Consider the following 55862-nt stretch of genomic DNA (forward strand, 5'->3'; position numbering starts at 1 on the left):
CGCCCAGCCCCACTGCTCCCACCCGCTCAACTCCCCCGCCGGGGCGGTGGGGCTGTTCTGGTCCCAGGAGGTGCGGGCGCGGTTCACCGCCCCGGCGGGGGGGTTGAGCGGGTGGGAGCAGTGGGGCTGGGCGTGGGCGGTGCGTCACGGCTACGAGGAGGTCAACGCCTTCGTCGACGCTCAGCACCGGTGGGAGGGGTGAGTCCGGGCCGCGTTCGCCGTACGCGCTCGGAGCACGTGGCGGGTGTCCCGACACACGTGCCCCGAGCCTTGGACACCGCCTCCGTCCGGTTTCACTTGAGCAGCGAGCGGGCCATGACCATGCGCTGGATCTGGTTGGTGCCCTCGTAGATCTGGGTGATCTTCGCATCGCGCATCATGCGCTCCACGGGGAAGTCGCGGGTGTAGCCTGCCCCGCCGAACAGCTGCACCGCGTTGGTGGTGACCTCCATGGCCACGTCGGAGGCGTAGCACTTGGCCGCGGCGGAGATGAATCCCAGGTTGCCTTCCTCGCGTTCGGCCCGCGCGGCGGAGACGTAGATCATGTGTCGGGCCGCCTCGATCTTCATGGCCATGTCGGCGAGCATGAACTGGACACCCTGGAAGTCGGCGACGGCCTGGCCGAACTGTTTGCGTTCCTTGACGTAGTCCACGGCCGCGTCGAGGGCTCCCTGGGCGATGCCGAGGGCCTGGGCGCCGATGGTGGGGCGGGTGTGGTCCAGGGTGCGCAGCGCGGTCTTGAAGCCGGTTCCCGGTTCGCCGATGATCCGGTCGGCGGGGATGGTGCAGTCGTTGAAGTGGATCTCCGCGGTGGGGGATCCCTTGATGCCGAGTTTCTTCTCCTTGCCACCGACCTCGAATCCGGGGTCGTCGGCGTGCACCACGAACGCGCTGATCCCGTTGGGTCCCTTGTCGGGGTCGGTGACGGCCATGACCGTGTACCAGCTGGACTCGCCGCCGTTGGTGATCCAGCACTTGGTGCCGTTGAGCACCCAGGTGTCGCCGTCCCGGTGGGCCCGGGTCTTCATCGAGGCGGCGTCCGATCCGGCCTCGCGTTCCGAGAGGGCGTAGGAGGCGGTGCACTCTCCGGAGGCCACCGAGGGCAGCACCTGGTGCTTCAGTTCCTCGGAGGCCGACAGCAGGATGGGCATCGTGCCGAGCTTGTTCACCGCCGGAATCAGCGAGGAGGAGGCGCACACCCGGGCCACTTCCTCGATGACGATGCAGGTGGCCACCGAGTCCGCCCCCTGGCCGCCGTAGGCCTCCGGCACGTGCACTCCGGCGAAGCCGGATTTCGCCAGGGCCTCGAAAGCCTCCCTGGGGTAGCGTTCCTGCTCGTCGCACTCGGCGGCGTAGGGGGAGATCTCCTTCTCGGCCAGTGCTCGTACCGCCTCCCGGAGGGCTTCGTGCTCGTCGGAGAGCTGGTAGGTGTCGAAACTCGAATCCACGCGGTTCCTCCTGCGCAGCGGAGCGGCTCGGTGTTTTCCGAGCTGTTCTCGAACAAACTACTGGCATCCAGTGCCATAAAAGGGGATGCGACTCGCATCCTAGCGGCACTGCGTGCCACCGGCAATCGTGGCCTGCTACATTGCGGGCCATGCCCGAGGGGAGCTCCACCGACCGGAAACCCCGCGCCGCCCGCACGGCCGGACAGCGACGTCGCCTCCGTAGTGCCCTGGCGGTGGCGGCGCTGGACCTGTTCGCCACCAAGGGCTACGACGCCACCACGGTGGAGGACATCGTCGAGGCCGTGGGCGTCGGACGACGCACCTTCTTCCGCTACTTCCGTTCCAAGGAGGAGGTGGTGTTTCCCGACCACGACGAGCGTCTCACCGAGGTCGTCAACGACCTGGAGCGCTCGGGAGCGGAGGAACCGCCGATGCGGGCCGTGCGCCGCACGGCGGAGCGGGTGCTGGAGATGTACCTGGCCGAGCCGGAGATCTCGCTCAAACGTTTCGAACTGACCAGGCAGGTTCCCTCGCTGCGCGACCGCGAGATCGTCAGCATCGACCGCTACCAGCGCGTGTTCGCCCGCTACCTGAGGCAGCGCTACGCGGGAACGCCCGAGGCGGACTTACGGGCGGCGGTGGAGGCCGCCAGCGTCGTGGCCACCCACAACCACGTGCTGCGGCGCTGGTTGAAGAGCGGGGGCACCTTCGACGCGCACGAGGCGCTGCGCCGCGCACTCGCCGAGGTGGGGATGGGTGGGGAAAGCCACCAGCTCGGCTCCGAGGGGGAATCCGATCAGGTGGTGGTCGGGGTGCTGCGCACCCGCGCCTCGGCCGAGACGGTGCGGGACCGGATCGAACGGGCCCTCGGCGACCTTCCCGGGCGGGAGTGAGTCCGCCCGCTCCTGAGGGCGGTTCAGTCCTTTCCGCGCGGCCCGGTGCGAGGGCAGCGGCAGGGATCGTCCAGCACCTCCTCGACGATGATGTTCGCCCCACCCCGCACGGCGGCGGTGAATCCGAACGCCGAGGCGGTGACGGGGCACGCCGCCTCCTGTCCCGCCACGGCCCGTGCCCGTAACTCCCGAGTGGCCCGCGGGAGCACGTGGGCAGCGACCATTGCGAAGTAGCCGCCCAGTACCACGAGGCTCGGATTGAACAGGTTGACCACGATCGAGATGCCGACGCCGAGCCAGTGTCCGACCTCGTCGAGACCGGACAGAGCCCGTGGATCGCCCTCCTCGGCGCGTCGCAGCAGAATCCGCGCCTGACGGGCGGGATCCCGTCCGGTGCCGATCAGGTCCGGAGCGGCGGCCCGCACCGCCGCCTCCAGGCCGATCCGGGTTTCCAGACAACCGCGCTGGCCGCACCCGCAGGCCCGCCCGTGGGCGACGACCGGCACGTGGCCGATCTCCCCGGTGAAACCGGCCGAACCGCGTAACAGTCGTCGTCCGGTGACCACTCCCGCGCCGACACCGACCTCGCCGGTCAGCGACACCAGATCGTCCACCGTGTTGTCCGGCCGGTTGAACTCGGCCAGTGCGGCCAGGTTGGCCTCGTTGTCGACGACGACCGTGTGCCGCTCGTCCAGGGCCAGCCACCGGCGCAGCCACGAGGTGATCGGCACGTCCCGCCAGAGCAGGTTCGGGGCGTGGCGCACGGTCCCGCTCGGAACATCCACGATGCCCGGCACCGCCACACCGATCCCGGCCAGCCGCGTACCGGAGCGTTCCACCTCGCCGAGGACCTTGCCGGCCAGCCGCGCCAGTTCGCCCACGGCCTGTTCGGCACCGGCCCGGGGCGTGTCGAAATCCATCCGGCGTTCGGAGAGCACGCGACCGGCGAGATCGACCCCTCGCACGGCCAGATAGTGGGCGTTGACCTCCACTCCCAGGGCCGCCACCGTGCTGCCGTCCAGTTCCAGCAGTCGCCCCGGACGTCCCACACCGCCCGCGTGGTGCCGGCCGCTTTCCCGGAGCAGTCTCCGCTCGATCAGCTCGGTGACGAGACCGGACACCGTGGCCTTGCTCAGCCCGGTACGTGTGGCCAGCTCACTCCGGGAGCGAGCTCGGCAAGCACGGACCTCCTCCAGCACGCGGACGAGGTTGTTCCGACGTACCGTGTGCTGGTCGAGGCGTTCGTCGTCGGTTCCCGTGCCGGGCCCGTCCCTGCCGTGCACGCAGCTCTCCCCTCGTTCAGTGGGGCGAACAAACTAGCGCGGAACACACCGGGCTGTCACGACTGCGTGGTCTCACCCTCGCAGCAGTCGTCGGCCCGGCCTGCGCCGTCCGGTGTGAGCGTCGGAGCGCAGCATCCGTCTCCGCGCCAGGCCTGGAGACCTTCCCGGACCGCGACCGCGGCGATGACCAGTGCCACCGCCGGATCGGCCCAGCTCCAGCCGAAGGCGGCGTTGAGCAGCAGCCCGACCAGCAGTACTCCGGACAGGTAGGTGCACAGCAGGGTCTGTTTGGAGTCGGCCACCGCGCTGGCCGATCCGAGCCTGCGACCGGCGAAGCGTTGGGCCAACGACAGACCGGGCATGATCATCAGCGACAGGGCGGCGAGCACGATTCCCACCGGCGAGGACTCCGCACCGGCCCCGCCCGCCAGGGAGCGCACGGCCTCCACGGTGACGTAACCGGCGAGCACGAAGAACGACACGGCGATGATCCGCAGTGCTCTGCGTTCCCGCGCCTGACGGACAGCCGCCTGGCGGGCCGAGAACTGCCAGGCCACCGCGGCCGCCGAGGCCACCTCGACCGTCGAGTCCAGGCCGAAGCCGATCAGTGCCGTCGAGGAGGCCAGCGCGCCGGCGGTGATCGCCACCACGGCCTCGATCACGTTGTAGCTGATCGTGGCCGTCACCAGCAGTCGGATCCGACGCGACAGGACCGCCCGTCGAGCGGCGTCCGGGGCGCTGCGCGTCGACGGGGGTGGGGCACAGCATCCGTCCGAACATTCCGGGTCGGTGGCCCGGGTCGGTGTGCCGTGGGGGCCGGACTCGCTCATGGCCGCACCACCCCTCCCTCGGCGGAGGGAACCGTGCTCGTGTCCTCCTCGGAGCAGAACTCGCCCGGTTCCACGGCCAGCACCACCCGCACCAGTTCCCGCAGAGCCCGGGCCAGGTGCGCGTCGGCCAGCGCGTAGCGAACCTGACGTCCCTGGTAGGTGGCAACCACCAACCCACAGCCCCGCAGGCACGACAGGTGGTTGGACACGTTCGAGCGGGACAACCCCAACTGCTCGGCCAGCTGCCCCGGGTAGTGCTCCCCGTCGAGCAGGCGCACCAGGATCCGGCAGCGTGTCGGGTCGGCCAGGGCCCGGCCCAGTCGGGCCAGCACGGCCTCCCGCGTCTCACTCGTCAGCATACGCAAAACAATACATCAAACAGTGAACTAAGTCGTGCTCTCCCCGGAGAGCAGCACGGGAGTGCGGCCCGGATCCCGTGGACTTGCGACACCCCTGCCGGGGTGCGGGACTCGAACGCCCCGGAAACGGCACCCCCCCCCCCGCGGAGGTAAGGAGACGCCGTTCCTGCTGGGCAGCACGTGTCCTTTCGGGAACGTCCCAGCGCTGTACGGGGGAGGACGTCCCGGGAAATAGGATTGCGCCGCCGATGAACACAGCTCGGCTCTTGTCAGGACACCCCGGAGAACTTCCGTGGTGACGTCGTTCAACCATCGGTTACCGAAAGGTGATCATGTCCTCCGAAACGATCGGTTTCGCACTCCTGTTGCTGGGAGTGCTGTTGCTCGTGGCCAAGCTCGTCCGGGTGAAATGGCGGCTGGCGCAGAGACTCTTCCTTCCCGGATCGATCATCGGTGGGGGGATCGCGTTGCTGCTCGGTCCCGACGTGTTCGGCAGGATCGCCGCGGCGTTCGGTACCGACCGGTTCACCGAGGGAGGGCTGTTCGGAACCGAGATCCAACAGGTCTGGTCGACCCTGCCGGGACTGCTCATCTCGGTGGTGTTCGCCGGGCTGTTCCTCGGAAGACGGATGCCGAAGGCGCGCGAGGCGGGACGGATGGCCGGTCCCCAGATCGCCTTCGGACTGACCCTCAGCAGTGGCCAGTACGTGTTCGGACTGCTGCTGGCCCTGGCGGTGCTGACTCCCGTGTTCGGGCTCCCCCCGCTGACGGGGGCTCTCATCGAGATCGGTTTCGAAGGGGGCCACGGGACTGCGGGAGGTCTGGGGGAGACCTTCGCCGAATTCGGTTTCGCCGAGGGACAGGACCTGGCGCTCGGCATGGCCACCATCGGCCTGCTCATGGGTATCGTGCTGGGTATCGTGCTGATCAACTGGGGAGTGCGCCGGGGGCACGCCACCGAACTGCGCGCGGACGCCGCCCCGTCGGTGGCCGAACGCATGGGACTGGTCGAGCGGGAGAACCGGCGTTCTGCGGCCACACTGACGGTGCATCCCTCGTCCATCGAGCCGTTGACCCTGCACTTCGGTGTGCTGGCGCTGGCGATCATCATCGGCCAGCTGCTGCTGTGGGGGCTGCAACTGCTGGAGAACGCGCTGTGGGTGGACACCATCGAGATCTTCGGCTACGTTCCCCTGTTCCCGCTGGCGATGCTCGGGGGGATCCTGCTGCAGGTGGTGATCAACCGCTTCGACCGGGCCCAGATCATCGACAGGCTCATGATCGAGCGTATCCAGGGGTTCGCGCTGGACATGCTCATCATCGCCGCCATGGGCACACTGTCGCTGGACGTGATCGCCCACAACATCGTGCCGTTCCTGCTACTGGCCGCCGTGGGCATCGTCTGGTCGCTGGGAGCGTTCCTGCTGCTGGCCCCCAGGATGCTGCCGGACTACTGGTTCGAACGCGGAATAGGTGACTTCGGGCAGTCCATGGGTGTCACCGCGACCGGACTGATTCTCATGCGCATCGCCGACCCGGAGCTGCGCACCCCCGCCTACCCTGCCTTCGGCTACAAACAGCTGGTGTTGGAACCGTTCTTCGGGGGAGGTCTCGTCACGGCCGCGGCCATCCCCCTGATCGTCCAGTTCGGCCCCGTGCCGCTGCTGGTGGTCATGGCCGTTGTCTTCCTCGTCGCCCTGTTGTCCGGGGTGCTGTACTTCGGACGTCGCGGTGCCCCCGCCGACACGGAGGCCGAGGCCCCGCGGTGACACGGTTCCGGTGTCGGTCCCGCCGCTCGCACTCGGCGGGACCGACATCGGCGCCGCCGGGCATGAACGACGGGACGCGGGCGGCTGATTGAACAGGCCCTGAAGAAAACCCCGCCGAACTACGATGTCCGCCCACGACCGAATTCGATTTTCTCCGCCGCACCCGGTGCTCCTACGACACCGCGGCCTACGACTACGCCGAGTGGATCCGGGACGAGCTGGCGGCCAAACCTCTGGACCGCGCGGTGCTCGGCGGATTCGCCGAGCTCGCGCGCAGCGCGGACGGCCCCGTGGTCGACGTCGGCTGCGGCCCCGGCCGGGTGACCGCTCATCTGGACACCCTCGGCCTGCCGGTGTTCGGGATGGACCTGTCGCCCGAGATGGTCGCAGAGGCGCGGAGGAGACACCCGACGCTGCGTTTCGACGAGGGCTCGATGCTCGCTCTGGAGTACGAAGACGGCTCCCTCGGAGAGATCGTGGCCTGGTACTCGATCATCCATGTTCCGGACGAGCACCTGCCGGCGGTCTTCGCCGAGTTCCGTCGGGTCCTGACTGCCGGTGGTTTTCTCCAGCTCGCCTTCCAGACGGGAGAAGGGATCAAGCACCGGACCGAGGCGGCCGGGCACGCGATCTCGCTCGACTTCCACCGGCGGCGACCCGAACGGGTGGCTGAGCTGCTGGAACGGGCCGGGTTGTCCGTGCGGGCCCGACTGCTGCGTGAACCCGACGAGGAGGGGGACTTTCCCGAGGAAACACCGCAGGGGTTTCTGCTCGCCCGGAAACCGCTCGGCGACCGCGGAGCGTGACAAGCCACGGTGGTTGCCCTGGTCGTTGTCGTAACCCGCCCGGATCGCGGTTGCATCCTGCATCCCACTACGGGCTTACCGTCGCGTGGCAGGAGACAGGACCACGACGAAGGGACCATGGGGTGCAGGTGAGGACGAACCGGGCGGCCCGCGACACGAAGAGCGGGCCCACCGCGCACCGGTTGGTGACCGGTCTCGGCTGGGGCGCGGTCGCGACGGTACTCATGAGCGTGGTGATGTTCCTCGGCACCGCTGTCGGCGTGGCACCGGTGCCGAGACCCGTTCCGGTGGCTCTGACGAGCCAGACCGTGGGCACACCGTCGCAGCAGGTGTTGCTGTTGTTGGCCGGTTTCGCCCACCTGAGCTACGGAGCTGTGGCGGCGGCGGTGCTGGCCGGCTCGGTCCGCCGGGTGTCGGTCCGGGCCGGGATCGGCCACGGCGTGCTGCTGTGGGCGCTGATGGGGCTGGTGTGGCTGCCCTACCTGGGATGGGGGCTGTTCGGGATCGCCGTGAGCCCGCGGGTCGCGGTGGCGACGCTGGTACCGCACCTGGTCTACGGCACCACGGTGGGGTTGGGGATCGACCGACACCGTGCGCTTGGAGCGGACACCATAACCGGAAGGGGACACCGATGACGAACGAGGAGACGAACGGATGCTCCTGCTGCGGACCGGTCCTCGGCACCGTCCCGGTCGGGCGAGCGGAGTCGTGCGCGGTCCCCACCGGGTGGCCCGCCGGCACGGACGAGCGAGGGACGAGCGCTGTCCGCCGGGGTGTCGGGCGAGATCGCGGAGCGGAGGAGGGGGCCGACCCCACGGGTTTCCTGCGAAGCGGCCAACTCGCCAAGGCCGCCGGGGTGAACCCCCAGACGCTGCGCTACTACGAGCGGCGCGGGTTGTTGGCCGAACCCGAACGCAGCCCGGGGGGACACCGGCTCTATCCACCGCGGGCGGTCACCACGCTGCGGGTGATCAAAGCAGCACAGCGGCTGGGCTTCAGTCTCACCGAGGTCGCCGAGTTGCTCGCGGCGGGGCACCACGGTGGCCGTTCCGGAGCGGGACTGCGTCGGCACGCGCAGGACAAACTGGCCGAAATCGAGGTCCGGATCGCCGACCTGAACACCCTGCGGGACGCGCTGGCCGAGGCGGTCGAGGCCGGCTGTGACGACCTCCTCGCATGCGGCACCAGCCCGAGTTGCCCGCTGCCGTTCGCCGAGGTCACCGAGCAACGGTGACCATGACCGGTCCCGTCGCCGAACTCCCCGGCGGCCGCGGAGCCGGCCCGCCTCCGCCCGTGGTCGCCGGCCGCGGCGGTGGCGGCACCGAGGTCACGATCTCGTGTGATCAACGACAAAGTCTGGCCCATTCGGTGTTGCGAAATTGGAGTCACGGTGCCAGAATAAGTGCCGTAAGGCGATGAGGGACAAGCGAACCGGAGGTGGTCACAGGCCTCGTTCCTCGTTCTCGCTTTCCGTTCCGGGTCGGTCGACGGTCGGGACGTGGACCTCGTCTTCGTTCCCGACTGACTCGTCGGACCCACACTTCCCTGTGCTGGTGATCGAAACCGTTCCGGCATTGCTTGGTTGTGTGTGGAAAGGAGTTCGCTGAGATGACCACGGCATTCGACCCGCTGTTCCGGGACCTGAACAGGTTGGCCACCGAGGTGTTCGGCAGCAACCGTGCTCCGCAGTCGATGGCCATGGACGCCTACCGCTCCGGGGACAACTACGTGGTCGAGTTCGACCTCCCCGGCATCGACCCGAGCAGCCTGGAGGTCAGCGCCGAGAACCGCACGTTGACCGTCCGGGCCGAGCGCGGCACGGGCAACCGTGGCGAGGAGGTCGACTACATCGCCGCCGAGAGGCCGAGGGGCACCTTCTCGCGTCAGCTCTCGCTTGGTTACGGGCTGGACGTGGACAACATCAGCGCCACCTACACCGACGGGGTGCTGACCGTGACCCTGCCCGTGGCCGAACAGGCGAAACCGCGGCAGATCAAGGTCGATCACGGCGGAGACCGCAAGGTCATCGAGGGAGGTAACAGCTGACCACCGCTCTTTCTCCGGCACGGGGTGATCCCGGTTCCAGTGATCAGGAGCGGCCATGTCCGAAGCACGACCCACCGACCGCGCAGACAGGGCGTTCGACGACGCCGACTACCCCGCCTACACGATGGGACGTGCTTCGGAGATTCTCGGGGTCACCCCTGACTTCCTGCGCAGCCTGGACAACACGACCGGGCTGTTGACGCCGGCGCGTTCCGAGGGAGGTCACCGCCGATACAGCCGGGCCCAGCTGCGTCTGGCGGCCCGGGTGCGCGAGCTCCTCGACCAGGGCCACACCGTGCTGTCGGCAGTGTGCCGCATCGCCGAACTCGAACGCGACCTGGAACAGACCCGAGCCCGGCTCGCCGAGTTCGACCACGCTCACAGCCCCGAGCAGAACCCCTCCGAGTGAGAGAGCCGATCACCGCGTGTAGTCGTCCGGACACCCGGGAGCAGTGCCCTCCGGTGCCCGCGAGCGCGGCACGGACGAGGCCTAGAGTGGTTGCCCGTCCGGAAAACGACGGTCGTGGTGTGCGAGGTGTGTGGTGCACGGGGAGTACAAGGTTCCCGGAGGGAAGCTGGTCGCCGCCGACGTGGAGGTGACCGAGGGGCGACTGAGCCGGGTACGGGTCAGCGGTGACTTCTTCCTGGAGCCGGACGAGGCCCTGGACGAGATCAACGGTTCCCTGGTCGGGGCCGCGGCGAACGCGGACGTGGACACCCTGGCCTCGTTGGTGCGCGCGGGTACGGACCCGCAGGCCCGCATGGTGGGGTTCACCCCCGAGTCGGTGGCCGTGGCGGTGCGACGGGCGGTAACCGGCTCGACCGGCTGGTTGGACCACCGGTGGTTGTCGGTCAGGGAGCCGGCCCGTTCACCGTTGATGCACATGGCCCTGGACCAGGTGCTGGCCGAGGAGGTCGCGGCCGGGCGCCGGAGCCCCACGCTGCGCTTCTGGGAGTGGTCGGACCCCTCGGTGATCATCGGCAGTTTCCAGTCGGTCCGCAACGAGGTGGACCTGCCCACCGCCGAGCACCACGGCATCGAGGTGGTGCGTCGGATCACCGGCGGGGGCGCCATGTTCGTCGAACCCGGCAACACGGTCACCTACTCGTTGTACGCACCGAAGTCGCTGGTGGCGGGCATGTCGTTCGCCGACTCCTACGCGTTCCTGGACGACTGGGTGCTGGAGGTGTTGCGGGAGCTGGGGCTGAACGTGTGGTACCAGCCGTTGAACGACATCACCTCCGACGGGGGCAAGATCGGCGGTGCCGCGCAGAAGCGGGTCTCGGCCGGGGCCGTGTTGCATCACGTGACGATGTCCTACGACGTGGACGCGGAGAAGCTGGGGCAGGTGCTCCGGGTCGGCGGGGTGAAGCTCTCCGACAAGGGGGTGGGCAGCGCCGTCAAACGTGTCGACCCGTTGCGACGTCAGACCGGCCTGGACCGGCAGACCGTGATCGACAGGCTGGAGTCGGGTTTCCGGTCCCGCTACGGGCTGGTCGCCGACGGGATCACCGCCGCCGAGGAACAACGCGCCGAGGAACTGGTCGCCACGAAGTTCGCCACCTCCGAGTGGCTGCACCGGGTGCCCTAGGCCCCGTGACGACGATCCTCGTGCTCACAAAGCTGGGGGCGTCCCGCAGCCGGTCGTCCACAAAGATCCATCTGGGCTGCGCGAAGCCTCCCCTATTGAACAGCCCTAGCTAGACGCGCTTTGCGGCGTGGACGCGCTCCGGTCGGCACCCCGTGCGGTGAGTTCGTCGAGCAGTCGCAGCGCGGCCTCGGAGGAGGAGTCGGGTTCCGCACTGAACAGTTCGAGCCGCTGGTCGGGGCGGTCCGGCTGATGCAGGGCCTCGAAGGTCAACGTGATCGGTCCGACCAGCGGGTGGTGGAGATGCTTGTGTCCGAACGTGCAGTCGCGGACGCGCCGGTGTTGCCACAGCTGGGCGAATCGCGGACTCTTCATGCACAGTTCACCGATCAACTCAGCCAGCTGGGCGTCGTCTTGGTAGCGCCCGGCCACCAGCCGTAGATAGGCAACCTGGGCACGGGCCTCGTCCTCCCATCTTGAGTACAGCTCGTGAGTGTGCGGGTCGAGAAAGATCATGCGCGGCAGGTTCGGCCTGTCCTCGTTGCGATTGGGGCTGTCCTGGTCGAGGTGTCCGGCCAGCAGCGCGTGCCCGAGCCGGTTCCACGCCAGGATGTCGTTGCGGCGCCCGATGACCATGGCGGGAACACCGTCCATGGCGTTCAGTAGTTGGTGCATCCGGGGACGGACCGTTTCGGTCGATGGCGTGGCCGGACTGTGGTGCCGCCGTGCGGGCTGAGCGAGGTCGCTGAGATGTGCCCGTTCGGTGCTGTCCAACCGCAGTGCTGCGGCGATCGCGTCGATGACCTCGTGCGACGCGTTGCGGCTTTTCCCCTGTTCCAGGCGGGTGTAGTAAGCCACGCTGACCCCGGCAAGTTGTGCCAGCTCCTCACGGCGCAAACCGGGAACCCGGCGTCGTGTGCCGTAGGAGACCAGTCCGATGTCCGCTGGCTGCAACTGTGCGCGCCTGCTACGCAGGAACTCGCTCAAGTCGACGGGTTCACTCATGCCGCCAGTTTTCCCGGGGTGGCCGTGCGACGAAAGCTCCGAACCTGTCCCCACCGATGACAGGAACGGCGGTCCTGGGCACAGCAGGGGCTGGTTAGCAGCTGTGACCAGCGGCAATGTCGTTGGCGAAGACAGAGAGGACTTGCCGTGAGCGTGGTCTCACGCCGAATGAACAGGAGAAGGAAAAGTGCCCGACACCACCCGCAAAGCCGTTGTAGCCGGCGGTAACGGCGTGACCGGCCGAGCGATCATCCAGCACCTGGAAACGCTTCCGTGCTGGGAAACCGTGGGCCTGTCCCGGAGAGAACCAGAGTTCGGAACGAACTCCCCGTTCGTGGCGGTAGACCTCCTCGATCGTCACGATGTTGAGGAGAAGCTCTCCGGCATCACCGATGCCACCGATCTCGTCTACGCCGCCTACCAGCCACGTCCGAGCTGGGCCGAACTGGTCGAGCCGAATATGGTGATGCTGCGCAACGTGGTGGAGATTCTGGAGAAGGCGTCACCGAAGCTGCGGCATGTCACGCTCATCCAGGGCGGGAAGGTGTACGGCTCCCATTTGGGACCGTATCGGACGCCGGCCCGAGAAGACGATTCCCGGCACCTGCCGCCTGAGTTCTACTATGATCAGGAGGATTACCTTCGAAGCCGCGCCGACGAGGGGGGCTGGACCTGGTCGGCGTTGCGTCCCGACGCGATCGCCGGATTCGCCGTGGGCACCCCGATGAACCTGCTCATGGTGATCGGCGTGTATGCCGCGATCTGTCGCGAACTCGGGGTGCCCTTCCGGTTCCCGGGCAAGCCCGGGGCCTATCGAGCGTTGACCCAGGTCACAGACGCTCGGATCGTTGGCCAAGCGGTGGAATGGGCGGCGACCGAGCCCTCGGCGGCCGGCGAAGCGTTCAACGTGACCAACAGCGACCCGATGCGTTGGGAACACGTGTGGCCACAGCTGGCGGAACACTTCCGCGTTCCCCGCGCTGATCCGCTGCCATTCAGCTTGACCGAATTCATGGCCGACAAGACAGCGGTCTGGAACCGCATCGTCGAACGCCACGGACTCCGGCCCTACCCCTTTGATCGAGTGGCATCATGGTGGTTCGGCGACTTTGTGTTCGGAATGGACTACGACAACATCTTTTCCACTGCGAAGATCCGCCAGCACGGCTTCACCGGCGGCATCGACACGGAACGAATGTTCACTGAGCTGTTCACCGAACTCGTCAAACAACGGGTCCTGCCACCCGGCATCGAGCCGTCCTAGCTTATCGCTGTTCTTCCTCATCAGGGTAATGCGAGGTCGGGTCGTGGACCTCGTATCCGCCGGCACGTAGCGCGTTGACGACGGTATCGAGGTGGCTGATGTTGAACAGCACGGTCACGCTGGGCGCCAGCACGCGAGCACCGATTTGGCCGTCCGTGCCTCGTGGTGGTGCCGGCACAGCGGGGGTCCGTCGCAGGTCGAGGTGTACTCAGAGGCACCGGACTCCGAGCTGGCACTGGAACACGCCGCGACTTACAGTGGGGAAATGTGGTTTCGGCCGATGCGACCGAGGTCATATTTCCCGGATCAGTATGTCGAAGGAGACGCTTATGCTCTGGTACTGCCGCTTTCGCTGGAACGAGGGAACCCGCGCTGAGGACGTTCGGCGTCGCGTCATCGAACAGCACGAAGCCGGGACAAACAACCCGGAAAAAATCAAGGGTTGGTACAATCTTGCCGGAGGTGGATCAGGTTTCCTGCTGATCGAAAGTGACGACCCGAACGAGATCACCGAGATTCTCCAGCCTTATATGGATCTGGTGAGCTGGGATGTTCACGCGATCTACGAACTACCGTACACCAAGACGGTCGAACGGTTCCGTCAACAGTTGCACGCTGCCGTATGAGGAAAGATGCCCCTGGCACACTGCCCACCGAACCAGGATAATTCGAGTAACTCCAGGGTGTTCGATCGGATGAGAACGTGATCCGGTAGTGCACGGGCGGGCGTCTTCACCAATCGCACTTGCCGAGTCTGACCGTGACATCGCGGGGACGACGTACGATGTGGTCGGATCACGCTGAACGTTCTTGCCTGTTCCCGGGGAGATTTCCCGACCTGTTGCCGCAGCGAGGTCGTCATACTCGCTGTCGCCGCACATGATGCACCGTGCCAGGGCCGGTATTTCAGAGTCGACACGACGGGGCAAATGAGACGTCCGGGTGAACGGGGGCGTGTCAGTGTATTCCCGTGCACGCCGCAGAGGGAAACAGGGGTTCGATCGAGAATCCAGATGATCTTTTTCGACGATTACGAAAACGGAAAAAAATTCGGGAGTATGCATGAACGAAGACGGGGAACACGTGGTCGTGGGCGTGGACGGTTCCGAGAACTCTCGAGAGGCTTTCCGCTGGGCAGTACGCTATGCGGAGAAGGTGGGCGGACACATCACCGCCTTGATCGCTTGGTCACATACTGCTCTCTACGGAGTGGGGGCACTCACGCTGGAGGAGAAGGGGATCGACCAAGCTGCCGAGGACACCCTGTCACGGTTGGTCAGTGAGAACCTGAGCGGTCTGGACAGCCATGTGACGGTCACGCAGAAGGTGCGGCGAGGAATTCCCGCACAGATGTTGGTGAACGAAGCGGAGAACGCTGACCTGCTCGTCGTCGGCAGCAGGGGACACGGAGGGGTGTCCGGGGCGTTGCTCGGATCCGTCAGCCAACACTGTGTCCATTACTCTCCATGTCCGGTCGTGGTCGTCCGCTACCGGGCGAACAGCTCCACGGGGCAGTAAGAATCGCGATCCGAAGCGTTGTGCGAAAGAGATCACGACGTGGGAAGCGCTCCGACCACTTCCGTGGTGAGGTGGGTGCGTTTACGGCGCAGCCACACCTTGCGGGAGCCGTCGGAGTACAACAGCACCCGGGACAGTTCCCACCCGGCGAACTCGGCGTGGATGCTCAGCCGGGTGGCCGCGCTCAACCGGGAAATCCCGGGAGGCAGCCGCAGGGGAAAGTACTCCCAGTCCGGGTCGGCGGAGAAGGTGTCCTCGGTCGGCGTCACTTCCGCACCACCTGTAGTCCGTCTCCGGTCGCCGAAGCGACGTAGCGGGTTCCGGTCTTCGGGTCCACCGCGACCGCTTCGGGTTGGCGGACCGTGGGGACGCGGTGGGTCTCACGAGGCTGTCCCCCGGTCACGTCGTAACCGACGAGCTCGTTGCGGGCGGTCAGCGTGACCCAGGCCAGATCCCGACCCGGATCGTAGGCCAAGGCGAAGGGAGACCCCTTCGCCGGGTAGCGCTGTTTCATGATCAGCGGTTCGGTGGCGAAGGCCATGATCTCCTCCCCCCGGGTGTCAACGAGCAGGACGCGCCCGAATTCGTCGGTCACCGCCCGGGTCGCCCCCTCCCCGGCGCGCAGCGCGGGGAGTTTCTCCGCCGTTTCGATGTCGAGCGGGGTCACCGAGGTGGTGAGCTTGTCCACCACCACCACGGTGGAGCCGCGGCGCAGCAGGGTGTCGGCTCCGGGAAACCCCTCGGCGCGGTGCTGGACGTCGCCGTCCCGCAGGACGGCGACGTCCTCGGCCCCGGGGCGGGAGACGAAGAGGCGGTCCCCGACGGGCAGGGCGTCGGAGGGGTGCCCCCGCACGGGGGTGCGGGTGAGTTCACCGCTGTCGACGTCGATGTCGACGACCACCTCGGCCTCGGGTAACGCCGCCAGCAGACCTCTGCCTCCGTCGAGGGGGCGCAGGGAGGCAGCCGGAGCGGGCAGCTCGATCGTCCGGGCGGGGGAACCGAGCTCACGGGTGTCGACCAGGGTGACGCTGGCCTGCCCGGCCCCGGCCAGGGCGAGCAGGCCGGTGGCGGGCAGGTAGACGGCGTGGTCGGCGGGTGGTGCGGGCACCACCCTGCCCGCCGGTGTGGTCTCCGGGGAGGGAGCCGGTGCGGGGGTCGCGGAGGTGAGCTCGTCGGTCACCTGCAGGGGCCGCGAGTCGCCGCCACCGGTACAGGCGCTCAACAGCAGAGCCGATGTGGTCAGGCACGCGGCGATGAGACGTCGCAACGGTGACCTCCCTGGAGGACGAGCTGGCACGTCGGTGTCGACGTGCTTCCAGGATCCCGCACGAGCGTGGTGGGCGGCGCCGGGGTGTCCCTCAGGGCTGGGGGAGGGCACTGACGTCGTCGAGAGCGGCCTGGATGGCCGGGGGCAGCGTCACCTGCTCGCAGTCGAGGCAGCTTTTGAGCTGTTCGGTGGTGCGGGCACCGAGGACCGGGCTTCCGACGCCGGGGCGGTCCCGGATCCAGGCCAGGGCCACCGCCGCGGGGGAGGTTCCGAGCCCGTCGGCCGCGGTGGCGAGCGCGTGCACGATGCGCCCGGCTCGGGGGGTGCGGTGGTGGGTGATGTAGGGGGCCATCTCCGGGTCGGCGGCTCGGGAGTCGGTGGGGGTCTCGGTACGGTACTTGCCGGTCAGCACGCCCCCGGCGAGGGGGGAGCAGGGCAGCAGGCTGACGTGGTGGTGGCGGGCGGCGGGCAACAGTTCGTGCTCGGGAAGGCGTTGCAGCAGGGAGTACTCGGTCTGCACGCAGGCCAGGGGGATACGCCCGGCGGCGGTGCTCTGCAGCGCGGCCATGGTGGCCAGCTGCCACCCCCGCTGGTTGACCACACCGATGTAGCGGACTTTTCCACTGGTGACGGCGGTGTCGAGGGTGTCGAGGGTTTCCTCCAGCGGCACGGTGGAGTCCCAGCCGTGCAGCTGCCACAGGTCGATGTGGTCGACGCCCAGACGTCGTAGTGAACCGTGCAGCGAGTCCAGCAGGGCCGCGCGGGAGATCCGGGGGCCCGTGGTGGTGGCGATGAGCAGGTCGTCGCGGGCGACGGTGTCGTTGAGCAGACTCCCCAGCATCGTCTCGCCGTGTCCGTGCTGGTGGACGGGCGAGGTGTCGACCAGGGTTCCACCGGCCTGGTGGAACAGGGACAACTGCGCGGCGGCCTCCGCGACGTCGGTGCCGTTTCCCCACGTCATGGTCCCCAGGGCGAGCCGGGAGACGCGCATACCGGTGTTGCCGAGCTGTCGATAACGCACGGTGACTGATCGTATTCCTCCGGTGTCGGACGTGCCGAACAACGCGCGGCCACGCGGCGAACACACAGTGAATGATTCACATCACTTGTTGTGCCGCTGGGTGAGGAGGCGACGTCCGCTTGTGGCTCAGCGTGTCCGCAGTAGGTCCGATTCATCCGGTGACCTGCCCCGTTGTGTGCGTGACCACGGTCAACGGCCCGCCACTACCCCTGTTCGGGTCATGCTGCAAGATTTCCGGCAGCAAGAGGCCGTTACAGGGTGCTCCGAAACGGGGCGCGAGATTCGACTGTGTGGAGTGGGTTTCGTTGACGTGGTTGCAGGCCGTGGTGCTTGCCCTGGTGCAGGGGCTGACCGAATTCCTGCCCGTCTCTTCCTCGGGGCACCTGCGGGTGGTTTCGCAGCTGCTGTTCGACGCCGACGCGGGCGCCTCGTTCACGGCGGTCACCCAGATCGGCACGGAACTGGCCGTGGTGATCTATTTCTTCGCCGACATCGCACGCCTGATCACGACGTGGTTCCGCGGCATGGTCGATCCCGAGGTGCGGCGGACCCAGGACTACCGGCTGGCGTGGTACGTGATCGTGGGCAGCATCCCCATCGGCGTTCTCGGATTCTTCTTCCAGGACCTCATCCGGGGGGCCTTGCGGAGTCTGTGGATCACCGCGACCACCCTGATCGTGTTCGGCCTGCTGCTGGGTCTGGCCGAACGGTACGGCCCCCAGCTGCGCAAACAGGCCGAGCTGCGTCTCAGCGACGGAGTGCTCATGGGCTGCGCCCAGGCACTGGCCCTGGTCCCCGGAGTCTCCCGCTCGGGAGGGACGATCACTGCGGGGCTCTCGCTGGGGCTGGACCGTCCCACCGCCGTGCGGTTCTCGTTCCTGCTGGCGATCCCCGCGGTGTTCGCGGCGGGCCTGTTGGAGTTGGGCCACGTTTTCGATCCGGGTGGGCCGGGACTGCAACCCAGTGGAGCGCAGATGCTCGTGGCGACGGTGCTGGCCGGTCTGGTCGGCTACGCCTGCATCGCCTGGCTGTTGAAGTACGTGGAAAAGCACAGCGTATACCTGTTCGTGTGGTGGCGTGTGCTGGTGGGGCTCGCCGTGTACCTGTTGCTCGGTTTCGGCGTGTTGCAGGCGTGAGGATCCGGTTCGTGCTTCGGATGTGAGCGGCCTCGCACCGGATGCCCGGTTCGGAACGGCGCATCCGTATGCTCGGTGCCGTGGCAACGGTGATTCTGCTGCGGCACGCACGTTCGACCGCCAACGGCACGGGCACTCTCGCGGGACGCAGTCCCGGTGTCGGCTTGGACGAGTCCGGCCGCGCCCAGGCGGCCGGACTCCTCGACCGGCTCGCCCAGGTGCCGCTGCGGGCGGTGCTGGCCTCCCCGCTGCAACGGTGCGTGGAAACGGTCACCGGGCTGGCCACCGCCCGATCCCTGCCGGTGGAGACCGACGAGGGGTTGTCCGAGGTCGACTACGGTGAGTGGACCGGACGCCGGTTGGAGGAACTCGCCGAACAACCGCAGTGGCGTGTGGTACAGCAGCACCCCTCCGCGGCCGTGTTCCCGGGAGGGGAGGGGCTGGCCCAGGTCCAGGCGCGGGCCGTGGCGGCGGTGCGCGGTCACGACACGCGGTTGTCCTCCGAGTACGGGCCCGAGACGGTGTGGCTGGTCTGCACCCACGGCGACGTGATCAAAGGGGTGTTGGCCGACGCCCTGGGGCTGCACCTGGACGGTTTCCAGCGGATCGTGGTCGAGCCGTGCTCGCTGAGCGTGGTGCGCTACACCGAGACCCGACCGTTCGTGCTGCGGATCAACGACACCGGCGCGGACCTGTCCGGGCTGATCCCCTCCGGGGAGGACGGTTCCGCCTCCGGTGCCGCCGTGGTGGGGGGAGCCAGCGGGCGGTGAACACGGCGTGTGGCCACCCCGTGTGCGACCTTCCCGCCTTCCTCGGGGGGTGGTGGTCGCTGTGGCGGGTGATCTCGGATCCGGACGGCACCCGGATGGGCGAGTTCGACGGCTCGGGTTCTTTCCGCGCCGTCGACGACGTGCTGGTCTACGAGGAGCAGGGCACCCTGCGGCTGGGCGACTACCGCGGGAACGCCTTCCGGAGTCTGCGGTACCACGTGACCGGACCCGGACGGGCGGAGGTGTACTTCGACTACGGGGGGTTCTTCCACACGCTCGATCTGCGTAGCGGGCACTGCAGGACCCACCATCCGTGTCGTGACGACCTCTACCAGGGCGAGTTCGGTGTGGCCGACGAGAACCGGTGGTGGCAGCGCTGGGTGGTCTCCGGCCCCACGAAGAACCACGTGCTGCACACCGTCTTCACCCGCAGCGATCGGATCCGCGTCGAGGGGGAGAGCTGAGTGGTCCGGAACTCGGTCGAGCTCAGATCAGCCGCCGAGATCGGGTGCATGCGTCTGGCCGGTCGTGCCGTGGCCGAGGCACTGCGCCACACGACCGAACACCTCGTGGCCGGAACCACCGGAGTGGAACTGGAGAGCCTGGCGCGGACGGTGCTGCGGGACCACGAGGCCGTCCCGGCGCTCGACCACCAGGACACGGGGGAGAACACCGCCCTGGCCCTCGCGCCGAACGAGGTCGTCCGTGGCCGTGTTCCCGACACCGGGCGTGTGAACCGGAACGATCTCGTCACGGTGGAATGCGCGGGCCGGGTCCACGGCTGGTGCGCCTGGGCGGCGGTCACCGTCTCCGTGGGACCGGAAACCGAGGCCGTGCTGCGGGCTCGGGACACGGCGCAGGAGGCGCTGCGCAGCGCCGTCGCCGTGAGCACCGTCGGGAACCGGCTGGGTGACGTGTCCTGGGCGTTGGGGCTGGCGGCCCGGGGCGCCGGATACGGGATACCGGTCTCGTGCGGGCACGGTATCGGCCGTTTCGTTCGGGAGCCGCCCACGATTCCGCGTACCGGCGAACGGGGGACGGGACTGTCCCTGCGGCCGGGGACGGTGCTCACACTGGTCTCCGCGTTGGCGCAGGGCGGTGCCGACGGGTGCCGGCACGGCTCCGGGAACGCGGTGGAGACCGTGGACGGAAGTCCCTGTTTCCTGCTCGGGCACACGGTGGCGGTGGATGAGCACGGTCCCCGGGTGCTGACGGCGCTCTGAAGTCGTGCCGGGCGGCACCGACAGCAGTCGGTTCCCTAGCGCAGGATCCCCACGGCTCCGTACACGTTGCCGCGCCGGGCCTCCTGCTCGGACACGGGACGGTCGGGCCGCCACAGCGGAGCGGGAACCACTCCCGGGTCCAACAGGGTGTAGCCGGGCATCAGCGCGGCCACTTCCTCCGGGGTACGCAGATGCAGGTTCGGGGTGGAGGTGTTCGCCAACAGGGCCCGGAGTCCGGCCACCTCCTCGTCACTGCGGGTCAGTTGGGCGTTGTTGGAGACCGCCAACGCACTGCCGGACACACAGGCGTCCCGATAGCGCGCGGCCAGCCCCGCCCCGTCGGTGGTGGGGATGATGTCCAGGATGCCGAAGGCGAGAACCGCGATCGGACGCGTGAAGTCCAGCAGCCCCGCCACCCCGGCAGCGTTGAGCACCACCTCGGGCTCGCACACGTCGGCCTCGGTCACTGTCACGCGCCACTCGTCCGGACCGAGCAGGTGCCGCGCGTGGTGGCAGGCGATGGCCTCCCAGTCCACATAGGCTACTCGTGCGGAGGGGTTGTGCTCGTGTGCGATCTCGTGCACGTTGCCGACGGTGGGCACCCCCGAACCGAGGTCGAGGAACTGGTCCAGGCCGTACTCGGTGACCAGGGTGCGGACCACCCGGCCGAGGAAGGCCCGGTTGGCCCAGCAGTAGTCCAGCTCCTGCGGCGCGATGCGCAGTGCCTGCTCGGCCGTGTGTCTGTCCACGGCGAAGTTGGCGGATCCGCCGAGATGGTAGTCGTACATCCGTGCGATGTTGGGCTGGTTGAAATCCGCGTGCGCCACCTGGGCGGCCAACTCCGCGTCACGAGACATACACGCAGCCTAACCGTCCACGTTGGTGGTTACCAACACGCTGCGGGAAACCGTCCTCGAGGTTGCCCACGGCGAAAGGACGCCGGAATCCACGGGGGACGACCCGTGGGTGTGTGTGGAGGAAGACGTCGGATCCGACGGCGACGAGGAATCTCGGCGTCCTTTTTGGGCACTAGGTCCGGATGTCGGTGTTGAGGACGTCACGTTTCCTGCCGGAAACGGGTCTCGGATCTCGTCGACGCGGAATAATCGACGGGAAAGTGGCAGTAATGCCAGGTTTTTCGGATGTGGCTGTGAGGAACTATGCCCCGCCATTTCGCGTTCATGGCGCCCCCCTTCGACGGACACGTGAATCCGACGCTGCCGGTGGTGGAGGAGCTGGTCCGGCGCGGACACCGGATCACCTACGCCACCGGGGACCGCAAGCTGGAAACGGTGCGTGCCAGCGGGGCCAGGCCCGTGGACCTCGGTCTGGACTTCGCCCTGCCCAGCCACTCGTTCGACCGGATCACCCCCGAGATGATGGCGGAGATGACCCACCGCTTCCTCGACCACGTGCGTGATTCGTTCCCCTTCCTGCGGGAGCATTTCGTCGCCGACCCGCCGGAAGCGGTGTGTCACGACATGATGATGCCCGCCGGCCCCATGCTGGCCGATGTTCTCGGGGTCGCCCAGGTGGCCCTGGTGCCGAACTTCGCCGCCAACGAACGGTTCTCGTTGGCGAAGACGTTTCTGCCCGAGGACTTCGACACCGAACACCCGGCGCTGCGTGAGGTGGAGCGGAGCCGACTGGAGCTGGCCGAACAACTCGGTGTCACTCCGCCGGGACCGTTGTTCTCGCCGCAACCGGCCGGGCTGAACCTGGTGTTCGTCCCCCTCCAGTTCCAGTACGCGGCCGAGACCTTCGACGACCGGTTCCGTTTCCTGGGGCCCTCCCTCGGCAGCAGGGCGCGGAACGAATCCTTCACTCGCCGTGACCCCGAGGCCCCGCTGTTGTTCGTCTCCCTGGGCACCGCGTTCAACAACCGCCCCGAGTTCTACCGCCGCTGTCTGGAGGCCTTCGGCGGAACCACCTGGGAGGTGGCCATGTCCGTGGGTGAACGGGTGGACCCGGACGAGTTGGGCCCCCTGCCGGACAACGTCGACGTACGGCCCCGGTTCCCCCAACCCGCGGTGCTCGAACACGCCGACGTGTTCCTGTCACACACCGGGATGAACTCCACGATGGAGGCGCTGTACCACGGGGTTCCCCTGGTGGCCTATCCGCAGATGCCGGAACAGCGGGCCAACGCCGAACGGGCCGAGCAACTCGGCCTGGCCCGCATCCTCCCCGAGGAGGCCTCCGCCTCGACACTGCGGAGAACGGTGGAGGAGGTGGCCGGTGACGAACGGATGCGGGCCGTGGCCACCGCCACCAGCCTCGGCGTGCGCAGCGGCGGCGGGGCGGTGGCCGGTGCCGACGCCCTGGAGGCGCATCTGGCGCGGTGAACCGGTTTCACCCCCATCCCGCCCATCGGGCCACGGCGGCGGTGAGGCTGGTGACCACGATGCCGAGCCCGACCGGCAGCAACGTGGCCACCGCGGTCCACGTGGCGCTGCGGGTTTCGTGCCAGATGGTGAGGATCGTGGTTCCGCACGGGTTGTGCAGCAGGGTGAACAGCATCAGGTTCACGGCCGTGAGCAGGGTCCAGCCTCCCGCCTGCACGAGCACGGTGGCGGTCTCGGCGGTGCCGAGATCGAGCAGGACTCCCTGTTCGGCACCGAACAGGTTCGTCCCGAGCGTCATCGTCAGCATCAGGATGGTGGGAACGACGATCTCGTTGGCGGGAACAGCAACGAGGTAGGCCAACAGGATGATGCCGTTGAGGCCCATCAACCATCCCAGCGGGGCGAGCAGGTCGACGAGATGAGCGGCCAGGCTCGCGTCGGCGACGGTGATGTTGCTGATCAGCCAGGTGACCGCACCGGCCGGTGCGGCCATGGTCACCGCCCTGCGCAGCACTTTCAGTGTGCGGTCGATAAGACTGGTGTAGAGGGTGCGCCAGACGCGGGGTGGGCGGTAGGGAGGCAGCTCCAGGGAGTAGACCGAGGTGGCGCCCCGAAGTACCGTTCGCGACAGTCCCCAGGAGACCACCAGGGCGGTCAGCACTCCCAGCGCGGCCACCGTGGTGACCGAGGCCGCGGCGACCACCGCAGCCAACGGGGGCGGGGCGAGCTGTCCGAGGAAGACGGTGCCCAGCAGGATGAGCACGGGCCAACGGCCGTTGCAGATGCTGAAGTTGTTGGTGATCACCGCGATCAGCCGTTCCCGGGGACTGTCGATGACGCGGGTGGCGGTGACCCCGGCGGCGTTGCAGCCGTATCCCATCATCATGGTCAGGGCCTGTTTGCCGTGGGCTCCGGCCTTGGCGAACAGCCTGTCGAGATTGAACGCGACCCGGGGCAGATAACCGAAGTCCTCCAGGATCGTGAACAGGGGAAAGAAGATCGCCATGGGCGGAAGCATCACCGCCACCACCCAGGCGGTGGACAGATACACCCCGTCGACCAGCAGGCCGCTCATCCAGTCCGGCAGCGACAGGAGTCGGGCCAGCCGGGTCAACTGTTCGTGGCCGTGCTCGACCAGCAGGCCGGACAGCAGGTCCGAGGGGACGGCCGCGCCCGCGATGGTGAACCAGAAAACCCCGAACAGCAGCACTCCCATGGCCAGGAACCCCCACACGCGGTGGGTCAGGATCCGGTCGAGGAGTTTGTCCAGGGTGGGACGGGCTGGTCGTTCAGCGTGGGACAGGCTGGTGGCGCTGATGCGGGCCGCTTCGGCGTAGAGGGACTCCACGATGTCGTCCCGGAAGTTCTCGGGAAGTTCGGCCCGCAGCCTGTCGGTCTCGTCGAGGATCGGGGAGCGGGTCATGCGTCGGGTTCCTCCGGGACGGTCTCCGAGCGGGGTCCGGCGGGATCGGCCACGAGGTCACGCAACCTGCCCTCGGCGACGGCGCGTTCGAGCGCCGGGTCACCCTCCAGCAGTCGCAGCGCGACCCATCGGGGATTGGTCACACCGGGGACGTGCTGGGTGATCCGCTCGGCGAGGTGGCTCACCGCGCGTTCGAGCCGCCGGTTCCGGTGGACGACCCGGCGCCCGTCGAAGGAGTCGGGGGACAGTGCCACCCGTTCGAGCGCGTCGAGCAGGTCCTCGATGCCGGTGCCACGGCGTGCCGCCATGCCCACGGCGGGCACTCCGAGTTCGCGGGAGAGGTGCCGGAAGTCCACGGTGATGCCGTGGCGGCGGGCCTCGTCGACGAGGTTGACGGCGACCACCACCCGTGTGGTGATCTGCAGGATCTGCAGCACGAGGTTGAGGTCACGTTCCAGCCGGGTGGCGTCGACGACCACCGCCGTCACGTCGGGGCGTCCGAACACCAGGAAGTCCCTGGCGATGTCCTCGTCCTCGCTGGTGGACAGCAGGGAGTACGTTCCGGGCAGGTCGACGAGCTTGTACCTGCGTTCGTGGTACTCGAAGCCGCCCTCGGCGCGGTCCACGGTCTTGCCCGCCCAGTTTCCCACGTGCTGTCGCAGGCCGGTCAGGGCGTTGAACACGGTGCTCTTGCCGGTGTTGGGGTTTCCCGCCAGGGCGACGACCAGGTCGTGTCCGGAGGGATCCACTCCCAGTCGGCGCAGGTTGGCGGCGTTGTTGAGCGCGCATGTTCCGCACGCGTTCGTGGTGGGTGGCGAGGGGGTGGTGCTCATCGTGGGTCTCACCCCTGATGGCGGTCGACGTGGATCCTGCCCGCGTGGTTCCGGCGCAGCACGAGCAGACTGCCGCGCACCAGGTACGCGGTCGGGTCGCCGAGCGGGCTGCTCCGGTCGGCCCGGATCCGGGTTCCCGGCAGGATTCCCAGGTCCATCAGACGCCGTCGTTGGGGGCCTTCGACGTCCAGGGCGGTCACCGTCGCGGTCTCCCCCGGGGAAAGCCGGTCCAGTGTCGTGTTCATGTCCGGGATCTCCCTCCGCCGGAACACAGAGTTTCCAGGAACCCAACACATGTTTCGCCAAGCCGAAAACACAGCTGTGTTACAGCGTAACCACCTCGGAGAGGTCGGGAAAACAGGGGGCCGCGAGGTCGGCGGCGCACCGGGACGACTCTCCTGGCTACCGGCGCGGAACCACACCGGCCGAGGCCACTTCCGGCGAGCACTCCGACGACAAGTCACCGAAGGAGGTCCGGATCGAACCACCGGGAGTCGAGCACCCCGTTTTCACGTTCCGTTCCCGCGGAACCAGGTCACCGTTTCCCGCCTCCCGTTAGGATCACCCCACGTCAGCACCTGCGCACGGAGGAGGAAACGTATGACGCGCTCGTCGGCCCCGCGGGACGTCACCGGAAACGGAGCACGGCGGGAGCGCGGCCGGACGAGAGGGTTCGTCCGGAGTCGCATGAGGCGGGTGACGGCCGCCGTGCACGGCGCGGTTCTGCTGCTGGTGGCCCTGCCGGGCTCGGCGGTGGCCGAAACCGTGCCCCGACGGATCCCGGCCGACTCCACCTCCCTGGACCGGAAGTGGATGCCGGCCTTCGACTACGACGGGGACGGATGCTATCCCAGCGTGGCCGTCGGCCCGGACGGCACGGTGAACTCGGGACTGGACAACTCAGGGGCGCTGGACGGGCAGTGCCACGACCTCTCCGACCTGGAGAACTCCAATGTTTACGCCCGTTCCACGAGCAACCACGGCTGGCGGGCCCACGTGTACGACGTGTACTTCCAGAAGGACCAGGCCGTTCCCGGTTTCGACGTGTTCGGACACCGACACGACGTCGAGCACGTGGTGGTGTGGGTGCACGAGGGCCGTGCCCGCTACGTGTCCACCTCGGCCCACGGCGAGTACGACGTGCACCCGGCCTCCGCCGTCGACTGGCACGAGGACACCCACGCGAAGGTCGTCTACCACAAGGACGGCGTGGGCACCCACGCCTTCCGACTGGCGGGCGCGGACGAACAGCCGGAGAACGAGCTGGGACGCTGGCACTATCCGGCCCTGGTGAGCTGGGAACGCTTTCCCGGGGACACCCGCTCGGTACTGAGCGGGGCCGACTTCGGCCATGCCGCGCTCGCGATCACCGACGGGGCGTTCCGGGACAACCTCGCCGCGGCCGAGCCCGCCGGTATCCCGTTCGATCCCTACCTGTGAACCCGGCCCCGCGACCGCGGGGTTCGGCGGGGGAGTGGGGCGGTCACCACAGACTCATGTGGTGCAGCCGGGGCCACAGCCGGGACCAGGGCTGTTTCGGATCCTCGGCGACCCAGATCCTCATGCCCTCGTAGTAGGTGGAGGCGGGCAGGTCGGTGTTGACGGTGCCGACCTGCCGTACCGACTCGAACAGCTCTCCCAGTCGCTGCCGGTCGGAGCCGAGGTAGACCACCCGCCGCACCCGCTCGGAGGGGTGCCCGAAGTACCAGAACCCCCGGCTGGGGCTGTAGACCTCGGGCAGGCCGTGCTCGGGACCGAAATGGTGCAGCGCCCCGGCCGACCAGTAGTCGTGGGTGACGACGGCTTTGGTGTTCTCGCTTCCCGGCAGGTCGTGGTACTCGGCGGCGAGCTGCTCCGTGATCGGCTGCCACCCCAGACTGGCCGTGGCCACCACGTTCGCCGGCCCGATGGACGAGACCGGGGCGATGGGCAGCGTGTGCACCGCCGTGGGAACCGCCCACAGGTAGGCCGCCACCACCCCGGCGGTCCAGCCACGGAACAACCACCGGTACCGCCGGGTACGGGGACGTCGCCGCCACCACTGCTGCACGAGGACGGCCCCGGCTGCGAACAGCACGGCGTAGAAACCGGCCAGGTAGTAGGAACGCCCGCCGCTGGCGGCGAACACCGCCGTGAGCAGCACCGCCGTGACCCCCAGGAACCGGTACTCACGCAGCCCACGCGCGAACAGCAGTCCCCCCAGCCCCAACAGGGTCAACGTGGAACCGATCGGGCCGACCTGGGTGAGCAGCACCTTCAGGAAGGACTCCACCCCGCCGGTCTCGGCTTCCACGACATCGGCCATGTCCAGCTGTGGCCAGCCGTGACGCCACTGCCACAGCACACTGGGCAACGCGGCGAACACGGCCAACGCGCCGCCCGCCCACAGCCCGGGGCGCCGCAGCAGTCGCCGTGGCCCGAGCACCACACTCACCGGCACCAGCACCACCCACAGTGCCGGGATGAGCAGTTTGAACTGCAGCGCCAAGGCCGTGACCGCCCCGGCGGCGAACAGCAACAGGTCCCCCGAGTCGCCGGTGGGGTGCCGGCGGACCCAACGCACCAGCAGCCACAGCACCCAGGCCCACATCGTCTGGTCGAACGAGTAGGTGACCAGCAGGTGCGCCGAACCCACGAAGTGGGGGGCCAGCACGCAGGCGAGGGCGGTGCAGGTCTGTGCCGTGCGGGTTCCCCCGAGTTCCCGCGTAGTCAGCGCCGCCAGCACGAGGTAGCCGATCGTGGACAGCAACGAGGGCAGCCGCAGCGCCTCCAGCGAGTCGGGGAACAGGGCCTGCATGGTGCGCGCGACCAGCGGCACTCCGAAGGGCTGGTCCACGTACCCGAGGGAGAGATGATGTCCCGCCGCCAGGAAGTACAGCTCGTCACCGAAGTAGCCGTAGCGCGAGGCGACCAGGGTTCCCACGGTGAGCACGCCGAGGCCGAGCACGGTGAGCGGAAGCCACGCGAAGGCGGGAAGCCGGTGGGGGACGGACGGGCCGGACTCACGCAGCGAAGTTCCGGCGGTGGCCGGGGGTGCTGTGGACATCACGCTCCGAAGTGGCTATGGGGGAACAGCCCGACAGGCACGGGGCCGCACCGGAGTTGTCACGGGCGGAAGGCCCCGCTGTGTCAGCGTTTCCTCGGGGGAGGGTCCTTGCGCAGCAGATCCGGACCGAGGATCCGGCGTACGACCCGGCGGGCCAGGCTGCGTCGTTTCTGTGGGGGTCCCGTCGTTTCGGAGGAACCGTTCCCCGAGTCCGCCGCCGTGTCCGGGGAGGGGGGCTCGGCGGGCCGCTGCTGGCTCGCCGGAGGCGCGGCGCCGGGCGGTGGAGCGGGTTCGGTCTCTCCGGGCTCCTCCGCGCTCTGGGGTGGTGGGGGCGGCTCCGGGTTCAGGCGTTTGGCGAACTCCGGTGCCTGCTCCCGGATGGCGGGGATGAACGGTTGCGTGACCTCCAGTCGTTCCGTCCACGGGGCCGGGTTCAACGGCTGGTCCGGAGGAACGAGCTCCCCCTCGATGCGGGTGGTCAGTGGTCCCGCGTCGTCGGTGAGGTCACTGTGCGGTTGTTCGTGCGGCACCAGAGGCTGGAACCAGGGTCGAGCACGGTCGTCTTGAAGTGTCATCCGTATCGACTCGTGATAGGAGCAAACGGCCAGTCCCACCGGAGGGTGAATCCCTGTCCGGCGTACCAGAGCCTACCGGTAACACTCCGATTAAGCACCACCCGCCGAGGGTGTGTGGCCGAACAGGGCAGCTCAGAGGTGTTGCCCGAATGCGTCACACCCGTCGTGCGCCCCCGGCTGGCGCGATCTCGGTGTGACGAACCCCGTCCCGACGGGACGCTCGGGGCCGTGTCGGCGTGTGACCGCGTGTCCGCCGGAGCACGGTCGGTGACCGTTCCGGCTTCCCGGATGTGTGGGGCACCGGTATCCGGCACCGGTGTTGACGAACTCCTCGGCGACCGGAGGCCCAGGGGGCGACCAGGGATCGCCGTTGCCACCTTCCCGGGAGCGCGGAGAGTTCGAAGGCCCCCACGCGTGAAGAGACAGTCACCTTTCCGGAGGCTTGTTCCGGACACAACGTAATAGACAATCCTCCTTTTGAGTGTGATCACAACAATTGTTCCGAAACGGGAGGTAAAAACACCCGGAGAAAACGAGTTCCCGTTCCGAGCGCGGCAATGACACGATCGTGCATTTCCCGACACGAATCGTCCGCACGGGAATCAGTGGATACTAACCTCGAACGAGAGTCGGAACCGGTGCTTCTGCCCGGATTTCTCGACATTGGAGCAGACTTCGGCAGAGGTGAGCACGGCGACGGGTGTCGACCAGGAAAGGACGGAGAGGTGAAGTGGAATCTGCGGCTCGTGGCGGCCCACCGGGGCATCTGGAAGGCGGGAGAGTTGCAGCGCAGACTCGCCGAACACGGATTGCACGTCTCGGCGGGGAAGCTGTCCGGTCTGTGGTCGGGCACGCCGATCAGTCTGAAACTGTCCGATCTGGATGTCATCTGTGAAGTGCTGGACTGCGACATCGGGGAACTGTTGACACCGGAACCGGGTGTCTCCTCCGGAAAGGCGACGGGCGACCGGTCGGGGCGATGTGAGAACGACGAATGAGTCGTCCTCCCGACGGGCCGTCGTGGGGACGGGTGGGATGCGGATTCGGCGTGAACGACGGTGGGGCGGAACCCACGAGGCAGCGGTGTGTTCCGTCGTTGCGCTCGCCTGCGGCCTCCGTCCGAGCGATCACCGCGCAGGCGACAACGAGCCGGTTCCGCCGTGCTCCGATAGCGTGAAATACCACCGCGAGGCCGTGCGGAGTGCGACACTGCCGCCGCACCAGCAGCCCTCCCGGTGGGCACGCACCACACCGGGACACGCGAACCAGCACCGGTGAGGAGAGACCATGACCGACGCGGCAGTCCCCCACGGGTTCGTTCCCACCTCGACCTCGTGGACCAACGCGTATCGGGGCTGGATCCTCGGGTTCGCCGGACAGGAGGAGTCTCGGCGTCCGGTGCTGCTGCACACCGAAACCAGCGGTTTCTCCTGGTCACGCCGGGCCGCGCCGCAGGTCGAGGTGAGCGAGTTCTCCGGGCACGTGCGGGTGCACGCGATGACCGAGCGGGACCTGCTGGTCACCAACGGCGAAACCGTTTTCGCCACGCACGACGGGGCCACACACTGGCACCTCGTGGAGCTCGCCGAGGCGGGCAACCCGGCGCTGGTGGGGGATCTGGCCTCCAACGAGCACTTCTGTTACGCGGTGGTCACCTCCGGTGATGAGGAGACCAGACGGACCCGTCTGCTCGTGTCACCGGTCTCCGAGTCGCGATGGGAACCGGTGACCGGGATCGAGGTTCCCGGTCCCGCGGGCGGATCGGTGGTGGCGACGGGCGGTGCCGCCTTCGTCGCTCTCGGAGGAGGGGGCGTTGCCGGGCGGTACTGGGTCAGTGACAACGGGACGGACTGGCGGGAGAGCACCCCGCCGTGTGCGGAGCCGTACGTGGCCACCTGGCTCACGGTACCGCCGGCGGATCCGTCCATGGTGTTCGCGTTGTGCTCCTACCAGGCGGACCAGCCCCCGGGCCACACCTACAAGGACCTGAAGTGTTCCCTGGGGCAGGGGGAGTTCCGGACACTGGGTCGAGCACCGGCACCCGGAATCAGTCGGGGACTGGCCGTGTCCACCCCGCTGTCGGTGGTGGTGAGTTCGGTCGGGGGCGGTTTCGGATTCCTGTTCCGTTCCACCGACGGCGGAAGGGAATGGGAGACCGCGCTGCGCCAGGAACCCCCGATGTTTCTCGACCTGGATTTCCAGGACCCGGTGCACGGGGTGGTGCTGCGGGGCTCCGGGACGGGACGACACGGTGCGGTGCTGCGCACTTTCGACGGCGGGGCGAGCTGGCAGGGGCTGTCTCCGGGCTAGGCCGCCGTGGACGGCTCAGGAAGCGGAGGAGTCCTGGTGGGGCCGGGCGGAGAGGATCTCGGTCAGACGCTCCAGGGCGGGCATGGCCGTGGCCAGGGCCGTTCTGTCCTCGACGGTGAGTTCGGCCAGCGCCCGTTCCAGGGTCTGTCGACTGGCCCTGTCGTAACGTTCCAGCAGCCTCCGGGCTTGCGGAGTGATCGACAGCTTCACCGTGCGTAGGTCCCGGTGGGTGGTGTTTCTGTCCACCAGGCCGGAGGAACGCATCGTCCGCACGAGATTGCTGACCGTCGCCGGCGAGGTGCGGAGCTGTTCCGCTGCCGCCTTGGTTCCGAGCGGGCCCTCGTCGGAGAGCACGCGAAGCAGCTCGATCTGCGCCTCGGGCAGGTCGGGGAGGTCCTCGGCGGTCCTGGTCGAACGCAACACGGCCCGCCGCAGCGGGCCGATCAGGCGGCTGAGCGAAGCGGCTGTGGTCACGGGAACAGTGTGACACACTTTATTTTGACTCAAAACTAGTTTGAGACAAAAATAAAGGTGTCCGGCACCAACGCACAGGGAGGTGTGTGATGACCGCGCTGTTCCCGGCCGCTCCGGAACAGGACCTCACCGGCATCCTCGGCAGGCACTTCATCTACACCTACGCCAACGGATGGCGGTACGAGATGTACGTGAAGAACGCCGAGACGATCGACTACCGCATCCACAGCGGGATGGTGGGGGGACGCTGGGTCAAGGACCAGCCCGTCGACCTCGTCCGGCTCGCCGAGGACAGTTACAAGATCTCCTGGAACGAACCCACCGGTACCTCGGTCAGCGTCAACGTGCTGTTCGGCCCGCGACGCCTGCACGGGGTGATCTTCTTCCCGCGCTGGGTCCACCAGCATCCGGAACGCACCGTGTGCTTCCAGAACGAGCATCTTGAGCGGATGAAGCGTTACCGCGACCAGGGACCCACCTATCCCGTGTTCACGGTCCCCGAGTTCGCCACCATCACCTTCGTCGAGGACAGGAGCCTTGACGATGAGACCGTCATCGCCGAACCCCCGGAGAGGCTCCCCGAGGGCTACACCACGCGCGTCAACTGATTCCCCGCCGGCCCCGTCCGTGGGCGGCTCACCGTCGAGTCCCGGGGGTACGAGCAGCGCGATGCCCGCCGTGTCCGACACGGACGTTCCCGCGGCAACCGTGCCGAGTGGGTGGGCTCTCCGGGAGCGGGGGGCGCGAAGCCGCGGTTACGGTCAGGGGCGTGACCATAGCCCGTTCGGTGAGCCTGTTCCTGGTGGCGGCCCTGTTCGAAATCGGTGGTGCCTGGATGGTCTGGCAGGCCGTGCGGGAACAGCAGGGGTGGCTGTGGGCGGGTCTCGGCGTGCTCGCCCTGGGTCTGTACGGTTTCGTGGCCACGCTGCAGCCCGAGGCCCACTTCGGGCGGATCCTGGCCGCCTACGGCGGCGTGTTCGTCGCCGGATCGCTCACCTGGGGGGTGGTGCTGGACGGCTACCGTCCGGACCACTACGACGTCATCGGGGCGTTGGTCTGTCTGGTCGGAGTCGCCGTGATCATGTACGCCCCGCGCCGCCGGTGACATCCCGGTGTCGAGGCCGTCCGCACGGGCCACGCCCGGGCCGTACCGGCGACAGGAGGCACGCTCCTGTCCGTGTCAGACTGTTCGCGATGAGCGAGCACGACAGGGAACCCGTGGAGCCCGATTCCGACAGCGGCGAGATCGACGAGAACACTCCGAACATCGCCCGCATGTACGACTACTTCCTCGGAGGCTCGACGAACTTCGCCGCCGACCGGCAGGCGGCCGACCGGTTGCTGCGGGTGTTTCCCGGAAACCTCGAATGGACCCACATCAACCGGGCCTTCCTGGGACGAGCCGTGCGCCTCTGCGCCGAAGCCGGAATCGACCAGTTCCTCGACCTGGGCTCCGGCATCCCCACCAAAGGCAATGTGCACGAGATCGCCCAACAGGTGAACCCGCGGGCTCGTGTGGCCTATGTGGACATCGAACCGATCGCGGTGCGTCACGCCCACCAGCTGTTGGCCGACCACCGACTGGTCACCGCGACCCGTGCCGACGTCCGCGACCCGGCGGCCGTGTTGGCCGCTCCGGGGGTCTCCGAGCTGCTGGACTTCCGACGTCCCGTGGCCGTGCTCGCCGTGGCTATTCTGGACATTCTCGACACGCCGGACCCGGTGGGGCTGGTCGCGGCCTACCGGGACGCCTGCTCGCCGGGAAGCGCTCTCGTGCTCTCCCACTCGGCGGTGCTGGACATCACCACCGAGGAGGTCGAAGGGGCCCAGGAGGTCTTCGAGACCACCACAACCCCGACCCTGACCACCCGCAGCCACGCCGAGATCCTGGAGATGTTCGACGGTTACGAACTGCTGGAGCCCGGCCTGGTGCCCAGCGCCGCGTGGCGACCGGAAGAACCCGTCTCCGAGGACTACGCGGCCCGCAGCAACGCCTACGCCGCAGTGGGGATGCTGCCGGCCGACGACTGAGGCGTCCACGGGAAGCCCCGTCTCAGAGCGTCCGGACTCCGGCGACCGCCACCGTGGGAGTCACCAGCACCTCTTCCGGGGGAGTGAAGCCGGGAACGCTGCCGAGATCGTGGCCGCGGTCGGCCACGCGCACGGTGAGCGCGTCGTGGTGCTGGTCGAGAACCAATCTCACCTCGACGCCCTGCGGAGGTGTGCCGTCGATGAGGAACCCGAACTCGTCGTCCGCCGGGGCCACCGACAGGTCTCGTCCCCCTACGGTAGCGGCACGCACCGTGGCCTGCTCGTTCGCGATCCACATCCCGACACCGGTGGCTCCCCTGGGCGAGGACAACCGCAGCAGCAGCTCCCGACGGCCGTCTTCCCCACGTCGGTCCTCGATCACGTCGAGCCGTGGTGCGCTCTCGTCCATCGCGGGGGCGGGGCCGTGGAAGAGCTTACGGCCGTCGAGCCAGGGGAAGCTGTCGTCGAGCACGGCGGGCTGTTCGGTCAGCCGCGCTCGGCTCCATCCCGTGTCCGGTTTCCTCGGGGATGCCCAGTGTGCTCTACCGGTGGCGGTGTTCAGTGCGTACAGGACGTGTTCCTGGCGTGGAGGCGTCGCTTCGCTGCGGTTGGCGACCAGACCGGTCGCGGTGAGAGCCGCGACCAGCACAATCCCCAGCGCCGGAACCAGCGCGTGTCGACGGACTCGGACGCGTCGCGAGTCGGGGGAAGGAGGCAGGCCGAACAGCGGCAGAGCCAGCCAGACGAACAGGGAGAGGAACACCACCGCCAGCACCCCGCCCATCCCGGCTCCGACCGCGAAAGCGCTGAGGGCGTTCGGTCCGAGCACGAGCGCGGCCGGGACCAGCGCGAGTACGAGTATCACGGTCCGAGCGGTATCGTGCCGTCTGGGCAGCAGTGCCGTCAGCAGGTGTCCCAGCACGGCCGGAAGCAGGGGAGGCAACAGCAGGGCGGAGGCGCCGGGCACCGTCCGCGCGGCCACCACGCCGCACAGGGCGAAGGTCACCAGTCCTCCCGTCGCCAGCGCCGGAGTTCCGATACGACGGCGCGCCAGCAGGTAGCAGACAAGGAGTAGGCCGAGTCCGGCCGACGCCATCGCCAGGCGATAGGGCTCGGGGCGATAGACGGTTCCGACTTCCACCGAGGCCTGCCCCGGGTCGATCGCCAGAGCTGTCCGCCACACGGCCAGCGCCACGGTGCCGGCCATCGCCATAACGGCGACAGTGACCCCCACCGACATCCCCACACGCGGCAGTGTCAGGTCACCTCGACGGTGACGCAGTGCCGTGACCAGACCGACCAACGCGAGTGCCATCCAGGCGAGTGGCTCTTCGAGCGCTGCGGGCCAGCGCAGGAGACCCCACGGTGTGGTGATCACCAGTTCGCGCCCGCTTCCGGGCACTGCCGTCAGATCAGTGACGGCGAGTTGTCTCGTTATCGCCAGGCTGGCCTGCCCCATCTGCTGCAACGCCGAACGGCTCAGGCGGTCGGGGGTGTCCAGCGGGGTGTGATAGTAGGCTCCGCCTCCGATGACTGCCGTGTCGTAGGAGTGCAACCCGCCTTCGGCGAAGCGGGTGACATCGGTGTCGTTGGGCAGGGCCTCGAACGCGGCCTCGAAAGCGGAGTTCGCCACGGGCTCCGGAGCGGCGGACAACACACGCAGCAGTTCTCCGTTGGGGGAAGTGGTGCGGAAAGTGGACGGTGTGCCCGCGTTTCCCCGTGCCTCGTGGTTGAGCAGCACCGTGGTTCCGAGTTCCTCAGTGTGCTCGCGGACAAACGCCTCGGCTCCGAGCAGGCCGAGTTCCTCCGCGTCGGTGATCAGCAGCATCACGTCGTTGCGGGGTGCGTATCCGTCCGTGCTCAGTGCCCGTGCCGTTTCGAGCAGGACCCCCAGGCCGAGACCGTCGTCGGCGGCTCCCGGCGAACCGGGCACCGAGTCGTAGTGCGCGGCGAGCACCACCGTTCCGCTGGGATCGGTGCCGGGCATCCTGGCGACGATGTTGGACACCGCGGCGAGTTGTCGGGTGCCGGTGGAGGAGGGGTCGGCTCCGACACCACGCCGGACCTCGATGGTCCAGCCCCAGGAGTCGAGCCGGTCGAGCAGATAACGCCGGGTTTCGGCATGGTGGGCTGATCCCACGGGACGGGGTTTCTCGGCGATCCGTTCGACGTGCTCGGCCGCGCGTGCGGCGCTGAACACTGAGGGGGGAGCCTCAGCGGGGAGCGATTCCGCCGGGCCACGATCGACCGTGGCGAGCACGCCGACCAGCACCAGGACGAACAGTCCGGCGAGAGCGCCCCATCGGGATCTGGCATGGCCCTGTTCCGACCTGTCCGCTGAGGAGCCCATGAGGGGAATCTAGCCCGAAAAACGGAGAAGGTGAACCTCGAACCGGCGAGGAGTATCCACTTTCGCTGCTGCGGTGGCCCAACCGTGCGCTGTAGTGTTTGTCATGCCCGCCCCTCACCCACATGTACGGATCTCAGTGGGGTTGAATGCGTTCCCGGCAGGGTGGTGTATTACTGGTGGCATAGACACGCCGGACTGTTTCGATCTCCGTTTGAAGGCGGTCTCTCCACGCTGCGAGAGCGCAGCGCAGTACCTCGGGAAGGTCGGTCTCCCCCGTGGATTCCCGGAGTACGTGGTCGATGGCGTGTGTCAGTGCCAGTGTGTGTTCGGTCTGTTCGGGTGGCCGCAGGGTGCTGGTGATGATTTTCCATCGCTCGTACTGCTGTTGCAGGTCGTGCATCGCCGTACTGGCACTCGTGGCTGGGCTGATGTGGTGTTTTGGCACGGAAATGAGCACCTTTTTCCTCGTGTGATCGGCGGGAAGTCGTCATCGTTGCTGGCCAGTGATCGGGTCCTGGCCAATATTGGGGGGCGTTCGTGTGGTGGTTCGACAAGGCACCCGTACATGTTTGGCCGAAGAGCTGTTTTTCGCCCGATGGAGGGTCCCAGCGTGCGGGACAGACCGAGGTGTTTTTTACTGCGAGCGGTGGTATCCGGACCACTGGGCCCGTGTGTGGGATTCCGCAGTTGTGGTGTCCGGTTCTTTTCCTGCTCCGGTGTTGGGAGTGATGATGGGTTTCAACAGGATGTTCATCCGTAACGCGATCGATCGCAGCGCCGAAAGCGGCACGGATCGGCGAAGTTTGTTGCGCGCGTTCGGTCTTGCCGGGGCGGGGGCGGCTGCCGGTTCGGCAGCGTTGGCCGGCCTCGGGGCCGATGCTGCTACCGCTGAGGAGGGGGGTCCCTCGGACGGGGCGATTCTGAACTTCGCGTTGAACCTGGAATATCTGGAGGCCGAGTTTTACCAGCGCGCCGCGTTCGGCCGAGGGCTGGACGAGTCGCTCACCGACGGTCGCGGTACCCAGGGGCGGGTGCGTGGTGGCAAGAAGGTGCCGTTTCAGTCCAAGGTGGTGCGTCAGTACGCCGAGGAGATCGCCAAGGACGAGCTCGAGCACGTGCGGTTTCTGCGACAGGCACTGGGCTCGGCCAAGGTCGCCGAACCGGCCATCGACATCAACGAGGCGTTCACCGCCGCCGCCCGGGCGGCCGGGGTGATCGGTCCAGGTGAGACCTTCGATGCCTACGCCAACGACACGAATTTCCTGCTGGCCGCCTACATCTTCGAAGACGTCGGGGTGACCGCCTACAAGGGGGCGGCACCCTTGGTAGACAACAAGACCTTCGTCGACGCCGCCGCCGGGATCCTGGCCGTGGAGGCTTACCACGCCTCCGAACTGCGCACCACCCTCTACGCCAAGGGGCAGGACACCCCGGCGCTGATCGAGGGTGCCAACAAGATCTCGGCCGCCCGCGGCCAGCTCGACAACGGCAAGGACCAGGGCATCCAGGTCGACGGGGCCGCCAATATCGTCCCGGCCGACAAAAACGCCATCGCGTTCGGCCGCACCCCCGGCGAGGTCCTCAACATCGTCTACCTCAACCCCGGCACCGTCTCCCGGGGCGGGTTCTTCCCCGACGGGGTCAACGGACCGATCCGTAGCAGCGGAAAGGCCCCGACGACCGGCGGTGCGGACACCGGCGCAGGAGACGCCGCCGGCGACCAGGGCACGACGCCACACACCGCCACATCCGGAACCGGCGGCGACCCGTCTCACCAGCGAAGGCTTGATCAGAACGGTGACCAGAAATGACGCACCGGCCCCGGCGCGTTGCCCGCAACGGCCACGGTGGTCGCCACCGACGCCTCACAGCGTGGGTGACGGCCACCGTTCTGGGGCTGGCCGGTCTGATCGGCATCATCACTGGAGTCGCATTCGACACCGACCCCCAGCCCCCTGTCGGCCCTTCCGGAAACACCGCAGCACCGCTGGCCGGGACAGACCATCCCAGCATCTCGACTCCGGAGATCAACGAACGGTCGAATTCCACGCTTCCCCCGGCCCGGCCGAGGGCGGTCCGCATCCCGAGCATCGGTGTCGAGGCTCCGGTGGTCCCGCTCGGTCTCAATGCCGACCACACCGTCGAAGTACCGGAGGACTTCAGCCGCACCGGCTGGTACCGTCACGGCCCCACTCCCGGCGAGATTGGATCCGCCGTGATCCTCGGACACGTCGACTCCCATCACGGCCCGGCCGTGTTCTATCGCCTGCACGAGCTACGCTCGGGGGACGCCGTCCGCGTCACCCGCGTTGACGGCACCACAGCCACCTTCCGCGTCGACGCGGTCCGCCAGTACCCCAAAAACCGGTTCCCCACCAACCGGGTGTACGGAGCCACTGACCACGCCGCGCTACGGCTGATCACCTGCGGCGGGGATTTCAACACCACCACACGCGACTACGAATCCAACATCATTGTCTACGCCCATCTCTCCACCTCCAACACCACGGGCTGAGACATCTCCGGACAGCCTCCCCATGTCTCCGGAGTCGCAAAACGGGCCAGCACGTGTTTGTCCCCCACGAAACACGGGCCCACAGGATGCTCCCGTCGAGATGACCAAGCCTTGGCCCTCCACCACGGTGCCTATCGGGCATGTGTCCACGAGCCGTCGTCCTTCCCGAAACTTATATCGCGCTGGAATGAATTGTTCTCAAATATTCCTCCGGCGACGCCACACGAATTAACCCATAAGAGTGACGCCTAGTAGTGCCAACGGGCATTCACGGACGTGTGTGGCGATGCTGTTACCGAGGTTGGTGAGCGACTGTTTCACCGACCTGACCATCCAACCATGAATGATGATTTCATTCCGTAGTTCAGGGAGAATGGTATGTTGCGTAGCAGAACGTGTGCGCTGCTGGGGGCAGCAGCGGTGATGAGTGCCCCTTTGCTGCTGGGAGCCGGCACTGCCACGGCCGAGCAACACGACTCACAGACTTTTCAGGCCAGTTTGCAGCCGTTGAACAACTCGGGAGCTTCGGGCACGATGACGATCACTCTCGACGGCAATGAAGCCACGGTCAGCCAGAACGTCTCCGGTCTGGCCGCGACCTTCCAAAACGGGCCGTACCCGCACGTGCAACACATTCACATCAACGGCCAGGGCCAGTGCCCAACAGCCGAAGCGGATGCCAACGGCGACGGAGTCGTCAACACCGCTGAAGGCAAACCCTCCTATGGGGGGATCGGCACGACGTTCACCACCAGTGGTGATACCAGTCCGGACTCGGCCACCGACATCGACCGAGCGCCCTCCGGGGGCAATTACACCTACAACCGCACGTTCACACTCAGCGAGGAATCCGCCCAACAGGTGCGGGAGAACAACGCGGTGATCGTTGTGCACGGGCTGGACCCGTCCACACTGCCCGAACCCGCCGCCAGCGCCCAGAGCGAACTGGTGCCTTCACTACCGCTGGCCGCCACCTCACCAGCGCTGTGCGCCCCGTTGACGGCCGTCCCCTCCGGGGGTGCCGCCGCCGGTGCCGGCGGAACAGCGGAGATGCAGCAACACCCCTGGCTGCTGACCGCAGGCGGTATGGCGCTGCTCACCGCCGCCGGTGCCGTGGTGGCTCGACGCCACGCGCGCACCCACCAGTAGACACACCCGCGGGGGCCCCACAAGCGTGGTCACCGACGCCGTGGGACGTCGGTGACCACGCTCCTGTGGTTCCCGTCGGAGGAAACCCATAATCCCCTCCCGAGGGGCGCGAATCCGTGTGTAGTCGCACCACTCGTCACCGGCCACGAAGCGAAATCCTCCAATGCCAGGTGACCGGCTCACTCGCTTTCCATCGTTTCCCGTCCCGAATCCACCTTTCCGGAAAAGCTGTTAGGTGGTACGCCCCGACCACCGCCTCGGACACTTCAGCTCCCGGTTTCCCGTCGAAACCCGCGACCACGTCGGGGCGGGACCACCGCTCTGGCCGCCAGTCCGACACCGAACAGGCCGAGTCCACCGAGCACACTGGTCACCGGCAGGGTGCTGGCCAGCAGGAGACATCCGGCGGCACCGAGAACGGTCAGCGGCCGCAGCCAACGGCGCTGTTCGCCGGGGAGGGTGAAGGCGGAGACGTTGGCCAGGGTGTAGTAGACGAGCACGGCGAAGCTGGAAAAACCGATGGCCCCGCGCAGGTCGACGAACAGCACCACCACGGTCAGCACCATCCCCAGCAGGAGCTCGGCCCGGTGGGGAACCCGGTAACGGGGGTGCACGGCCGCCAGCCAGTGCGGCAGCTCGTGGTCGCGGGCCATGGCAAGACTGGTGCGGCCCACACCGGCCATCAGCGACAGCAGCACACCGGCCGAGGCCACCGCACCACCCACGCGTACCAGCACGGCCAGTCCACCCGGATCACCGGCGCGGGCGACCGCGGCCAGCGGGGCCCGCGCATCGGCCAGCTCCTGGGGACCGAGCACGAGCAACGCGCTCGTGGCCACCACCGCGTAGACGACCACCACCAGCAGCAGCGCCAGGGGGATCGCCCGGGGGATGGTGCGGGCCGGATCGCGGACCTCCTCTCCCAGCGTGGCGATGCGCGCGTAACCGGCGAAGGCGAAGAACAGCAGCGCGGCCGCCTGGGTGATACCGGTGATCCCGTGGCTGGTCCAGTCGCCCAGCCGAGTCGGGTCGACCTGGCCTCCTCCGAGTCCGACGGCCACCACTCCGGCGAGAGTCAGCAACGTGAGCACCACCAGCACACGGGTGAGCCGGGCTGTCTTGGTCACCCCGAAGTAGTTCACCGCCGTCAGGACCGCCACCGCCGCCACGGCGACGGGAACCGGGTGCTCCGGCCACGCGTAGGAACCCAGGGTCAGCGCCATGGCCGCGCAACTGGCAGTCTTGCCGACCACGAACCCCCACCCGGCCACGAATCCCCACACCGGTCCGAGGAGACGTCCGGCGTAGACGTAGGTGCCGCCGGACTCGGGGTACCGGGCGGCCAGCCGGGCCGAGGCGGTGGCGTTGCAGTAGGCCACCACCGCGGCCAGACCGAGGGCGATCAACAGCCCGGATCCGGCGGCCGCCGCAGCCGGAGCGAACGCGGCGAAGACCCCCGCCCCCAGCATCGAGCCCAGCCCCAGCACCACGGCGTCGTACGTCCCCAGACGACGGGCCAGCGCGGAGGGCTCGGACGCCATGGCGGATCTCTCCCCGGAACACGAAATCGTGTCCGCGATGGTATCCGCGCTCCCGGGGAACGAGAGTGCGGCCCGGCCGAATCAGTCGGCGAATTCCGGGCAACGGTCGCGGAAATTCCTGTTTCCCGGAGCATGAACATCGCCGCGCTGTCCTCCCCTCCGGAACGGGAGCGCGAACAGAGGCTAGTCATCCACGATGTCACGCGCTCGGGCCACGGCCTCGGTGCGCGAGACACGCAGCCTGTCCAGGGTGTCGCGATGTTCGGGCAGGGCCTCGGATTCCACCCGTCGTTGCACCGCTCCCACCGTGGCCGGCAGTTCGGCACGCCGTTGGCACCGGGCGTCCTGACGGGACAAGGACAGTTCCAGGTCGGCCACTTCCCTGCTCGCCCCCTGCTCGGAGAGTGCCTGCCGCACGGCACGTAACGGACCCTGCATCGTGTCGAAGTCGTGCCCGGCGGAGGACATGCAGTCCGCCCAGCGTTGTTGGGCCGCCTCGAACTCCTCGGAGTCCGTCACCGCCCGTATCACCCTGTTCGACAGGGACTGCACCGTGTGGAAGTCGCGGTACCAGGATTTTCCGTACAGTCTCGTACGGGCGCGATGGACACACCCGTCACTGGAATACGTGAACGTCCGGCCGGTCGGAGTGGTGAAAGAGACCCTGTGCTCCTCGGTTCCGGTCAGTGCCTCCTTCCAACGCTCTCCACGGGAGTTCGCTCGTTCGTCCCTCTTCTCCTCCCGTTCTGCCCTTTCGACGTGGCGCATCGTCATGCCGTACCCGTTCTTCCGTGCCTCTCGTGGAGACAGCAGACCGTACGGGTTGTCCGGACCTTCGCCGTCGGTGACGGCGGGGGAGACTTCGTAGGTGAATCCTCTGTCCGCCATGCATTCGGCGACGAGTCGTTCCTTCGCCTCGTGCAGCAACGCGGCACGCCGCTCCGAGAAGTGCGTGACGCCTCCGAAGGGATAGCCCACCTCGTCCGGAGGTCGGTGGCCGGGGGTGGAGGCACACCCGGCCACCGACAGCGCTACCACCAGGACGGCCACGAGACCGGCCGGGTCGCGAAGACGCATCGAGTCAGACACACCAGTCGTTGGAGGCGATGCCGTCGGCGTAGGCCCCGCGAGGATTGATGTTGATCCCGTCTCCCCGGGCGAGAGTGAACTTACTGCCGGTCATGTTCCTGCCGCTGTAGAGTGCGACGTTGCACCTCGTGCCGTTGTTGTAGGTGGATCCGACGTTGGCGAACTTGGAGTACTGCAGCAGGTTGTTGTTGTCCCCGTAGACGGTTCCCGGGTCCCCGTCGAAGTTCTTGTTGTACCAGGCACAGAGAGCGCCGGAGGGGCACGAGTCGGCCGTGGCGGGGGCCGCGAACCCGACCAACCCGATTCCCGCCATGGCGAAAGCACTGACCACGGCGACGGACTTCTGGCGCAAAGACAATGTATGACCTCCTTGTTCGGAACACGATCGTCCGATCATTCCGTGTTCGCGGAACCGTCGGGAAAAGTCGCCGGAACAAAAGAAGCGCCACGACTCCCACCAACGAGAAGTACTTTTCGGTCGACTATATTTCCGACGATTACTGAACACTGTGTTGATTCTACTAAACACGGTGTCGACGACAAGAGGGTATAGAACAAAACGGGGCAATCTCATACGATGAGCGGCATGCAATACTCCGGGTGGCAGTCACCGAGATATCGGAATCGCACGGCGATCAGCCAGGGCGACATCCAGGAACGCGCCCTGCTGGAGGCGACACGGCGTTTGCTCCAGCAGAAGCTGCCGTCACAGTTGACGGTGGGGAGCATAGCGAGCGAGGCGGGGTTGGCCCGGTCCACCGTGTACTTCTATTTCGACAGCAAGGAGTCGATCCTGTCGGCCACCATCGAGAGCGTGGTGGGTCCCATGATGGACGAGCACGAACAGTTGCTGACCGACAACGGTTTCACGGCAGCCTTCCCCGCCATACTGCGTCTGCTCTTCGCGACGTGGAAAACCCACAGCGGGATACTGTCCGGCGTCATGGAGTTCGTGGCCTCCCATCCGGACTACCGACGCGTGTGGAGGGGATACATGGAACGCAGTGTCGCCCTCCAGGTCGCTGCCCTGGAACGGGACCGACAGCGAGGACTGCCGGTGGGCAGTGGCGACCTGGAAGCGGAGCTGCTGGCTTTCTGCTGGATGGCCGAGCGGTGCTGCTACATGCTGTTCAGCCGTGACCACGACCTCGAGGAGGAGAGGCATCTCTTCGAGGTTCTGTTCGGGATGGTCAGCAGGATCACGGGAACACGACTGTCCGACTCGTCCTCGAACGTGTGGTCGGGGGAGAACGGACATACCGCTGAGGCGTGACGGTCTCCGTGAGATGCCACAGCTTCGGGTCCTGACCTGTTCGCGCTTGCGGCGCGTGGTGTCCTGTTGGGGATCGCCCTGCGGACGTACTGTCGGTGCACTTGCGGGGCCACCACGAGCACTGGCGGGTGGCCGGCGCGGGAGGGTCAACGGCTGTTAGAGTGACCATCATGCCTACGGGAAGTCTTTTCCTCTGACGCGCTCCTCCCGGGGAGCGCGGACGACCGGAGTGCTGTCTCCTCTGGTTCGGTGGCGCCGGGCTGCGGCCCCGCCACTGGTTGTGCATGGCCAAGTCGGCTTGGGTCCGTCTCCCCATTCGGTGACTGCGTTTCGTTCCCACACCGAGAGTTGAGCGACTGATGACTGACCGTATGTCTCGTTCCGCCCCACTGTCCGACTGGTTCTGCGAGCACACCAGCACTCTGCGTGGTTTCGATGTGGACGCGCCGCTGGACGACCTCGAACCGTTGCGCGACATCGTCGGCGACGCGCGGGTGGTGGCTCTGGGCGAAGGGGCCCACTTCGTCCGTGAGTTCACCCACGCTCGACAGCGGATGCTGCGCTTCCTGGCCGAACGCTGTGGATTCACTGTCGTGGCCTTCGAGTTCGGCTTCAGCGAAGCCGCAGCCCTGGACCACTGGCTGCGGGGCCACGGTGATGATGCCGACCTGGCCACGGTGGGTGGAACCACGAACGCCGGGGTGAACCCGGAACTGGTGCACTGGCTGCGCCGACACAACCGCACCAGCGCGCACCCGCTGCGTTTCGTCGGTGTGGACACACCCACGGCCGGCGGTCAGCTGCGCCCGGCGTTGGAACCGTTGGCCGACTACCTGCGCGAGGTGGATCCCGAGGTCGTCATCCTGGTCGAGCGGGCGCTGGCCATCGCCGACCGATTCACCGGAACCTCGGTGGCTGTGGCCGCCCCGAAATGGGCACAGCTGGACAACGCCGAGCAGGACGCACTGACCGCCTCGTTGACACGGCTGCTGCTACGGTTCCGTTCGCTGGAACCCCTGTACGTTTCACGCAGTGACCAGGCTGGCTACGACCGCGCGTTGCGTCACCTCGAGGCGGCCCTGCACGCCGACTACATGTTCACCGCCATGCGCGAGCTCTTCGCCGGCCGGGGGCTGGAAGGGGACACCTCGGTCCGGGACCACTACATGGCCGAATCGTTGCGTTGGCACCTCGACCGCGCCGAGTCCGGCACACGCATCGTGCTGGCCGCCCACAACAACCACATCCAGAAAACCCCGGTGTACTTCGACGGAGAGCTCGCAGCCCTGCCCATGGGCTACTATCTCCACCTCCTGCTCGGCGACGACTATCGGGCGCTGGCCCAGACCCACACGGCCGAGCACGTCGCCGAAATGCATCCGAGCGAGGACACCGAGACCGGCTTCACCGTCACCGAGGAACGCCTCGACACTCCCGAGCCCGGCAGTGTCGAGGCCGCCGTCATCGACGCCGGACACGGCGCCGAGATCAGCCTCACCAGCCTCCGCAACGCACCCTCGGAAGGACTGGACAGCATCCGCACCCAGAGCTCCAGCCTGTCCACTCCCGTACCGCGGGCCTTCGACGCGGTCCTGACCAGCCCCACAACGACCACCTACCACACGGCCAGCCTGCACGACGAGCGTTAAGAGCGATCGGTTCGGGTCCGAGCGAGGGCACACCGCTCGGACCCGAACCGGTTCTCCACCGACGTCACCGTCTGCGTGCGTGCTTCAGGAGGGAACACGATCACTCCGGAGCATCCGTGTCCGCTGGCGGTTCGACGGATGTTCCTCCTTCCCGCTCGTGCAGCAGACGACGGATCACCTCGGTGAGCGCCTGTTCGTCGGTGTCCTCGTGCAGAGCCCGGCTCAACGTGCTCGTCCAATGGGTGAGCAGTCGAGCGTGGTCGTCCCGGTGCTGCTCGGCGACGGACAGCTGATGACGCAACCCCCCGATCGTTTCGTGCAGGTCGGCCACCTGGGTGGCGTGGTGGTGCTGGAGTTCCTCCCGCGTTCGTCGCTGCTCCTCAGCGTGACTGCGCCGGAGCTCGTCGAGTTCCCCCTGGTGTCGCTGTTCGAGCTGACGGGTTTGATCGGCGTGTTCGGTGCGCAGCCGTTCGAGCTCCTCGGAGTGCTCGCGACGGGCCTGCTCCAGGGCGGCGGTGTGTTCGCCGACGAGTTGGTGCACGCGAGCGGTGGCCGTGTCGAGTTGCTCCCGCGTGTCGGCCAGCGTCTGCTGGGTGCTGCGTAGTTCCGCCCGCGTCTCGGCCAGGTTCTGTTCCGCCTCATCGCGGAGTTGGGTGACAGCGGCCAAACGCTGTTCGAGATCCTGGGCGTGGGCGGCGTAGCGGTCACGTTGGCCCTCGGCACGGGACTGGGCGTGTTCGGCGGCGTGTTTGGCCTGTTCAGCCCGCTCGCGGGCCTGTTCTGCTTCCTTTCTGGCCTGTTCGGCCGCGTCCCGCTCGGACTCGGCTTCGCCGCGGGCCCGCTCGGCGGCTTCGCTCTGTCCCCGCGCTTCGGCCGCCTCGGACTCCGCCGCGGCCTGCGCCGCACGGGCCGCGGCGACGTCCTCGTCGAGTTTGCCCGCCACGTTCTCCAGGGAGTGGGTCAACTCGGCCAACGGGGACCGCAACCGGTGCACTCCCTCCAGGGTGGTGGTGACCAGTTCCCCGAGCACGGTGGTGTCCACCATGGCGGCGGGAGAGCGCTGGTCACCGTGGGCCGCCGCCAGCAGCCGTTCCGCCCTGCCCAGTTCGGCGCAGGTCACCGTCCTGCCGTCCACATTCCAGGTGCGGTCGCGTTCGTGGCAGAACTCCCGTTTGCGCCCGGTCCTTGCTTCGGGAAGTACCGCTCGACACCGGCTGTAGGCGCAACGACGCTCCTCAGCCGGTGACCGGGAACTATTTTCGTCACGGATTCCGTCATGACGCTCAGTCGGCGCGCCGTGCTCCCCCGTGGAACCAGGGGAGCGGTGGCGCTGTTGGCCACCCTGCTCGACGCCCTCCGCCCGCTCTTCTGTGAACCGTCCCTCCTCAACAGACACACTCGAAGACTAGCACTTCAGTTCACTGAAAAAAATAAGCCTTGTTTTGTTTAGTAAAGTATATATACAACCTTCTCCTGAGTAGTCGATAAGGACGGTTATCGACTACTCAGAGGATCGAAGGGACGAGCAGCCGCCAGGGGGATGTGGCCACCTCGGCGTCGGGGGTCGGCGGAGGAACGGGACACCTCCGGGGTTTCACGCGTTGACCGGTCGTCGCTGGCGGAGCCCCGACCACACGGCAGGTGCTGGAGCGCCCTCGGAGGGGGAGGGGGTTGCCTTCTATTTTGATAGGTGTCAAATTAGAAGCATGTCGAACCATCTGGATCCGGGGAGCGAGCGCTGGTGCTGTTCCCCGGTGACGGGGGAGCCGTTGTCGGCCGAACAGGCCGGAGAGCTGTCGGCGATGTTCAAGGCACTCGGAGACCCGGTGCGCCTGCGTCTGCTGAGCCTGGTCGCCGCCCACGCCGGTGGGGAGGCGTGCGTGTGTGACCTCGCCGGCGCGTTCGAGTTGTCGGGACCGACGATCTCGCACCATCTCAGGGTGCTGCGCCAGGCCGGGCTGATCGACAGCGAACGCCGGGGCACCTGGATTTTCTACTCGGTGCGACCTCAGGTGCTACGACAACTGTCGGCGGTGCTGGGACCGGCTCCGGCCGCACACGGGACACCCTGATCACCCCAGAGCCGGCGGAGGCCCGTAGTCGGGGTCGCCGCGCTTCTCACGGAATGAGGCGCCTCGGCGCGGATCGGCAGTCCCCCGCCACGGGGGAACATGTCCCCCTGGTTCCGCACGAACACGGCAGACGGATCCGGATGCCCACTCGCGGCGAGACCGGGCGACGAACACGAAGGAAAGGTAACGGGGTGACCAACACGAAGGAGAAGACACCGACCACAGCGGTGGCCCGGCGTATGTCGGCGATGGATCGGTTCCTGCCGGTGTGGATCGGTGTGGCCATGGTGCTGGGGTTGCTGGCCGGCCGGCTCGTGCCCGGGTTGGACACGGCGCTGGACGCACTGCACGTGATCTCCGGAGTGTCGCTGCCGATCTTCGTCGGCCTGCTGGTGATGATGTATCCGGTGCTGGCCAAGGTGCGCTACGACCGGCTGGGCACCGTCACCGGCGACCGGCGGCTGCTGGTCAGCTCGCTGGTGGTCAACTGGCTGGTGGGGCCGGCAGTGATGTTCGCGCTGGCCTGGCTCTTCCTGCCGGATCTGCCCGAGTACCGCACCGGGTTGATCATCGTCGGGCTGGCACGCTGCATCGCCATGGTCGTCATCTGGAACGACCTGGCCCGCGGTGACCGCGAGGCCGCCGCCGTGCTCGTGGCGTTGAACTCGGTGTTCCAGGTGATCGCCTTCGCCGGGCTGGGGTGGTTCTACCTGACCGTGCTGCCCGGCTGGCTCGGCCTGCCCACGACCGCGTTGGAGGTCTCGGCGTGGTCCATCGCCAAGAACGTGCTGATCTTCCTCGGCATCCCGCTGGTGGCCGGGTACCTGTCCCGCCGGTTCGGCGAGCGCGCCAAGGGCCGCGCCTGGTACGAGTCCACCTTCCTGGACCGGGTCGGACCACTTGCCCCGTACGGGCTGTTGTTCACCATCGTGGTGCTGTTCGCCCTGCAGGGCGAGGCGATCACCAGCCGGCCGCTCGACGTGGCCCGCATCGCGCTGCCGCTGCTGACCTACTTCGTGATCATGTGGGCGGGCACCTTCGCGCTCGGTCGAGGGCTGCGCCTGTCCTACGAACGCTCGACCACCCTGGCCTTCACCGCCGCGGGCAACAACTTCGAACTGGCCATCGCCGTGGCCATCGCCACCTTCGGCGTCACCAGCGGACAGGCCCTGGCCGGCGTCGTCGGTCCGCTCATCGAGGTACCGGTGCTGGTCGCGCTGGTCTACCTCAGCCTGGCCGCGCGTCGCCGGTTCCACCCCGAGCCGACCACCGCGCCGGCCGCCGTCGAGCACTCCCAGCGGTAACACCCCCCTCGAACGGGCCCCGAGGAGCGATCCGTGTCCACCACACCCGAAGTACTGTTCGTCTGCGTGCACAACGCGGGCCGGTCCCAGATGGCCGCCGCCCTGCTGGCCCACCACGCGCGGGGGCGAGTGGTCGTGCGTTCGGCCGGCTCCGCCCCTGCCGAGGAGATCAACCCGGCCGTGGTCGAGGTCATGGGCGAGCTCGGCATCGACGTCTCCCAGCAGTTCCCGACGAAACTGGCCACCGAGGACGTGGAGGCCTCCGACGTGGTCGTCACCATGGGCTGCGGGGATGCCTGCCCCGTCTTCCCGGGCAAACGCTACCTCGACTGGGACCTGGAGGACCCCGCCGGCAAAACCGCCGAACAGATCCGCCCCCTCCGCGAGGACATCGACACCCGAGTACGACAACTGCTGCGGGACCTTCTCGACGACGAGGAGAACCGATGACCCCGGGCCTTCATCACCGGACAGCAGGCGGCCCCGCCACCGAGGCCCTCACAACCGGGTGAGTCCGTCACGGCGTGGAAAGGAGTGCTGTCATCGTGGACTGCGACGTCGTGGTGATCGGAGGTGGCCAGGCCGGGCTGGCCGCCGGCTACTTCCTGCGCCGAGCCGGGTGGGACTTCGTCATCCTCGACGCGCAGTCCGAACCGGGCGGGGCGTGGCGGCACACGTGGCCGTCACTGCGGCTGTTCTCCCCGGCCGAGCACAGCCCGCTGCCCGGATGGCCGATGCCCCGTCAACCCGGCCTCGACTATCCGACACGTGCCCACGTCGTGGACTACCTCACCCGCTACGAACGGCGCTACGCACTGCCGGTGCACCGACCGGTGCATGTCGACGGTGTGCACCGGGACGGTGCGCGAGCCCTGGCCGTGTCCACCGACCGGGGGACGTGGCGGGCCCGGGTGGTCATCAGCGCCACCGGCACCTGGCGAGCCCCCTACGTCCCGTCCTATCCCGGCCGGGACATCTTCACCGGCCGCCAGCCGCACACGGTCTCCTACCGTGGTCCCGAGCAGTTCCGCGGACACCGCGTTGTCGTCGTCGGTGGTGGTAACTCCGCGGCGCAGATCCTCGCCGAGGTCTCGAACGTGGCCGAGACACTGTGGGTCACCCGGCGCCCGCCCCGGTTCATGCCCGACGAGGTCGACGGGCGTGTGCTGTTCGACGTGGCCACCCGCCGCGAGGCGTCCCGCCGGTCCGGATCCGAGGACACCGGCGGTGTGGCCGCGCTCGGTGACATCGTCATGACCCCCAGCGTGCTCGAAGCCCGCCAGCGCGGCGTGCTGCACGCCCACCCGATGTTCACCCACCTCACCCGGGACACCGTGGCCTGGTCCGACGGCTCCGAACACCCCGCGGACGCCGTCCTCTGGTGCACCGGCTTCCGCCCCGCCCTTCGCCATCTGCGGCCGCTGGGACTGCGTCGTCACCACGGGATCATCCCCACCGAGGGCACCCGTTCGGTGCAGGAACCACGCCTGTACCTGCTCGGCTACGGTGACTGGACCGGACATGCCTCGGCCACCCTCATCGGCGCCGGCCGCACCGCCAAGAGCACCGTCGCCGCCATCACTCGACAGCTGTCCGCCCAACACACCGCCGGAATCTGAACACCGCATCCGGACGCCCGTTGTCCGCCGCCGCGGTCCGGGGAAGTCGGGAACGGATTCGGCACCGGAGATACGGTTTCGGTCGATGACGCTGACGCTGCCCGAGTTGCCCGACCTGCCGGTGCGGCCGATGCTCGACGAGATCGGCACGACCCTGGAACAGCACGGTTCCACCGTGCTGGTGGCCCCTCCCGGAACAGGCAAAACCACCCTCGTTCCTCTGGAGCTGGCCGCTCGGGGACTCCGCGTGGTCGTGGCCGAACCACGCAGACTCGCCACCAGGGCGGCCGCCACCCGCATGGCCGAGCTGCTCGACGAACCGGTTGGCGCGCGGGTGGGCTACGCCGTGCGGGGGCAACGCAGGTCCTCGCCCGAGACCCGGATCGAGGTGGTCACCTCGGGGTTGCTGGTGCGACGTCTGCAGTCCGATCCCGAGCTCGCCGGGGTCGACGCGGTCGTGCTCGACGAGTGTCACGAACGGCACCTGGACGCCGACCTGCTGTTGGCGCTGCTGATGGACGCCCGGGACGGGTTGCGGCCGGATCTGCGGGTCCTGGCCACCTCGGCCACGGTGGACAGCGACCGCCTGGCGAACATGCTGGGGGAGCGACAGCCGGCACCGGTGCTGAACGTTCACGGCCGTTCCCACCCGGTCGAAACACGTCACGTCGCTGCGCTGCGCAAGGAACGCGTCGAGGCCACCGTGGCCCGGGCCGTGCGCACCGCCCTGGACGAGCAGCCCGGTGACGTGCTCGCCTTCCTGCCCGGGGCCGGCGAGATCGCCCGTACCCGGGAACTGCTCTCGGCCGAGTCCGACGTGGACGTGTTACCACTGCACGGGCGGCTGTCGACCTCCGAGCAGGATGCCGCGTTGCGCCCCCGAAAGCGCCGACGGGTGGTGCTGGCCACGGCGGTGGCCGAATCCAGCCTCACCGTTCCCGGCGTGCGGGCGGTGGTGGACTCGGGGCTGTCCCGCGTTTCGCGCGTGGACCACCGCAGGGGTCTGTCCGGGCTGGTCACGGTCCGGGTTCCCCTGGCGGTCGCGGAACAACGTGCCGGACGCGCCGGTCGGGAAGCCCCCGGTGTCGCCTACCGCTGCTGGCCCGAACACGAACACAACAACCTGGTGCGCTACCCCGAGCCCGAGATCCGTACGACGGACCTCACCCGGCTCGCCCTGGAGCTGGCCTGCTGGGGAACCCCGGACGGAGGTGCCCTGCGCTGGTGGGACAGCCCGCCTCAGGGACCGTTGACGGCCGGACGCGAGGTGCTCGCCGCCCTGGGCGCGCTGGACGCCACGGGCGAGGTGACCGAACGGGGACGGCGCATGGCCGAGTTGGGGCTGCACCCACGGCTGGCCCGGGCGCTGCTGGACGGAAGCGCCCGGGTCGGACGTCGTAGCGCGGCCGAAGTCGTCGCGCTGCTCGACGACGACACCCTCACCCGCGAGACCGACCTCGCCGCCGCGCTGCGGACACTCCGCGCAACCGGGGAAGGGGCCCGGCGCTGGCGCCGCGAGGTGCGCCGTCTGGAAAAACTGGTTCCCACCCCGCAGAACCCGCCCGACCCCGGGGACGAAGCCCTGGTGGTGGCGCTGGCCCATCCCGAGCGGCTGGCCCGGCGTCGCGCGCCCCGTTCCCGGGTGTATCTCCTGGCCGGGGGAACGGCCGTGGAGCTGCCTCGTTCCGAGGTGCGCGAGGACCCCTCGGGGATGCCCACCTCCGAGGGGCTGGCCGGCTCCGAGTGGCTGGCCGTGGCGATCGCCGAACGCGAGCCCCACCGTACGCACGGGTTCGTGCGGCTGGCAGCCCGGGCGGACCAGCGGCTCGCCGAACAGGCCGCCCCGGAACTGATCACGGAGACCGACGAGATCACCTGGGACGACGGCGATGTCCGCGCACGCACCGTCCGAGCGCTGGGGGCGATCGTGCTGTCCGACAAGCCCCTCCGCACCCCGCCGGCTGCCGCGACGCGCGCGGCGCTGGTGCAGGGGCTGCACACCGAGGGGCTCGAACGGTTGTTGCACTGGGACGAACACGCCCGTCAGCTCAGGGACCGGGTGGCCTTCCTGCGTCGGTTGTTCGGAGCCCCCTGGCCGGACACTTCCGAAGCCGCTCTGCTCGAGACGATGGACACCTGGCTGGAGCCCGAGTTGTCCACGGCTTCCTGCCGGACCGATCTGAACACGATCGACGCGGGGCAGGCGCTGCACCGACTTCTGCCGTGGCCCGAGGCCGGAAGACTGGACGAGCTGGCTCCGCCGCGTATCGCTGTTCCCTCCGGCAGGTGGGTGCCGGTCGACTACAGTGAACAGCAACCCGCCCTGCCGGTGCGGTTGCAGGAGGTCTTCGGGTGGAGCAGTGTGCCCACCGTCGCTGAGGGAAGGGTGTCGGTGTTGATGCGTCTGCTCGACCCGGCGGGGCGTCCGGCCGCGGTGACCGGTGACCTGACCTCGTTCTGGAACAACGGCTACCATCAGGTCCGGGCCGAACTCCGGGGTCAGTACCTCAAGCACGACTGGCCTCAGGATCCGTGGAAGGCCGTTCCGAGTCCTCCCGGCAAGGGGCGAGGAGCCTCCGGTTCATGATCGTCACCGTGACGGAATGAGCACGAGGAAACCCCTCTCCCTGACAGAGGCACGGCGTGGTCGTCCGGATGGTGAGGGGGCTCTGTGAATCCGCCCGCGGTTGCCCGTCGCTCTCGAGCGGAAGCACATGGACGAGGACGCCCTCCTCGGAAGGAGCGACGGAGAAATCGTTTTCTCGTGATCATCTCGTCTCGGAGGGCTCACGAGAGGACTCGTCCGTCGAGCCCGCCTCCACCGAGACGTCGCCACCGTGGGGGTCGAGTCGGTGTAACGTCGCCGGGAGGACGAGACCGGGAAGCAGGTGACGCCACAGCCTCGCGAGCATCTCCGTCAGCTCGGGGCGTTGCCCCGTGGCATGCCAGAACAGTCGCGTACCCAGGTACGCGGCGGCGAGGGTGTCCGCCGACTCGGCGGGATCAGTGCCGGGCAGTGTCTCCCCGGCCTTTGCGGACCGGCGGAGCATGCCCTGGAAGGTCGCGCTCCACTCCCGGTAGGCTGCAGGGCAGTCCTTCCCGGACAGGGACTCGGCTGCCATGCGGGTCTCCGCCCGCAGCAGGGGATCACGTTCCCCGGCGTGAGCGGCCCGGTGGGTGAAGTCGATGGAGTCCTGTGCGTACGGTTGCCCGCTGTCCGGAGGCACCACTGCGGCGCGTTCCTCCAGCACCGCCCGCACCAACGCGTCTTTGGAGGGGAAGTGAAAGTACAGGGCGCCCTTGGTGACACCGGCACGCTGCAGGATCTCGGAGAGGCTGGCCTTCTCGCATCCGCGTGCGGCGATGACTTCGGCTCCGGCTCGGAGGAGGGAGCGCCGAGTGCGTTCCGCGCGTTTCTGTCTGACCATGTCATGGCTCCGTTCCCTCTCGGTCGTCGAGGAACAACTGCTCGACGAGCGCTCGTTCCCGCCGCGCCGCGACGGTGCCGACAGGGCACCTATAATAAACCAACTGCGCGGTTTTATAAATCCGCGTCCAGACAACTACCACGCTCGGAGGAACGCTGAACGTGAAACTGTCCCCTCCGGGGGGGACGTCTTGCGGACTGGGACTGAACCTCCTCCCATGTCGCCGACCGGTCCGCTTGCCTGTGAAGGAACTGCTCGGTGTTCGGTCTCGCCATCACCAACGCCGTCGCCCGGGAACCGGTCACGCGGCAGACGCCATCCGAACTGCGCGGAGTGATCTGTCACCCGGAAAACACACTTCCCCGAAACGAGGACAGCGAGATCTGACAGACTGCATCGACTCTTTTTGACCTCGTTGTTGTGACACTGCGATATTTTGTTCATGTCGCAACGCTTAGTCGGTCCCACCGCCCTGAGCATGTTGACGCTCGGACTCAACCTCATGACAATGTCAGGTTTCTACGGCCTTCGGGGAATCCCGAACAAGGGCCTCGTACGGTATACACGGCTCGACGTGGGAACGGCCCGCTGGACACCGGGTGAATAACTCTCCGCTCCAGTCGCAGCGCAGGCTCGACACCGACCGCATCGAGGTGGTCGGTTCGCTCGACCGGATCCACGGACCTCTCAGTGCCATAGCAGCTTGTCCGAGGTCAACACCCACACTCCGCACCAGGTCAGCGGAGTATTCCCGACCGTCTACCCGCGGACCGGGCAGGACGGACGGGGAGCGCATGGCGACTAACCACTTCATCGTCACCCATCCACACTGGTTCTTCACCAGAGTGTCAGGTGCATTCTCATGACCGCTGAAGGAACCTCTGCCACCCCGGACACGGCGGTGGAAACGCAACAGCACGTGGGGCTGAAAGGCTGGCTCACTGTGTTGTCGGTGACCGTGGGAATCTTCTCGATGGTCACGGCCGAACAACTGCCGGTCGGACTGCTCACCGCGGTGAGCGGTTCCCTGCACGTCACCGAGGGCACCGCCGGACTGATGGTGACCCTGCCCGGTCTGGTGGCCGCGATATCCGCCCCGGTCATCCCCGTGGCGGTCGGCAGATTGGACCGACGGATCCTGCTGATCGCGCTGATGATCATCATGGGCGGCTCCAGCCTGCTGTCCACCTTGGCCCCCAACTTCGCCGTCATGCTGCTGGGTCGGGTGCTGGTCGGCATCACCATCGGCGGCTTCTGGGCCGTGGCGGGCAGTCTCGCGGTGCGCCTGGTCCCGGAGCAGTACGTTCCCCGGGCCACCGCGCTGATCTTCGGGGGCGTGGCCGCGGCTAACGTCTTCGGCGTACCGCTGGGCACGCTCATCGGCGAACTCGCCGGCTGGCGCACGGCGTTCGCGGCCCTGGGAACGCTGGCCCTGATTGTGTTGGTCGGGCTGGTCTCACTGCTGCCGAAACTGCCCGCCAGCGAACCGGTACGGCTGAGCAAGCTGGCCGAACAGTTCCGCAACCACGCGGTCACAGCCGGAGTGATCGCCACCTTCCTGCTGGTGACCGGCCACTTCGCCGCCTACACCTTCGTCAGCCCCGTGCTGCAGTCCATCTCCGGGGTCAGCGTGGGACTGATCAGCTCCCTGCTGCTGGGATACGGCCTGGCGGGCATCGTCACCAACTTCGTGGCCGGCTCCAGCTCGGGCCGCAACGTGCGCGGCACCGTGTTGACCATCAGCCTCGCGCTGGCCACGGTACTGGCGTTGTTCCCCCTGCTCGGCGGCACCGTCGCCAGTGGGATCGTACTGCTGATCATGTGGGGACTGGCCTTCGGCGGCGTCTCGGTCAGCCTCCAGACCTGGATGATCAAGGCGGCACCGCACGAGACCGAGGCCGCCTCGGCGCTGTGGGTGGCCATGTTCAACCTGTCCATTTCGCTGGGCGCCCTGTTCGGCGGCGTGGTGGTCGACACCACCTCGCTGTCCAACGTGCTCTGGCTCGGCGCCGTCCTCGTGGTGCTCACCACGCTGACCGTGTGGAGCACCCGTAACTCGGGGATGGACCGGCCGGCGCAGGCACGCTGATCCCGACCGAAGCGCGAGGTGAGGGGCAGTGGAGCAGCGGGGGTCATGGAACGAACGCCGAAACACGAGGAGGGAGACCGTGAGCGCCCCACCGCTACGACGTGATCTGCAACCGGAGCTGTCCGGCACGGTACTGCTGCCGGGGGAGGCGGAATACGAGCACGAGCTGGCCGGCTTCAACAGGATCTTCGAGCAACGTCCCTCGGTCGTGGTGGCGGCGGCGAACTCCGCCGACGTGCTCACCGCGGTGCGTCACGCCGCCGAACGGAATCTGCCGGTCGCGGTACAGTCCACCGGCCACGGCGTCGCCGTTCCCAACGACGGGGGAGTGCTGATCAGCACCGCGGCGATGAAAGGCGTCCACATCGACCCCACCGGCCGTACCGCCCGGGTCGAAGCCGGAGTTCGCTGGGGAGAGCTGCTCCGACGGACAGCCCCGTTCGGGCTCACCGGACTCAACGGGGCCTCGCCCTCGGTGGGAACGGTCGGCTATGTCCTCGGAGGCGGTCACGGCCCGCTC

Annotated in this window: 58 protein-coding genes and 1 pseudogene (1 of these 59 running past the window's edge); 36 read left to right on the forward strand and 23 right to left on the reverse strand. The window is 67.8% G+C overall.

The window, feature by feature from the left end:
• A pseudogene (locus tag CEP50_RS12080) lies at window positions 1-202 on the forward strand (hypothetical protein); the annotation flags it as partial.
• A gap of 91 nt (window positions 203-293) precedes the next feature.
• On the opposite strand, the gene CEP50_RS12085 reads toward CEP50_RS12080, so the two are convergent.
• Window positions 294-1448 (reverse strand): acyl-CoA dehydrogenase, encoded by a 1155-nt coding sequence (locus tag CEP50_RS12085; RefSeq protein WP_106114052.1) that lies wholly within the window; start codon window positions 1446-1448, stop codon window positions 294-296.
• Window positions 1449-1597: 149 nt separating this feature from the next.
• Between CEP50_RS12085 and CEP50_RS12090 the strand changes: the two genes are divergently transcribed.
• Window positions 1598-2341 (forward strand): TetR family transcriptional regulator, encoded by a 744-nt coding sequence (locus tag CEP50_RS12090; RefSeq protein ID WP_106114053.1) that lies wholly within the window; start codon window positions 1598-1600, stop codon window positions 2339-2341.
• A 23-nt stretch (window positions 2342-2364) separates the two neighbouring features.
• On the opposite strand, the gene CEP50_RS12095 is transcribed toward CEP50_RS12090, so the two are convergent.
• From CEP50_RS12095 to cmtR, 3 genes are read right to left on the reverse strand one after another with little or no spacing between them, the layout of a single operon-like run.
• The gene (locus CEP50_RS12095; protein WP_106114054.1) at window positions 2365-3624 is read right to left on the reverse strand and encodes an ROK family transcriptional regulator; all 1260 of its coding nucleotides are present in this window, start codon (window positions 3622-3624) and stop codon (window positions 2365-2367) included.
• Window positions 3625-3680: 56 nt separating this feature from the next.
• Window positions 3681-4454, reverse strand: coding sequence for a cation transporter (locus tag CEP50_RS12100; protein ID WP_106114055.1), 774 nt, complete (start codon window positions 4452-4454; stop codon window positions 3681-3683).
• Window positions 4451-4813: a Cd(II)/Pb(II)-sensing metalloregulatory transcriptional regulator CmtR gene (cmtR, locus tag CEP50_RS12105; RefSeq protein ID WP_106114102.1), complete on the reverse strand. Its 363-nt coding sequence runs from the start codon at window positions 4811-4813 to the stop codon at window positions 4451-4453. Before cmtR ends, CEP50_RS12100 begins: the two co-directional genes overlap by 4 nt.
• 332 nt (window positions 4814-5145) lie before the next feature.
• Between cmtR and CEP50_RS12110 the strand changes: the two genes are divergently transcribed.
• The 7 genes from CEP50_RS12110 (at window position 5146) to CEP50_RS12140 (ending at window position 11026) form a co-directional block, all read left to right on the forward strand.
• Entirely contained in the window at window positions 5146-6582 is a 1437-nt protein-coding gene (locus tag CEP50_RS12110; protein ID WP_106114056.1) for a sodium/glutamate symporter, read from the forward strand.
• Between the two features lie 245 nt (window positions 6583-6827).
• Window positions 6828-7388 carry a class I SAM-dependent DNA methyltransferase gene (locus CEP50_RS12115; protein ID WP_258175178.1) on the forward strand — a complete coding sequence of 187 codons (561 nt, stop codon included), beginning with the start codon at window positions 6828-6830 and terminating at the stop codon, window positions 7386-7388.
• Window positions 7389-7510: 122 nt separating this feature from the next.
• The gene (locus CEP50_RS12120; RefSeq protein WP_106114058.1) at window positions 7511-8023 is read left to right on the forward strand and encodes a hypothetical protein; all 513 of its coding nucleotides are present in this window, start codon (window positions 7511-7513) and stop codon (window positions 8021-8023) included.
• A 188-nt stretch (window positions 8024-8211) separates the two neighbouring features.
• A complete protein-coding gene (locus CEP50_RS12125; RefSeq protein ID WP_374957094.1) occupies window positions 8212-8622 on the forward strand; it encodes a MerR family transcriptional regulator in 411 nt (136 codons plus the stop codon).
• Between the two features lie 374 nt (window positions 8623-8996).
• The gene (locus CEP50_RS12130) at window positions 8997-9434 is read left to right on the forward strand and encodes an Hsp20/alpha crystallin family protein (protein WP_019854348.1); all 438 of its coding nucleotides are present in this window, start codon (window positions 8997-8999) and stop codon (window positions 9432-9434) included.
• A 55-nt stretch (window positions 9435-9489) separates the two neighbouring features.
• Window positions 9490-9843 carry a MerR family transcriptional regulator gene (locus CEP50_RS12135; RefSeq protein WP_106114060.1) on the forward strand — a complete coding sequence of 118 codons (354 nt, stop codon included), beginning with the start codon at window positions 9490-9492 and terminating at the stop codon, window positions 9841-9843.
• A gap of 133 nt (window positions 9844-9976) precedes the next feature.
• Window positions 9977-11026: a lipoate--protein ligase family protein gene (locus CEP50_RS12140; RefSeq protein WP_106114103.1), complete on the forward strand. Its 1050-nt coding sequence runs from the start codon at window positions 9977-9979 to the stop codon at window positions 11024-11026.
• A gap of 105 nt (window positions 11027-11131) precedes the next feature.
• On the opposite strand, the gene CEP50_RS12145 is transcribed toward CEP50_RS12140, so the two are convergent.
• Complete coding sequence (locus CEP50_RS12145; RefSeq protein WP_106114061.1) at window positions 11132-12028, reverse strand: helix-turn-helix domain-containing protein; 897 nt, start codon at window positions 12026-12028, stop codon at window positions 11132-11134.
• A 187-nt stretch (window positions 12029-12215) separates the two neighbouring features.
• Between CEP50_RS12145 and CEP50_RS12150 the strand changes: the two genes are divergently transcribed.
• Window positions 12216-13292: an SDR family oxidoreductase gene (locus tag CEP50_RS12150; RefSeq protein WP_106114062.1), complete on the forward strand. Its 1077-nt coding sequence runs from the start codon at window positions 12216-12218 to the stop codon at window positions 13290-13292.
• Between the two features lies 1 nt (window position 13293).
• On the opposite strand, the gene CEP50_RS20580 is transcribed toward CEP50_RS12150, so the two are convergent.
• On the reverse strand, window positions 13294-13425 hold the full coding sequence (locus CEP50_RS20580) for a hypothetical protein (RefSeq protein ID WP_258175179.1): 132 nt from the start codon (window positions 13423-13425) through the stop codon (window positions 13294-13296).
• 196 nt (window positions 13426-13621) lie between these two features.
• Between CEP50_RS20580 and CEP50_RS12155 the strand changes: the two genes are divergently transcribed.
• Window positions 13622-13918, forward strand: coding sequence for a DUF3303 domain-containing protein (locus tag CEP50_RS12155; protein WP_106114104.1), 297 nt, complete (start codon window positions 13622-13624; stop codon window positions 13916-13918).
• A 436-nt stretch (window positions 13919-14354) separates the two neighbouring features.
• Entirely contained in the window at window positions 14355-14810 is a 456-nt protein-coding gene (locus CEP50_RS12160; protein WP_106114063.1) for a universal stress protein, read from the forward strand.
• Between the two features lie 32 nt (window positions 14811-14842).
• Here CEP50_RS12160 and CEP50_RS12165 read toward each other — a convergent pair whose 3' ends face one another.
• The 3 genes from CEP50_RS12165 to CEP50_RS12175 all read right to left on the reverse strand — a co-directional run bounded on the left by CEP50_RS12165 (window position 14843) and on the right by CEP50_RS12175 (window position 17098).
• The gene (locus CEP50_RS12165; protein WP_106114064.1) at window positions 14843-15079 is read right to left on the reverse strand and encodes a DUF5703 family protein; all 237 of its coding nucleotides are present in this window, start codon (window positions 15077-15079) and stop codon (window positions 14843-14845) included.
• Window positions 15076-16077: a YncE family protein gene (locus CEP50_RS12170; protein WP_106114065.1), complete on the reverse strand. Its 1002-nt coding sequence runs from the start codon at window positions 16075-16077 to the stop codon at window positions 15076-15078. Before CEP50_RS12170 ends, CEP50_RS12165 begins: the two co-directional genes overlap by 4 nt.
• 91 nt (window positions 16078-16168) lie before the next feature.
• Window positions 16169-17098 carry an aldo/keto reductase gene (locus CEP50_RS12175; protein ID WP_106114066.1) on the reverse strand — a complete coding sequence of 310 codons (930 nt, stop codon included), beginning with the start codon at window positions 17096-17098 and terminating at the stop codon, window positions 16169-16171.
• Window positions 17099-17403: 305 nt separating this feature from the next.
• Between CEP50_RS12175 and CEP50_RS12180 the strand changes: the two genes are divergently transcribed.
• The 4 genes from CEP50_RS12180 (at window position 17404) to CEP50_RS12195 (ending at window position 20227) form a co-directional block, all read left to right on the forward strand.
• A complete protein-coding gene (locus CEP50_RS12180) occupies window positions 17404-18234 on the forward strand; it encodes an undecaprenyl-diphosphate phosphatase (RefSeq protein ID WP_258175180.1) in 831 nt (276 codons plus the stop codon).
• Between the two features lie 80 nt (window positions 18235-18314).
• Window positions 18315-19004 carry a histidine phosphatase family protein gene (locus tag CEP50_RS12185; RefSeq protein ID WP_181188353.1) on the forward strand — a complete coding sequence of 230 codons (690 nt, stop codon included), beginning with the start codon at window positions 18315-18317 and terminating at the stop codon, window positions 19002-19004.
• On the forward strand, window positions 19001-19468 hold the full coding sequence (locus CEP50_RS12190) for a DUF6314 family protein (RefSeq protein ID WP_106114069.1): 468 nt from the start codon (window positions 19001-19003) through the stop codon (window positions 19466-19468). The genes CEP50_RS12185 and CEP50_RS12190 overlap by 4 nt, the downstream gene beginning before the upstream one ends.
• A complete protein-coding gene (locus CEP50_RS12195) occupies window positions 19469-20227 on the forward strand; it encodes a M24 family metallopeptidase (protein ID WP_106114070.1) in 759 nt (252 codons plus the stop codon).
• A 35-nt stretch (window positions 20228-20262) separates the two neighbouring features.
• Here CEP50_RS12195 and CEP50_RS12200 read toward each other — a convergent pair whose 3' ends face one another.
• Window positions 20263-21084, reverse strand: coding sequence for an SAM-dependent methyltransferase (locus tag CEP50_RS12200; protein ID WP_106114071.1), 822 nt, complete (start codon window positions 21082-21084; stop codon window positions 20263-20265).
• A 303-nt stretch (window positions 21085-21387) separates the two neighbouring features.
• Here CEP50_RS12200 and CEP50_RS12205 point away from each other — a divergent pair, with 303 nt between their 5' ends.
• Complete coding sequence (locus CEP50_RS12205) at window positions 21388-22572, forward strand: macrolide family glycosyltransferase (RefSeq protein WP_106114072.1); 1185 nt, start codon at window positions 21388-21390, stop codon at window positions 22570-22572.
• A 7-nt stretch (window positions 22573-22579) separates the two neighbouring features.
• Here the strand turns inward: CEP50_RS12205 and CEP50_RS12210 are convergent, their stop codons facing one another.
• From CEP50_RS12210 to CEP50_RS12220, 3 genes are read right to left on the reverse strand one after another with little or no spacing between them, the layout of a single operon-like run.
• Window positions 22580-23995, reverse strand: a complete 1416-nt coding sequence (locus CEP50_RS12210; RefSeq protein WP_106114073.1) for a nucleoside recognition domain-containing protein — start codon at window positions 23993-23995, stop codon at window positions 22580-22582.
• Window positions 23992-24828 carry a FeoB small GTPase domain-containing protein gene (locus CEP50_RS12215; RefSeq protein ID WP_106114074.1) on the reverse strand — a complete coding sequence of 279 codons (837 nt, stop codon included), beginning with the start codon at window positions 24826-24828 and terminating at the stop codon, window positions 23992-23994. The genes CEP50_RS12210 and CEP50_RS12215 overlap by 4 nt, the downstream gene beginning before the upstream one ends.
• An 8-nt stretch (window positions 24829-24836) precedes the next feature.
• Window positions 24837-25073 carry a FeoA family protein gene (locus CEP50_RS12220; protein WP_106114105.1) on the reverse strand — a complete coding sequence of 79 codons (237 nt, stop codon included), beginning with the start codon at window positions 25071-25073 and terminating at the stop codon, window positions 24837-24839.
• A gap of 355 nt (window positions 25074-25428) precedes the next feature.
• On the opposite strand from CEP50_RS12220, the gene CEP50_RS12225 reads away from it, so the two are divergent.
• Complete coding sequence (locus CEP50_RS12225) at window positions 25429-26268, forward strand: NPP1 family protein (RefSeq protein WP_219905446.1); 840 nt, start codon at window positions 25429-25431, stop codon at window positions 26266-26268.
• Between the two features lie 43 nt (window positions 26269-26311).
• On the opposite strand, the gene CEP50_RS12230 is transcribed toward CEP50_RS12225, so the two are convergent.
• Window positions 26312-27874 (reverse strand): ArnT family glycosyltransferase, encoded by a 1563-nt coding sequence (locus CEP50_RS12230; protein WP_106114075.1) that lies wholly within the window; start codon window positions 27872-27874, stop codon window positions 26312-26314.
• 83 nt (window positions 27875-27957) lie between these two features.
• Entirely contained in the window at window positions 27958-28449 is a 492-nt protein-coding gene (locus CEP50_RS12235) for a hypothetical protein (RefSeq protein WP_258175181.1), read from the reverse strand.
• Window positions 28450-29174: 725 nt separating this feature from the next.
• On the opposite strand from CEP50_RS12235, the gene CEP50_RS12240 reads away from it, so the two are divergent.
• The gene (locus tag CEP50_RS12240; protein ID WP_106114077.1) at window positions 29175-29447 is read left to right on the forward strand and encodes a helix-turn-helix domain-containing protein; all 273 of its coding nucleotides are present in this window, start codon (window positions 29175-29177) and stop codon (window positions 29445-29447) included.
• 289 nt (window positions 29448-29736) lie between these two features.
• Complete coding sequence (locus CEP50_RS12245; protein WP_106114078.1) at window positions 29737-30759, forward strand: hypothetical protein; 1023 nt, start codon at window positions 29737-29739, stop codon at window positions 30757-30759.
• A gap of 15 nt (window positions 30760-30774) precedes the next feature.
• Here the strand turns inward: CEP50_RS12245 and CEP50_RS12250 are convergent, their stop codons facing one another.
• Window positions 30775-31233, reverse strand: coding sequence for a MarR family winged helix-turn-helix transcriptional regulator (locus CEP50_RS12250; protein WP_106114079.1), 459 nt, complete (start codon window positions 31231-31233; stop codon window positions 30775-30777).
• 89 nt (window positions 31234-31322) lie between these two features.
• Here CEP50_RS12250 and CEP50_RS12255 point away from each other — a divergent pair, with 89 nt between their 5' ends.
• The 3 genes from CEP50_RS12255 (at window position 31323) to CEP50_RS12265 (ending at window position 33264) form a co-directional block, all read left to right on the forward strand.
• Window positions 31323-31841 (forward strand): phenolic acid decarboxylase, encoded by a 519-nt coding sequence (locus CEP50_RS12255; RefSeq protein WP_106114080.1) that lies wholly within the window; start codon window positions 31323-31325, stop codon window positions 31839-31841.
• Between the two features lie 161 nt (window positions 31842-32002).
• Window positions 32003-32338 carry a YnfA family protein gene (locus tag CEP50_RS12260; protein WP_106114081.1) on the forward strand — a complete coding sequence of 112 codons (336 nt, stop codon included), beginning with the start codon at window positions 32003-32005 and terminating at the stop codon, window positions 32336-32338.
• A gap of 89 nt (window positions 32339-32427) precedes the next feature.
• Window positions 32428-33264 (forward strand): SAM-dependent methyltransferase, encoded by an 837-nt coding sequence (locus CEP50_RS12265; protein WP_106114082.1) that lies wholly within the window; start codon window positions 32428-32430, stop codon window positions 33262-33264.
• A gap of 22 nt (window positions 33265-33286) precedes the next feature.
• On the opposite strand, the gene CEP50_RS12270 is transcribed toward CEP50_RS12265, so the two are convergent.
• Entirely contained in the window at window positions 33287-35614 is a 2328-nt protein-coding gene (locus CEP50_RS12270) for a M28 family peptidase (RefSeq protein ID WP_106114083.1), read from the reverse strand.
• 133 nt (window positions 35615-35747) lie between these two features.
• Window positions 35748-36059, reverse strand: a complete 312-nt coding sequence (locus tag CEP50_RS19915) for a hypothetical protein (protein ID WP_146134803.1) — start codon at window positions 36057-36059, stop codon at window positions 35748-35750.
• Between the two features lie 286 nt (window positions 36060-36345).
• On the opposite strand from CEP50_RS19915, the gene CEP50_RS12275 reads away from it, so the two are divergent.
• The 3 genes from CEP50_RS12275 to CEP50_RS12285 all read left to right on the forward strand — a co-directional run bounded on the left by CEP50_RS12275 (window position 36346) and on the right by CEP50_RS12285 (window position 39278).
• On the forward strand, window positions 36346-37425 hold the full coding sequence (locus CEP50_RS12275; protein ID WP_106114107.1) for a ferritin-like domain-containing protein: 1080 nt from the start codon (window positions 36346-36348) through the stop codon (window positions 37423-37425).
• A gap of 65 nt (window positions 37426-37490) precedes the next feature.
• Window positions 37491-38129, forward strand: coding sequence for a class F sortase (locus tag CEP50_RS12280; protein WP_219905448.1), 639 nt, complete (start codon window positions 37491-37493; stop codon window positions 38127-38129).
• A 378-nt stretch (window positions 38130-38507) separates the two neighbouring features.
• On the forward strand, window positions 38508-39278 hold the full coding sequence (locus CEP50_RS12285; RefSeq protein WP_219905449.1) for a hypothetical protein: 771 nt from the start codon (window positions 38508-38510) through the stop codon (window positions 39276-39278).
• 266 nt (window positions 39279-39544) lie between these two features.
• Here the strand turns inward: CEP50_RS12285 and CEP50_RS12290 are convergent, their stop codons facing one another.
• The 3 genes from CEP50_RS12290 to CEP50_RS12300 all read right to left on the reverse strand — a co-directional run bounded on the left by CEP50_RS12290 (window position 39545) and on the right by CEP50_RS12300 (window position 42266).
• Window positions 39545-40819 (reverse strand): APC family permease, encoded by a 1275-nt coding sequence (locus CEP50_RS12290; RefSeq protein ID WP_106114085.1) that lies wholly within the window; start codon window positions 40817-40819, stop codon window positions 39545-39547.
• Window positions 40820-41002: 183 nt separating this feature from the next.
• On the reverse strand, window positions 41003-41908 hold the full coding sequence (locus tag CEP50_RS12295; protein WP_181188354.1) for a hypothetical protein: 906 nt from the start codon (window positions 41906-41908) through the stop codon (window positions 41003-41005).
• Window positions 41901-42266 carry a peptidase inhibitor family I36 protein gene (locus CEP50_RS12300; protein ID WP_219905450.1) on the reverse strand — a complete coding sequence of 122 codons (366 nt, stop codon included), beginning with the start codon at window positions 42264-42266 and terminating at the stop codon, window positions 41901-41903. Before CEP50_RS12300 ends, CEP50_RS12295 begins: the two co-directional genes overlap by 8 nt.
• A 219-nt stretch (window positions 42267-42485) precedes the next feature.
• Here CEP50_RS12300 and CEP50_RS12305 point away from each other — a divergent pair, with 219 nt between their 5' ends.
• Together CEP50_RS12305 and CEP50_RS12310 are read left to right on the forward strand one after the other, a co-directional pair.
• Window positions 42486-43181 (forward strand): TetR/AcrR family transcriptional regulator, encoded by a 696-nt coding sequence (locus CEP50_RS12305; protein WP_106114087.1) that lies wholly within the window; start codon window positions 42486-42488, stop codon window positions 43179-43181.
• Between the two features lie 359 nt (window positions 43182-43540).
• Window positions 43541-44830, forward strand: coding sequence for an erythromycin esterase family protein (locus CEP50_RS12310; RefSeq protein ID WP_258175182.1), 1290 nt, complete (start codon window positions 43541-43543; stop codon window positions 44828-44830).
• A 100-nt stretch (window positions 44831-44930) separates the two neighbouring features.
• Here CEP50_RS12310 and CEP50_RS12315 read toward each other — a convergent pair whose 3' ends face one another.
• Entirely contained in the window at window positions 44931-46226 is a 1296-nt protein-coding gene (locus CEP50_RS12315; protein ID WP_106114089.1) for a hypothetical protein, read from the reverse strand.
• A 310-nt stretch (window positions 46227-46536) separates the two neighbouring features.
• Between CEP50_RS12315 and CEP50_RS12320 the strand changes: the two genes are divergently transcribed.
• From CEP50_RS12320 to hrpB, 5 genes are all read left to right on the forward strand, one after another.
• Entirely contained in the window at window positions 46537-46902 is a 366-nt protein-coding gene (locus CEP50_RS12320) for an ArsR/SmtB family transcription factor (RefSeq protein ID WP_106114090.1), read from the forward strand.
• A gap of 239 nt (window positions 46903-47141) precedes the next feature.
• Complete coding sequence (arsB, locus tag CEP50_RS12325; protein WP_106114110.1) at window positions 47142-48206, forward strand: ACR3 family arsenite efflux transporter; 1065 nt, start codon at window positions 47142-47144, stop codon at window positions 48204-48206.
• A 33-nt stretch (window positions 48207-48239) separates the two neighbouring features.
• Window positions 48240-48656, forward strand: coding sequence for an arsenate reductase ArsC (locus CEP50_RS12330; RefSeq protein ID WP_106114091.1), 417 nt, complete (start codon window positions 48240-48242; stop codon window positions 48654-48656).
• 95 nt (window positions 48657-48751) lie between these two features.
• Window positions 48752-49825, forward strand: coding sequence for an ArsO family NAD(P)H-dependent flavin-containing monooxygenase (locus CEP50_RS12335; RefSeq protein ID WP_106114092.1), 1074 nt, complete (start codon window positions 48752-48754; stop codon window positions 49823-49825).
• An 85-nt stretch (window positions 49826-49910) separates the two neighbouring features.
• On the forward strand, window positions 49911-52412 hold the full coding sequence (gene hrpB / locus CEP50_RS12340) for an ATP-dependent helicase HrpB (protein ID WP_181188355.1): 2502 nt from the start codon (window positions 49911-49913) through the stop codon (window positions 52410-52412).
• A gap of 181 nt (window positions 52413-52593) precedes the next feature.
• On the opposite strand, the gene CEP50_RS12345 is transcribed toward hrpB, so the two are convergent.
• Window positions 52594-53253 carry a ScbR family autoregulator-binding transcription factor gene (locus CEP50_RS12345; RefSeq protein ID WP_106114093.1) on the reverse strand — a complete coding sequence of 220 codons (660 nt, stop codon included), beginning with the start codon at window positions 53251-53253 and terminating at the stop codon, window positions 52594-52596.
• Window positions 53254-53511: 258 nt separating this feature from the next.
• Between CEP50_RS12345 and CEP50_RS20585 the strand changes: the two genes are divergently transcribed.
• From CEP50_RS20585 to CEP50_RS12355, 3 genes are all read left to right on the forward strand, one after another.
• Window positions 53512-53640: a hypothetical protein gene (locus CEP50_RS20585; protein ID WP_258175184.1), complete on the forward strand. Its 129-nt coding sequence runs from the start codon at window positions 53512-53514 to the stop codon at window positions 53638-53640.
• 475 nt (window positions 53641-54115) lie between these two features.
• On the forward strand, window positions 54116-55342 hold the full coding sequence (locus CEP50_RS12350; RefSeq protein ID WP_106114094.1) for an MFS transporter: 1227 nt from the start codon (window positions 54116-54118) through the stop codon (window positions 55340-55342).
• A gap of 79 nt (window positions 55343-55421) precedes the next feature.
• Window positions 55422-55862, forward strand: partial view of an FAD-binding oxidoreductase gene (locus tag CEP50_RS12355; RefSeq protein WP_106114095.1) — the start only. Its footprint extends 951 nt past the window's final position; only the first 441 of its 1392 coding nucleotides appear in the window; it begins with the start codon at window positions 55422-55424; the stop codon falls past the right edge of the window.

The organism is Actinopolyspora mortivallis, assembly GCF_003001495.1.
GTDB lineage: Bacteria > Actinomycetota > Actinomycetes > Mycobacteriales > Pseudonocardiaceae > Actinopolyspora > Actinopolyspora mortivallis_A.

What these genes read in the sequence shown, in the direction of transcription:
- CEP50_RS12090 (WP_106114053.1), top strand. Translation starts at nt 1,598, where the DNA reads ATGCCCGAGGGGAGCTCCACCGACCGGAAACCCCGCGCCGCCCGCACG.
- CEP50_RS12100 (WP_106114055.1), bottom strand. Translation starts at nt 4,454, where the DNA reads ATGAGCGAGTCCGGCCCCCACGGCACACCGACCCGGGCCACCGACCCG.
- cmtR (WP_106114102.1), bottom strand. Translation starts at nt 4,813, where the DNA reads ATGCTGACGAGTGAGACGCGGGAGGCCGTGCTGGCCCGACTGGGCCGG.
- CEP50_RS12110 (WP_106114056.1), top strand. Translation starts at nt 5,146, where the DNA reads ATGTCCTCCGAAACGATCGGTTTCGCACTCCTGTTGCTGGGAGTGCTG.
- CEP50_RS12130 (WP_019854348.1), top strand. Translation starts at nt 8,997, where the DNA reads ATGACCACGGCATTCGACCCGCTGTTCCGGGACCTGAACAGGTTGGCC.
- CEP50_RS12135 (WP_106114060.1), top strand. Translation starts at nt 9,490, where the DNA reads ATGTCCGAAGCACGACCCACCGACCGCGCAGACAGGGCGTTCGACGAC.
- CEP50_RS12145 (WP_106114061.1), bottom strand. Translation starts at nt 12,028, where the DNA reads ATGAGTGAACCCGTCGACTTGAGCGAGTTCCTGCGTAGCAGGCGCGCA.
- CEP50_RS12155 (WP_106114104.1), top strand. Translation starts at nt 13,622, where the DNA reads ATGCTCTGGTACTGCCGCTTTCGCTGGAACGAGGGAACCCGCGCTGAG.
- CEP50_RS12160 (WP_106114063.1), top strand. Translation starts at nt 14,355, where the DNA reads ATGAACGAAGACGGGGAACACGTGGTCGTGGGCGTGGACGGTTCCGAG.
- CEP50_RS12200 (WP_106114071.1), bottom strand. Translation starts at nt 21,084, where the DNA reads ATGTCTCGTGACGCGGAGTTGGCCGCCCAGGTGGCGCACGCGGATTTC.
- CEP50_RS12205 (WP_106114072.1), top strand. Translation starts at nt 21,388, where the DNA reads ATGCCCCGCCATTTCGCGTTCATGGCGCCCCCCTTCGACGGACACGTG.
- CEP50_RS12210 (WP_106114073.1), bottom strand. Translation starts at nt 23,995, where the DNA reads ATGACCCGCTCCCCGATCCTCGACGAGACCGACAGGCTGCGGGCCGAA.
- CEP50_RS12215 (WP_106114074.1), bottom strand. Translation starts at nt 24,828, where the DNA reads ATGAGCACCACCCCCTCGCCACCCACCACGAACGCGTGCGGAACATGC.
- CEP50_RS12220 (WP_106114105.1), bottom strand. Translation starts at nt 25,073, where the DNA reads ATGAACACGACACTGGACCGGCTTTCCCCGGGGGAGACCGCGACGGTG.
- CEP50_RS12225 (WP_219905446.1), top strand. Translation starts at nt 25,429, where the DNA reads ATGACGCGCTCGTCGGCCCCGCGGGACGTCACCGGAAACGGAGCACGG.
- CEP50_RS12230 (WP_106114075.1), bottom strand. Translation starts at nt 27,874, where the DNA reads ATGTCCACAGCACCCCCGGCCACCGCCGGAACTTCGCTGCGTGAGTCC.
- CEP50_RS12235 (WP_258175181.1), bottom strand. Translation starts at nt 28,449, where the DNA reads ATGACACTTCAAGACGACCGTGCTCGACCCTGGTTCCAGCCTCTGGTG.
- CEP50_RS12245 (WP_106114078.1), top strand. Translation starts at nt 29,737, where the DNA reads ATGACCGACGCGGCAGTCCCCCACGGGTTCGTTCCCACCTCGACCTCG.
- CEP50_RS12255 (WP_106114080.1), top strand. Translation starts at nt 31,323, where the DNA reads ATGACCGCGCTGTTCCCGGCCGCTCCGGAACAGGACCTCACCGGCATC.
- CEP50_RS12265 (WP_106114082.1), top strand. Translation starts at nt 32,428, where the DNA reads ATGAGCGAGCACGACAGGGAACCCGTGGAGCCCGATTCCGACAGCGGC.
- CEP50_RS12270 (WP_106114083.1), bottom strand. Translation starts at nt 35,614, where the DNA reads ATGGGCTCCTCAGCGGACAGGTCGGAACAGGGCCATGCCAGATCCCGA.
- CEP50_RS12275 (WP_106114107.1), top strand. Translation starts at nt 36,346, where the DNA reads ATGGGTTTCAACAGGATGTTCATCCGTAACGCGATCGATCGCAGCGCC.
- CEP50_RS12285 (WP_219905449.1), top strand. Translation starts at nt 38,508, where the DNA reads ATGTTGCGTAGCAGAACGTGTGCGCTGCTGGGGGCAGCAGCGGTGATG.
- CEP50_RS12290 (WP_106114085.1), bottom strand. Translation starts at nt 40,819, where the DNA reads ATGGCGTCCGAGCCCTCCGCGCTGGCCCGTCGTCTGGGGACGTACGAC.
- CEP50_RS12305 (WP_106114087.1), top strand. Translation starts at nt 42,486, where the DNA reads ATGAGCGGCATGCAATACTCCGGGTGGCAGTCACCGAGATATCGGAAT.
- CEP50_RS12310 (WP_258175182.1), top strand. Translation starts at nt 43,541, where the DNA reads ATGACTGACCGTATGTCTCGTTCCGCCCCACTGTCCGACTGGTTCTGC.
- CEP50_RS12320 (WP_106114090.1), top strand. Translation starts at nt 46,537, where the DNA reads ATGTCGAACCATCTGGATCCGGGGAGCGAGCGCTGGTGCTGTTCCCCG.
- arsB (WP_106114110.1), top strand. Translation starts at nt 47,142, where the DNA reads ATGTCGGCGATGGATCGGTTCCTGCCGGTGTGGATCGGTGTGGCCATG.
- hrpB (WP_181188355.1), top strand. Translation starts at nt 49,911, where the DNA reads ATGACGCTGACGCTGCCCGAGTTGCCCGACCTGCCGGTGCGGCCGATG.
- CEP50_RS12345 (WP_106114093.1), bottom strand. Translation starts at nt 53,253, where the DNA reads ATGGTCAGACAGAAACGCGCGGAACGCACTCGGCGCTCCCTCCTCCGA.
- CEP50_RS12350 (WP_106114094.1), top strand. Translation starts at nt 54,116, where the DNA reads ATGACCGCTGAAGGAACCTCTGCCACCCCGGACACGGCGGTGGAAACG.